The sequence below is a fragment of the Streptomyces sp. NPDC104814 genome (assembly GCF_055583185.1).
In genome coordinates this window covers 912,770-968,716 of sequence record NZ_JBVJOL010000001.1, presented here as the reverse complement: position 1 = coordinate 968,716, position 55,947 = coordinate 912,770, and the positions used below count along the sequence as shown (strand labels likewise).

At 73.0% G+C, this 55,947-nt stretch carries 50 protein-coding genes, 2 tRNA genes and 1 riboswitch (2 of these 53 only partly in view); of the genes, 21 read left to right on the top strand and 31 right to left on the bottom strand.

Going from position 1 to position 55,947, the window contains the following annotated elements:
- The 8 genes from ACZ64A_RS04110 to ACZ64A_RS04075 form a co-directional block, all read right to left on the bottom strand.
- Positions 1–1,027 carry the 5' portion of an NtaA/DmoA family FMN-dependent monooxygenase gene (locus tag ACZ64A_RS04110; protein ID WP_469808069.1) on the bottom strand. Its footprint begins 350 nt before the window's first position, so 1,027 of the gene's 1,377 nt are visible here — the first part of the coding sequence; it begins with the start codon at positions 1,025–1,027; its stop codon lies beyond the left edge, outside the window.
- Positions 1,028–1,047: 20 nt separating this feature from the next.
- On the bottom strand, positions 1,048–2,250 hold the full coding sequence (locus ACZ64A_RS04105; protein ID WP_469808068.1) for an LLM class flavin-dependent oxidoreductase: 1,203 nt from the start codon (positions 2,248–2,250) through the stop codon (positions 1,048–1,050).
- A 124-nt stretch (positions 2,251–2,374) separates the two neighbouring features.
- The gene (locus ACZ64A_RS04100) at positions 2,375–2,461 is read right to left on the bottom strand and encodes a putative leader peptide (protein ID WP_469809048.1); all 87 of its coding nucleotides are present in this window, start codon (positions 2,459–2,461) and stop codon (positions 2,375–2,377) included.
- Positions 2,462–2,550: 89 nt separating this feature from the next.
- Positions 2,551–3,576, bottom strand: coding sequence for an ABC transporter substrate-binding protein (locus tag ACZ64A_RS04095; protein WP_469808066.1), 1,026 nt, complete (start codon positions 3,574–3,576; stop codon positions 2,551–2,553).
- 110 nt (positions 3,577–3,686) lie between these two features.
- A complete protein-coding gene (locus ACZ64A_RS04090; RefSeq protein ID WP_469808065.1) occupies positions 3,687–4,667 on the bottom strand; it encodes an amino acid ABC transporter permease in 981 nt (326 codons plus the stop codon).
- Positions 4,668–4,864: 197 nt separating this feature from the next.
- Positions 4,865–5,014, bottom strand: coding sequence for a hypothetical protein (locus tag ACZ64A_RS04085; RefSeq protein ID WP_363263988.1), 150 nt, complete (start codon positions 5,012–5,014; stop codon positions 4,865–4,867).
- Between the two features lie 32 nt (positions 5,015–5,046).
- Positions 5,047–5,155: riboswitch (SAM riboswitch) on the bottom strand.
- Positions 5,156–5,193: 38 nt separating this feature from the next.
- Positions 5,194–6,075, bottom strand: coding sequence for a glutathione S-transferase C-terminal domain-containing protein (locus tag ACZ64A_RS04080; RefSeq protein WP_469808064.1), 882 nt, complete (start codon positions 6,073–6,075; stop codon positions 5,194–5,196).
- A 177-nt stretch (positions 6,076–6,252) separates the two neighbouring features.
- On the bottom strand, positions 6,253–6,369 hold the full coding sequence (locus ACZ64A_RS04075; RefSeq protein ID WP_469808062.1) for a putative leader peptide: 117 nt from the start codon (positions 6,367–6,369) through the stop codon (positions 6,253–6,255).
- 272 nt (positions 6,370–6,641) lie between these two features.
- Between ACZ64A_RS04075 and ACZ64A_RS04070 the strand changes: the two genes are divergently transcribed.
- Positions 6,642–7,370: a hypothetical protein gene (locus tag ACZ64A_RS04070; protein WP_469808061.1), complete on the top strand. Its 729-nt coding sequence runs from the start codon at positions 6,642–6,644 to the stop codon at positions 7,368–7,370.
- A 62-nt stretch (positions 7,371–7,432) separates the two neighbouring features.
- On the opposite strand, the gene ACZ64A_RS04065 is transcribed toward ACZ64A_RS04070, so the two are convergent.
- The 4 genes from ACZ64A_RS04065 to ACZ64A_RS04050 all read right to left on the bottom strand — a co-directional run bounded on the left by ACZ64A_RS04065 (position 7,433) and on the right by ACZ64A_RS04050 (position 9,221).
- Positions 7,433–7,506: transfer RNA gene (locus ACZ64A_RS04065), tRNA-Pro, on the bottom strand.
- 92 nt (positions 7,507–7,598) lie between these two features.
- Positions 7,599–8,231, bottom strand: coding sequence for an SRPBCC family protein (locus ACZ64A_RS04060; RefSeq protein ID WP_469808060.1), 633 nt, complete (start codon positions 8,229–8,231; stop codon positions 7,599–7,601).
- Positions 8,228–8,590, bottom strand: a complete 363-nt coding sequence (locus tag ACZ64A_RS04055) for an ArsR/SmtB family transcription factor (RefSeq protein ID WP_469808059.1) — start codon at positions 8,588–8,590, stop codon at positions 8,228–8,230. Before ACZ64A_RS04055 ends, ACZ64A_RS04060 begins: the two co-directional genes overlap by 4 nt.
- Positions 8,591–8,702: 112 nt before the next feature.
- Complete coding sequence (locus ACZ64A_RS04050) at positions 8,703–9,221, bottom strand: hypothetical protein (protein ID WP_469808058.1); 519 nt, start codon at positions 9,219–9,221, stop codon at positions 8,703–8,705.
- A 121-nt stretch (positions 9,222–9,342) separates the two neighbouring features.
- On the opposite strand from ACZ64A_RS04050, the gene ACZ64A_RS04045 reads away from it, so the two are divergent.
- Positions 9,343–9,687: a cupin domain-containing protein gene (locus ACZ64A_RS04045; RefSeq protein WP_469808056.1), complete on the top strand. Its 345-nt coding sequence runs from the start codon at positions 9,343–9,345 to the stop codon at positions 9,685–9,687.
- Here the strand turns inward: ACZ64A_RS04045 and ACZ64A_RS04040 are convergent.
- The gene (locus ACZ64A_RS04040; RefSeq protein WP_469808055.1) at positions 9,681–10,700 is read right to left on the bottom strand and encodes a LacI family DNA-binding transcriptional regulator; all 1,020 of its coding nucleotides are present in this window, start codon (positions 10,698–10,700) and stop codon (positions 9,681–9,683) included. The two genes, ACZ64A_RS04045 and ACZ64A_RS04040, sit on opposite strands and share 7 nt — an antisense overlap.
- A gap of 133 nt (positions 10,701–10,833) precedes the next feature.
- On the opposite strand from ACZ64A_RS04040, the gene ACZ64A_RS04035 reads away from it, so the two are divergent.
- Positions 10,834–11,991, top strand: a complete 1,158-nt coding sequence (locus tag ACZ64A_RS04035; RefSeq protein ID WP_469808054.1) for a Gfo/Idh/MocA family protein — start codon at positions 10,834–10,836, stop codon at positions 11,989–11,991.
- A gap of 63 nt (positions 11,992–12,054) precedes the next feature.
- Here the strand turns inward: ACZ64A_RS04035 and ACZ64A_RS04030 are convergent, their stop codons facing one another.
- Both ACZ64A_RS04030 and ACZ64A_RS04025 read right to left on the bottom strand, forming a co-directional pair.
- Complete coding sequence (locus ACZ64A_RS04030) at positions 12,055–12,633, bottom strand: poly-gamma-glutamate hydrolase family protein (protein ID WP_469808052.1); 579 nt, start codon at positions 12,631–12,633, stop codon at positions 12,055–12,057.
- 29 nt (positions 12,634–12,662) lie between these two features.
- Complete coding sequence (locus ACZ64A_RS04025; protein WP_469808051.1) at positions 12,663–13,694, bottom strand: LacI family DNA-binding transcriptional regulator; 1,032 nt, start codon at positions 13,692–13,694, stop codon at positions 12,663–12,665.
- Between the two features lie 143 nt (positions 13,695–13,837).
- Between ACZ64A_RS04025 and ACZ64A_RS04020 the strand changes: the two genes are divergently transcribed.
- Genes ACZ64A_RS04020 through ACZ64A_RS04010 form a run of 3 tightly spaced genes read left to right on the top strand, consistent with a single transcriptional unit; the run spans position 13,838 to position 16,833 of the window.
- Positions 13,838–14,992, top strand: coding sequence for a phytanoyl-CoA dioxygenase family protein (locus ACZ64A_RS04020; protein WP_469808050.1), 1,155 nt, complete (start codon positions 13,838–13,840; stop codon positions 14,990–14,992).
- 7 nt (positions 14,993–14,999) lie between these two features.
- Entirely contained in the window at positions 15,000–15,776 is a 777-nt protein-coding gene (locus ACZ64A_RS04015) for an SDR family oxidoreductase (protein WP_469808048.1), read from the top strand.
- 49 nt (positions 15,777–15,825) lie between these two features.
- Positions 15,826–16,833: a Gfo/Idh/MocA family protein gene (locus ACZ64A_RS04010; protein ID WP_469808047.1), complete on the top strand. Its 1,008-nt coding sequence runs from the start codon at positions 15,826–15,828 to the stop codon at positions 16,831–16,833.
- Between the two features lie 21 nt (positions 16,834–16,854).
- Here ACZ64A_RS04010 and ACZ64A_RS04005 read toward each other — a convergent pair whose 3' ends face one another.
- The 5 genes from ACZ64A_RS04005 to ACZ64A_RS03985 all read right to left on the bottom strand — a co-directional run bounded on the left by ACZ64A_RS04005 (position 16,855) and on the right by ACZ64A_RS03985 (position 22,324).
- A complete protein-coding gene (locus tag ACZ64A_RS04005) occupies positions 16,855–18,204 on the bottom strand; it encodes a serine hydrolase domain-containing protein (protein ID WP_469808046.1) in 1,350 nt (449 codons plus the stop codon).
- 211 nt (positions 18,205–18,415) lie between these two features.
- Positions 18,416–19,318, bottom strand: coding sequence for a sugar phosphate isomerase/epimerase family protein (locus ACZ64A_RS04000; RefSeq protein ID WP_469808044.1), 903 nt, complete (start codon positions 19,316–19,318; stop codon positions 18,416–18,418).
- A 1-nt stretch (position 19,319) separates the two neighbouring features.
- Positions 19,320–20,228 (bottom strand): ATP-binding cassette domain-containing protein, encoded by a 909-nt coding sequence (locus tag ACZ64A_RS03995; protein ID WP_469808043.1) that lies wholly within the window; start codon positions 20,226–20,228, stop codon positions 19,320–19,322.
- Between the two features lie 6 nt (positions 20,229–20,234).
- The gene (locus tag ACZ64A_RS03990; RefSeq protein ID WP_469809047.1) at positions 20,235–21,311 is read right to left on the bottom strand and encodes an ABC transporter permease; all 1,077 of its coding nucleotides are present in this window, start codon (positions 21,309–21,311) and stop codon (positions 20,235–20,237) included.
- Entirely contained in the window at positions 21,311–22,324 is a 1,014-nt protein-coding gene (locus ACZ64A_RS03985) for a sugar ABC transporter substrate-binding protein (protein WP_469808042.1), read from the bottom strand. Before ACZ64A_RS03985 ends, ACZ64A_RS03990 begins: the two co-directional genes overlap by 1 nt.
- 284 nt (positions 22,325–22,608) lie before the next feature.
- Here ACZ64A_RS03985 and ACZ64A_RS03980 point away from each other — a divergent pair, with 284 nt between their 5' ends.
- The 7 genes from ACZ64A_RS03980 to ACZ64A_RS03950 all read left to right on the top strand — a co-directional run bounded on the left by ACZ64A_RS03980 (position 22,609) and on the right by ACZ64A_RS03950 (position 34,303).
- Positions 22,609–23,487 carry a Cgl0159 family (beta/alpha)8-fold protein gene (locus ACZ64A_RS03980; RefSeq protein ID WP_469808041.1) on the top strand — a complete coding sequence of 293 codons (879 nt, stop codon included), beginning with the start codon at positions 22,609–22,611 and terminating at the stop codon, positions 23,485–23,487.
- Positions 23,488–24,132: 645 nt separating this feature from the next.
- Complete coding sequence (iolB, locus tag ACZ64A_RS03975) at positions 24,133–25,026, top strand: 5-deoxy-glucuronate isomerase (protein WP_469808040.1); 894 nt, start codon at positions 24,133–24,135, stop codon at positions 25,024–25,026.
- Positions 25,023–26,894: a 3D-(3,5/4)-trihydroxycyclohexane-1,2-dione acylhydrolase (decyclizing) gene (iolD, locus tag ACZ64A_RS03970; protein ID WP_469808039.1), complete on the top strand. Its 1,872-nt coding sequence runs from the start codon at positions 25,023–25,025 to the stop codon at positions 26,892–26,894. The genes iolB and iolD overlap by 4 nt, the downstream gene beginning before the upstream one ends.
- A gap of 10 nt (positions 26,895–26,904) precedes the next feature.
- Positions 26,905–27,675: a GntR family transcriptional regulator gene (locus tag ACZ64A_RS03965; RefSeq protein WP_469808038.1), complete on the top strand. Its 771-nt coding sequence runs from the start codon at positions 26,905–26,907 to the stop codon at positions 27,673–27,675.
- Between the two features lie 121 nt (positions 27,676–27,796).
- Positions 27,797–28,855 (top strand): UDP-glucose 4-epimerase GalE, encoded by a 1,059-nt coding sequence (gene galE / locus ACZ64A_RS03960; RefSeq protein ID WP_469808037.1) that lies wholly within the window; start codon positions 27,797–27,799, stop codon positions 28,853–28,855.
- Between the two features lie 124 nt (positions 28,856–28,979).
- Positions 28,980–33,542, top strand: a complete 4,563-nt coding sequence (locus tag ACZ64A_RS03955; RefSeq protein WP_469809046.1) for an aminotransferase class I/II-fold pyridoxal phosphate-dependent enzyme — start codon at positions 28,980–28,982, stop codon at positions 33,540–33,542.
- A gap of 11 nt (positions 33,543–33,553) precedes the next feature.
- Positions 33,554–34,303, top strand: coding sequence for a class I SAM-dependent methyltransferase (locus ACZ64A_RS03950; RefSeq protein WP_469808036.1), 750 nt, complete (start codon positions 33,554–33,556; stop codon positions 34,301–34,303).
- On the opposite strand, the gene ACZ64A_RS03945 is transcribed toward ACZ64A_RS03950, so the two are convergent.
- Both ACZ64A_RS03945 and ACZ64A_RS03940 read right to left on the bottom strand, forming a co-directional pair.
- Positions 34,203–36,038 (bottom strand): glycoside hydrolase family 15 protein, encoded by a 1,836-nt coding sequence (locus ACZ64A_RS03945; protein ID WP_469808035.1) that lies wholly within the window; start codon positions 36,036–36,038, stop codon positions 34,203–34,205. The two genes, ACZ64A_RS03950 and ACZ64A_RS03945, sit on opposite strands and share 101 nt — an antisense overlap.
- A complete protein-coding gene (locus ACZ64A_RS03940) occupies positions 36,035–37,063 on the bottom strand; it encodes a glycoside hydrolase family 113 (protein WP_469808034.1) in 1,029 nt (342 codons plus the stop codon). The genes ACZ64A_RS03945 and ACZ64A_RS03940 overlap by 4 nt, the downstream gene beginning before the upstream one ends.
- Positions 37,064–37,182: 119 nt before the next feature.
- Between ACZ64A_RS03940 and ACZ64A_RS03935 the strand changes: the two genes are divergently transcribed.
- The gene (locus ACZ64A_RS03935; RefSeq protein WP_469808033.1) at positions 37,183–37,914 is read left to right on the top strand and encodes a TetR/AcrR family transcriptional regulator; all 732 of its coding nucleotides are present in this window, start codon (positions 37,183–37,185) and stop codon (positions 37,912–37,914) included.
- Between the two features lie 28 nt (positions 37,915–37,942).
- Here ACZ64A_RS03935 and ACZ64A_RS03930 read toward each other — a convergent pair whose 3' ends face one another.
- The 3 genes from ACZ64A_RS03930 to hutU form a co-directional block, all read right to left on the bottom strand.
- Positions 37,943–38,545: a GNAT family N-acetyltransferase gene (locus ACZ64A_RS03930; protein ID WP_469808032.1), complete on the bottom strand. Its 603-nt coding sequence runs from the start codon at positions 38,543–38,545 to the stop codon at positions 37,943–37,945.
- Between the two features lie 120 nt (positions 38,546–38,665).
- Complete coding sequence (gene hutG, locus ACZ64A_RS03925; protein WP_469808031.1) at positions 38,666–39,670, bottom strand: formimidoylglutamase; 1,005 nt, start codon at positions 39,668–39,670, stop codon at positions 38,666–38,668.
- Positions 39,667–41,343 (bottom strand): urocanate hydratase, encoded by a 1,677-nt coding sequence (gene hutU, locus ACZ64A_RS03920; protein WP_469808029.1) that lies wholly within the window; start codon positions 41,341–41,343, stop codon positions 39,667–39,669. Before hutU ends, hutG begins: the two co-directional genes overlap by 4 nt.
- 283 nt (positions 41,344–41,626) lie before the next feature.
- Here hutU and hutC point away from each other — a divergent pair, with 283 nt between their 5' ends.
- Positions 41,627–42,382 (top strand): histidine utilization repressor, encoded by a 756-nt coding sequence (gene hutC / locus ACZ64A_RS03915; protein ID WP_469808028.1) that lies wholly within the window; start codon positions 41,627–41,629, stop codon positions 42,380–42,382.
- A 168-nt stretch (positions 42,383–42,550) separates the two neighbouring features.
- Here hutC and ACZ64A_RS03910 read toward each other — a convergent pair whose 3' ends face one another.
- Positions 42,551–43,360: an IclR family transcriptional regulator gene (locus ACZ64A_RS03910; RefSeq protein ID WP_469808027.1), complete on the bottom strand. Its 810-nt coding sequence runs from the start codon at positions 43,358–43,360 to the stop codon at positions 42,551–42,553.
- Positions 43,361–43,576: 216 nt separating this feature from the next.
- Between ACZ64A_RS03910 and ACZ64A_RS03905 the strand changes: the two genes are divergently transcribed.
- Entirely contained in the window at positions 43,577–45,010 is a 1,434-nt protein-coding gene (locus ACZ64A_RS03905) for an amino acid permease (protein WP_469808025.1), read from the top strand.
- Between the two features lies 1 nt (position 45,011).
- Complete coding sequence (hutH, locus tag ACZ64A_RS03900; RefSeq protein WP_469808024.1) at positions 45,012–46,565, top strand: histidine ammonia-lyase; 1,554 nt, start codon at positions 45,012–45,014, stop codon at positions 46,563–46,565.
- A 406-nt stretch (positions 46,566–46,971) separates the two neighbouring features.
- Here the strand turns inward: hutH and ACZ64A_RS03895 are convergent, their stop codons facing one another.
- Positions 46,972–49,911: an aminotransferase class I/II-fold pyridoxal phosphate-dependent enzyme gene (locus ACZ64A_RS03895; protein ID WP_469808023.1), complete on the bottom strand. Its 2,940-nt coding sequence runs from the start codon at positions 49,909–49,911 to the stop codon at positions 46,972–46,974.
- A 131-nt stretch (positions 49,912–50,042) separates the two neighbouring features.
- Between ACZ64A_RS03895 and ACZ64A_RS03890 the strand changes: the two genes are divergently transcribed.
- Complete coding sequence (locus ACZ64A_RS03890) at positions 50,043–50,807, top strand: IclR family transcriptional regulator (protein WP_469808021.1); 765 nt, start codon at positions 50,043–50,045, stop codon at positions 50,805–50,807.
- 78 nt (positions 50,808–50,885) lie between these two features.
- Here ACZ64A_RS03890 and ACZ64A_RS03885 read toward each other — a convergent pair.
- Positions 50,886–50,959 (bottom strand) — tRNA-Pro (locus ACZ64A_RS03885).
- Positions 50,960–51,063: 104 nt separating this feature from the next.
- On the opposite strand from ACZ64A_RS03885, the gene ACZ64A_RS03880 reads away from it, so the two are divergent.
- Positions 51,064–51,567, top strand: coding sequence for a DUF309 domain-containing protein (locus ACZ64A_RS03880; RefSeq protein WP_469808020.1), 504 nt, complete (start codon positions 51,064–51,066; stop codon positions 51,565–51,567).
- Positions 51,568–51,615: 48 nt separating this feature from the next.
- Positions 51,616–52,389, top strand: a complete 774-nt coding sequence (gene cobF, locus ACZ64A_RS03875; protein WP_469808019.1) for a precorrin-6A synthase (deacetylating) — start codon at positions 51,616–51,618, stop codon at positions 52,387–52,389.
- 204 nt (positions 52,390–52,593) lie between these two features.
- Here cobF and ACZ64A_RS03870 read toward each other — a convergent pair whose 3' ends face one another.
- Both ACZ64A_RS03870 and ACZ64A_RS03865 read right to left on the bottom strand, forming a co-directional pair.
- Positions 52,594–53,343 (bottom strand): cobalt-precorrin-6A reductase, encoded by a 750-nt coding sequence (locus ACZ64A_RS03870; protein WP_469808017.1) that lies wholly within the window; start codon positions 53,341–53,343, stop codon positions 52,594–52,596.
- A gap of 224 nt (positions 53,344–53,567) precedes the next feature.
- The gene (locus tag ACZ64A_RS03865; RefSeq protein WP_469808016.1) at positions 53,568–54,185 is read right to left on the bottom strand and encodes a DUF4232 domain-containing protein; all 618 of its coding nucleotides are present in this window, start codon (positions 54,183–54,185) and stop codon (positions 53,568–53,570) included.
- A gap of 134 nt (positions 54,186–54,319) precedes the next feature.
- Between ACZ64A_RS03865 and ACZ64A_RS03860 the strand changes: the two genes are divergently transcribed.
- A complete protein-coding gene (locus ACZ64A_RS03860) occupies positions 54,320–55,210 on the top strand; it encodes a tetratricopeptide repeat protein (RefSeq protein ID WP_469808015.1) in 891 nt (296 codons plus the stop codon).
- On the opposite strand, the gene ACZ64A_RS03855 is transcribed toward ACZ64A_RS03860, so the two are convergent.
- A protein-coding gene (locus tag ACZ64A_RS03855) for a sulfite exporter TauE/SafE family protein (RefSeq protein ID WP_469808013.1) crosses the window boundary here: on the bottom strand, positions 55,207–55,947 show its 3' portion. The gene runs 33 nt beyond the window's last position; 741 of the gene's 774 nt are visible here — the last part of the coding sequence; its start codon lies off the right edge, out of view; it ends in the stop codon at positions 55,207–55,209. The genes ACZ64A_RS03860 and ACZ64A_RS03855 overlap by 4 nt on opposite strands.

Genomic DNA, 55,947 nt, shown 5'->3' with positions numbered 1-55,947 from the left:
TGCGCACCTGGGCGCGGCCCCGGGCGATGTGGTCCTCGCTGACGTCCGGGTCGACGTCGGGCAGCGGGCCGTCCGGGTCGTATGCGGACAGGTCCCGGTTCCAGACGAACTCCAGATGGCGGATCGCGGTGGCGCCGCTGACCTGCTGCCGGCGCACCTCACGGGCCGCCTCCTCGGCCTCGGCGTCGCTGTCGCCGAGCACGAAGGTCGCGGCGGGCAGGATCAGCAGCTGGTCGGGGCGGCGGCCGTACCGGGCGAGACGGCGCTTGACGTCCTGGTAGAAGGCCCGGCCGGTCTCCAGCGTGCCGTAGCGGCTGAAGATGGCGTCGGCCTCGGCGGCGGCGAACTCGCGGCCCTCGTCGGAGTCGCCCGCCTGGAAGATCACCGGGCGGCCCTGCGGGGAACGCGGGACGTTGAAACGGCCGTGGATGTCGAAGTGCTTGCCCTGGTGGACGAACGCGCCGGCCTTGGCGTCGGACAGGAAGGTGCCGGTGGCCTGGTCGGCGACGATCTCGTCGCCCCGCCAGGAGTCGAACAGCTCGTGCGCGGTGGCGAGGAACTCCTGGGCGCGGCTGTAGCGCTCCTCCTGGGGCAGGAAGCCGCCGCGGCGGAAGTTCTCGCCGGTGAAGGCGTCCCAGGAGGTGACGACGTTCCACGCGGAGCGCCCGCCGGAGAGGTGGTCGAGGCTGGCGAACTGACGGGCCACCTCGTAGGGCTCGTTGAAGGTGGAGTTGATGGTGCCGGTCAGTCCGAGATGCTCGGTGACGGCGGCGAGCGCGGCCAGCACCGTGAAGGTGTCGGGGCGGCCGACGACGTCCAGGTCGTAGATCTGACCGGCGTGTTCGCGCAGGCGCAGCCCCTCGGCGAGGAACAGGAAGTCGAACTTGGCGCGTTCGGCGGTCTTCGCGAAGTGCACGAAGGAGTCGAACTCGATGTGGCTGCCGGCCTTCGGGTCGCTCCACACGGTGGTGTTGTTGACGCCGGGGAAGTGCGCGGCCAGGTGGATCTGCTTCAGGGGCTTGGTCATGGTCTCCGGGTCCCTCCGGCTCAGGCGGTGGCGTAGCGGTTGGCGGGGCGGGCGAGGCCCAGCAGGCCGCGCAGGGTGCCGGCCTCGTAGGCGCGGCGGAAGGCGCCACGGCGCTGGAGCTCGGGGACCAGTGCGCGGGTGATCGCGGGCAGGTCGTGCCCGGCGACGGCCGGCCGGAGCCGGAACCCGGTCAGCCCGGCCGCCTGGAACTCCTGGAGCAGATCGGCGAGTTCGGCCGGGGTGCCGGCGAAGATCCGCGCGTCGCTGGTGTACGGCTCACCGGCCGCGGCGTCCAGCCGTTCCCGGCGGGCGGCGGCCGCGCCGGGGGCGTCGTCCAGGAAGACGACGAGGTCGGCGAAGACGTGCAGCGGTTCGTCGGCCCGCCCCGCGGCCTCCTGCTCGGCGCGGATCTCGGCCACGGTCGCGCGGGCCTGCGCCGTGTCGTGCGGGGTGACGTAGCCGACGTCGGCCTGGCGGGCCACCAGCCGGTAGGGGACGCTCCAGTGGGCGAGCGCCGTGACGAGAGGCTGGCCCTGCGGCGGACGGGGTGTGATCGAGGGGCCCTTCACGTCGAAGTGCCGGCCCTCGAAGTCGATGTAGTGCAGCTTGTCCCGGTCGATGAAGCGCCCGGTGGCCGCGTCCCGGATCTCCGCGTCGTCCTCCCAGCTGTCCCACAGCCGGCGCACGACCTCCACATGGTCGGCGGCCTCGTCGAACAGTTCGGTCACCACCTCCCGCGCGGCCGGGCTGTCGTAGGCGTCGATCCGGGGAACGGTCCGGCGGCCGAAGTGGGCGGCCTCGGTGGGGCGGGCGGAGATCTGTACGCGCAGGCCGGCCCGGCCGGTGCTGACGTAGTCCAGGGTGGCGATGGCCTTGGAGATGTGGAACGGCTCGGTGTGGGTGGCGACGACCGTCGGCACGAGGCCGATGTGCGAGGTCAGCGGAGCGATTCGGGAGGCGATCAGGACGGCGTCGAGCCGGCCGCGTACCTGGTCGGTGCGCTCGTCGGGGTCGAGGAAGTGCGAGGACTGCGGGCCGAGGCCGTCCTCGATCGTCACGAAGTCGAGGAGGCCGCGCTCGGCCTCGGTGACGAGGCCGGCCCAGTAGCCGGCGGTGAACAGCTCGCGGGGCCGGGCCACGGGCTCGCGCCAGGAGGCGGGATGCCAGCCGGTTCCGTCCAGGGCGACGGCGAGGTGCACGGGAGCAGCGGGAGTCGAGGACACGAGGGGTGCCTTCCTGAAGGTTCCTGGAGGTCTGTGGGAACACGCCGGCCCCGGGGAGCGACGGGGCACGGACGCGGCGGAGGCCGCGAGGCGGCCGGGTACGAAGGGCCGGCGGGCCGCGTTGTCAGGCGCGACAGAGCGCGCCGGCCACGCGCAGCAGGTCGATGTGCGGCCGCGTGTGGAGGCGGACGGCGTGCGGGCTGCGGGGCACGGGCGTCACCTCCGGGGTGCGGGCGGCTGCCGCCGCGCGAGGGTCGTCGTCGCTTTCAACGCCCGGGACCGGCGCGGGTGTTCCCGGGGTCAGGAGTTGTCCAGCGGCAGACCGGGCGGGTTGATCCGTGACGTGGTGACGGCCTCGTTGGAGAGGTTCCACGCCTTGAGCCACTGCGCGTACTGGCCGTTCTTGATGAGGTGGTCGATGGCGTCGGCGACCGGCTTGGCCAGCCCGCTGCCCTTCTTGGCGGTGGCGGCGATCAGGCCCTGGAGGGTGGCGCCGGCCCCGGAGAAGGTGCCCGCGGTGCGGGTGGCCTGCGGAGTCTTCGCGGTCTGCGTGACGTGGTAGGCGATGCCCGGGTTGGGGCCGAAGTAGGCGTCGATCTTGCCGCTGCTCAGGGCGAGGTAGGTGCTGTTGTGGTCCTGGTAGTACTTGACGGTGAGCTTCTTGCCCTCGCTCTCCAGCTTCTTCTTCCACTCCAGCAGGATCCGCTCCTGGTTGGTGCCGCTGCCGACGGCGACCGTCTTGCCGGCGAGGGTCCGGTAGTCGCCGTCGAACGTCCAGGTGTCGGCCTTCGGGACCTCGAAGGCCAGGTTGTCCTGCCGGTAGGAGGCGAAGTCGTACTTGCGCTTGCGCTCCTCGGTGTCGGTGACGTTGGAGAAGAGGACGTCGGACTTGCCGCTGTCGAGGCCGACGAACATGTTCTCCCAGGTGGAGTTGCGCACCTCGGGCTGGAGACCGAGGACCGCGGCGACGAGCCGGCCGAGGTCGGGTTCGGCGCCGGTGAGGGTCTTCTGGTCACCGCCGACGTAGGCCAGGGGCGGGAAGCCGGACGGCAGGGCGCCGACTCCGATGCGGAGGGTGCCGCGCTTTCTGATCTCCGCGGGCACCTCGGCGCTGAGGGACTTCACCTCGCTCACCTTCAGGGTGGCTTCCTGTGCGGCCCCGTTGGACAGCCGTCCCACGGTCACCGTCCCGGCGGCCGCGCTGTCGGCCGTGGTCGCGGCCTCGCTGTCCCCGCCGCAGGCGGCGAGCGAACCGGCGAGGAGCACGGCGGCGGTGGCGGCGGTGAGTCCGCGCAGCAGGGGGCGTCGGATGAGGCGGGAAGTCATGGCAGTCCTTGTCGCTGGGTGTACGGGGTGAACGGAGAGAGACGACGGCGGTGCGGTCGTACGGCGGCTTCGCGTGAGTGCGGCCGTACGACGGCTTCGCAGCGGTGCGGTCATACGGCGGCTTCGCGGCGGGCGCGGGCCCGCAGGCCGGTGAGACCGGCGCGCAGCCGCTGCAGCGGGGTCGGCGGCAGGGAGCGTGCGGCGCCGCGGGCGTAGTGGCGTTCGACGTAGAACTGCACGACGGAGATGGCGCTGGTGAGCAGCAGGTACCAGACGGTGACGACCAGCAGCAGCGGCACGATGTCGCCGGGATAGGTCGAGCCCATGGTCTGCGCGGTGCCGAACAGGTCGAGCAGGGAGACGTAGAAGACCAGGGAGGTGCTCTTGACGAGGCCGATCAACTGGTTGACGTAGTTCGGGATGATGGAGCGCAGCGCCTGCGGCAGGGTGATCCGGGTGAACTGGCGGCTCCTGGGCAGGCCGAGCGCGGCCGCCGCGTCGTGCTGGCCCTGGTCGACGGAGAGGATCCCGCCGCGGACCACCTCGGCGGCGTAGGCGGCCTCGTTGAGGCTGAGGCCGACGACGGCGACGACCATGTCGGTGGCCAGCCGTGACTCGTCGAAGGTGAGGAAGGCCGGCCCGAAGGGGACGCCGAGGCTGAGGGTCTTGTACAGGGCGGAGAAGTTGTACAGGAACAGCAGGACGACGATGAGCGGGACGGAGCGCAGCGCCCAGACGTAGGTCCAGCTGACCAGGCGCAGCACCGGGCTCCTGGAGAGCCGGGCGAGCGCCAGCAGGATGCCGCCGAGGAGACCCAGGACCGCGCTGTAGGCGGTGACCTGCAGGGTGATGAGGAGGCCGTCGAGGATGGTGGGACGGGAGAACCAGTAGGCGAAGCGGTCCCACTGGTAGAAGCTGTTGGTGGCCAGTCCGTGGACGAACTGGGCGAGCAGGACGAGCACGACGGCCGTGGCGATCCAGCGCCCGGGGTGGCGCAACGGCACGACACGCGGCGGTTGTTGCTTGTCCTGAGGGGTGTCGAGGGTTGGCGGCTCGGCGAGGGAGACGGCTGGGCCTCGGGTGTGGCTCATGGTGGGCTCCGGCGGGGAGTCGGCGGCGCCCCTCGGCCGTGGCGGGCCGCGCGCGCCCGCGTCCGGGCAGCACGGGGCGGCTGCCGGGCGGAGGGGGCGGGGCGCGGGGAAACGCACGGGAGAGGGGGCTCGGGCGGGCGACGGCACGCCGCGGGTGCGGGGTGCGGCGAGGGAGCGCGGGGCGGACGGCTGAGAGGTCAGCCCCGGCAGCGGGCTCGGCCCGGTGCGGTACACAGTGCGCTGTTGACGCGCAGGAGGTCGACGGCGCGGTCGGCGACCAGCGGGTTCGCATACGGCCGCACGCAGCCCACGGCGCGGCGGGCCGCCGTGCTGGGAGCTGCGTGCATCACGTCACCGTCTCTGTTCCGGCCCTCACGGGGCCTCGCGCTTACCGAACGTCATCCGGTCCGGTCGTCACCTGGGGCACCCCACCGCGGAGCGAGGGTTGCCGGTCAGCGAGCCAGGGCTTGTCGCTGACGCTCATGACCGTTCTGGGCCGTAATTAAGACAGCTGCCCGAACGGCTGTCAACGGCCGTCCACCTGCTGGGACCTGGCGTGACCGGCCCAGTCGAGGATCTGCACGGCGGACCCGGCGGCCTCCAGCCCGCGGCAACGGGCGTGGTGGCGGCGGGCGATGCCGTCGAGGTCGAGGTGGGTGCCGAACGCCGGGTGGGCGGTCAGGCGCCGGGCGTGGGACCACAGGGCGGGGTGGCCGGCGACGCGCTGCACGGCGGCGGCGTCGAGGTGATGCCGGTGCACGGTGTCGAGCTGCACCAGGGCCACCCACAACTCGATGTCCGCGGCGGTGAGTTGTTCACCGAGGAGATACCTCTGCCCGGCCAGCAGCCGCTCGGCGTCGTCCAGCGCGGTGAGCAGGGTACGCAGGGCCGCCGCCCGTTCGGCGGGGTCGGCGGCGGCCGATCCGGCGCGCTGGGCGGCCTCCTGGATGCCGTCGGCGCACAGCCGCTCCACGGCCTCGATCCCGGCGGCGCCTGCGCGCGGGTAGAGCGAGGGGTGGCCGGAGGCGAAGTGCCGGTCCAGGTCGCGCATGATGTCGCCGGCGTGCGTGCTGACGATCCGTCCGGACCAGTCGTCGCTGAGCACGGGGTCGAGGGCCGGGCCCGGGTGGTGGTGGGCGCTGGCCTCGTACAGCGGGCGCAGGGTGCGGTGTCCGCCGTCGGGGCAGTCCGGGACGGCGGGCAGGAAGGTGACCGGACAGCTCTCGTCGAGCCCGAGCAGGCTGTGCGCGACGGCGATGCGCAGCCCGTCGGGACTCGCGGTGGACACGTGCAGCCGGTAGCGGCGGGGCACGGCGTAGTGCCCACTGCGCGCGTCCCGCCCGATCCGTCCGCGGAAGGCGGACGCGGACGGCACGGAGGGATGGGCGGCGAGCGGTGCGACGGACATGGGTCTCCCAGGGGTCGGGCGCGCGGACGCACGCGGGGTGCCGGCGATGAGGGCGGCGGGACGGGTGGGCGGCGCCCGCGGGAGCGACGGTGACGTCACACGGACGGCGCCACGGAGCACAGGGAGGTGCTGCCGGCCGCGTCTGCGCGCGGCGCACGAAGGGCGGGGGGCCCGGGCTCAGACGGCCGGGCCGATGGCGCTGCAGACGCGCAGCAGGTCGATGTGACGGCGGGAGGTGAGCAGGGGCGACCGGCTCGCTCGGGCGTGGGCCGGGAGCGGTGCGCGAGTCGACATGCCATTCCCTACCTGTTCACTAGGATTCCCTGCTCTGGAGTGTCGATCCGCCACGGTTCACCGTCAAGGGGGCGTCCACCGGTTGGTCATGCGCACGCCCGGACGGCGTCCTCAGCCGCTGTTTTCCGTCACATGATCCGTTCCTGGTGACGGCATTGTCCGGACTCCGTCACACGGGGCGCCGCGGTGCTGCCGTGGGAGCCGAGTCGTTGTTACGGTCCGGATCGGTGTGCGGCCGAAGCGGCCGCCCGTGACCAGGGGGACGTCCCGACATGACTGCTCATCGCCTCAGACCCGCAACCATCGCGCTCGCCGCCGCCGCGCTCGCCTCGGTGCTGACCGGCTGTCAGGGGGACGATTCGGCCGCCGCAGCCGCGGGTTCGCCCGGCGCCGCCGCCACGGCGAGCCAGGCGCCCGGCACCTCCGGCGGCGGCACGGGCGGGACGGCGGCGGGCACCGCGGGAACGGGCGGGACGGCGACGGGCACGGCCGGGACGGGTGGCGCCGGTTCCACGGCGACCGCGTCGCCCGGTGCGGCCGGTGCGGGCGGCACCGCCGGTACGGCAGGGTCCCCGGCGAAGCCCGCCGCGAAGGCCTCCGGCGCGGCGAAGGGCAAGGCGCCGGCCGCCGGCTGCTCCGACAAGGCGCCGGACCCGGACCATGTCGACCCCGACGAGATCGCCGTCTACCGCGTGGAGGAACTCCCCGCCGGCACCGGGAAGGTGAACCTCGTCATTCAGCACGGGGCATGGGGCTGCCCCGGCAAGGACTCCGACGGGGCGCCGTTCGTCGTCACGGGCGAGGACAGCCGCTGGGCCCTCGACCAGGCCGCCTACGTCACCGCCACCAACCCGATCGTCGCCGGCAGCGCGAACCAGCGCATCGGCGTGCAGGAGCTCGTGGACTGGGTCAAGGCGCACCCCGACTCCGGCCTGGTGTTCAAGTACGCGACCGGCGACGACGGCGCCATCCACAGCCTGGAGCAGGTCTACACGCCGTAGAAACAGTCGAGGGCCGGTCGCGGATTCCTCCGTGACCGGCCCTGACGTGCGACTTCGTAAAGTCGGGACGACAGGATTTGAACCTGCGACCCCTTGACCCCCAGTCAAGTGCGCTACCAAGCTGCGCCACGTCCCGGTGCGTCGCACGCGGTGGACCGCGTGATCACGCAGGTAAACCCTACCCCACCCGCACGGGTGCTCCCGCCGGGCGACGGCGGGCGGGAGCGGTCAGCCGGCGCCCGTGTACGCCGCCGTCGTACGGTCGGCGGTCTGGCGCGCCCGGCGCTCGTCCTCGCCGCTCGCCACGTTCGCGGCGTACCAGGCCTCGCTGCTCTCGGTGCAGAAGCGGCGGCCCTCCTCGGAGGTCATCCACGCCATGCCCTCGGCCGGGTCGACGCTCGCGCCGGTCCGCAGGTGCACGGTGAGACCCACGAGCATGCCGTCCCAGCCGACGCCGACCGCACCTGGCCCGAACTCGGCCCACTTGGTGTCGTCGACATGGGCGATGTGGTCCAGCTCGAAGCGGGTGCGCCCCTCCCCCTCCGGCGTCAGCCGCAGCTCGATCCAGCTCACCTCGCCGCCGTACTCCCAGGTCGCGGTGAAGCCATGGGGTGCCTCGCAGCGCTCGATGGTGCCGCCCGCCTGGTCCTTCAGCTGGAAGCGGCCGCCCTCGCGCAGATCGCCCTCGACCGGCAGAAACCAGCGGGGGATGCGCTCGGGGTTGGTGCAGGCGTCCCAGAGGTCGTCGAGCGGGACGTCGTAGGTGCGGCTCACGGTCACCACGCGGGCCTCGCCCGCCTTGAAGTCGCGGCGGCCGACGGTGCGGCGCACGCTGCTGATCTGGTGGGTCACGTCGATCACGGGGTGCTCCTCGGGGGTTCGTCGGTGCCGTTCAGCCGGCGCTCGCGGCGGCCGCGGGCGAGCTCGGTGGCCAGGGCGTCCAGGTGCGGGGTCCAGAAGCGGCGGAAGCGGTCCAGCCAGGCGTCGATGTCCCGCAGGGGCTCGGAGTCGACGGCGTACAGCCGCCGGGCCCCCTCGGCGCGGACCGTCGCGAAGCCGTTCTCCCGGAGCACCTTCAGGTGCTGGGAGACGCCGGGCTGCGATATCCCGAACTCCGCCCGAACGGCCTCGGCGACCGCCCCGGCGGTCATCTCCCCACCGGCCAGCAGCTCCAGTATCCGGCGCCGCACGGGGTCGGCGAGGACGTCGAAGGCATGCATACAGCTATATTATCAGCGACTGCTTATATAAGTACGGGCTGATGCGACTGGATGAATCCGGACGCAGCGTTGCCCCGCCCGCTCCCCGTCCTCTTGAACAGCGACGCCCGTGTCACTTGATGACCGCGTTCGCCACGACCACCACGAAGCCGAGGAGTGCGTCCACCGCGCCGATGGCCAGTGCCGTGGGCCAGCCGCGGCGTGACTGGCGGGCCGTGACGAGGCCCAGGATGAAGAGCAGGGCGATGTTGAGGGTGAACGCCGGGTATTCGACGCCGTCGGGGGGCCACCAGCCCCAGCCGGCTCCGGCGAGGACAAAGACCGTCGGCAGGACGGCCGTGACCAGGGGCCATTCGTCGGCGAGGGCGCGCAGGGCGTCCCAGCGGCGGTGCGGGCCGCGTTCGGCGATGTAGTGGGCGTAGCCGTGGGCCAGCGCGGAGGCGAGGGCGGTGATCAGCAGCCACAGGGCGTCGTAGCGGCGGCTGCGTGCGGAGGAGTGCCCGTACTGGGTGAGGGCCGCGACCATGGAACTGGCCAGGACGGCGCCGTAGACACCGCCGAAGAGGATCATCTCGCGGGTGTCGTGGCCGCGCGACGCGGTGGCCTTCGGCGGGGAGTCGGAGTCGGCCATGCCCTCACGATCACCCGGGACCCGGTCGCCTGCCACTTGCGACGATGTGTCTCCCCGGCCGGGGCGAACACGCACACTGTGTCCAGCGCCGCGGCGGGAGCCGTCCGGCTAGGGTCGCAGCATGATCCACTCCTTCGCGCTGCACGTCCCGGACGCCGAGCTCACCCCGGAGCCGCTCGACCCCGCCCAGATCCTGTCCGGCTCGCCCGAGGTGACCGGGAAGGTGGTGTGGGAGTCCGAGGACGGCCGCCAGATCCGCGGCGTCTGGCAGATCACGCCCGGCGTCGTCACCGACACGGAGGCCGACGAGATGTTCGTCGTGCTCAGCGGATCGGCCACCGTCGAGGTCGACGGCGGCCCGACCCTGCACGTCGGCCCCGGCGACATGGCGGTCCTGCGCGAGGGCGACCGCACGACGTGGACGGTGCACGAGACGCTGCGCAAGGTGTACGCGATCAATCAGTGACCGGGGCCTTCCCCGGGGACGGTGACGCACGGTCCCGTCGTCCCGCGCACCTCCAGGTGCGGTGCGGTCAGCTGGACTCGGCCGGGGCCTTCTCCGTGCTCCAGGCGTTGCAGTAGGCAGCGTGCTGCGCGGCGGCCCAGCTCGTGGCCGGCGTTGTCGACCGTGGTGAGCCAGACGTGGCGGAGCCGGGAGATGTTCGTGTTGTCGTAGCCGGCCACCGAGACGTCCTGTGGCACCTTCAGGCCCAGTTCGGCGGCCGCCGTCAGGACGCCGACCGCCGTCATGTCGTTGACCGCGAAGACCGCCGTCGGCCGGTCGGGGCGGCTGAGCAGGCGGACGGTGGCCCGGTAGCCGCCCTCCTCCGTCAGGTCCCCGGGCTCGGTCAGCCGGCCGAGCCCGTGCGCGGCCAGCGCGGACGCGTAGCCCTTCCGGCGCAGCTCGCCCACCGCGCCGTGCCCGCCGATGTGGGCGATACGGCGGTGCCCCAGTCCGACGAGGTGCTCCACGACGAGCCGGGCGCCCTGCTCGTCGTCGCCCGCCACCACGTCCACGCCCGGCAGCACCGGCTCCCGCGCTCCCGCCACCACCACCGGGAGCCGCTCGGCGACCCGTGCGAGCCCGGCCGGGTCGGGCAGCGTACCGACCACGATCAGGCCGTCGACCCCGAGGTCAAGGAAGGGGGCGGCGAGGTCGTGGCCCGCGCGGCGGCCGAGGCGGGCGTCGGAGAGCAGCATGTGCAGGCCGGCCGTCTGCAGGGGGGCGTCGAGTCCGTCGAGCAGCTCCACGAACCAGGGGTTGCGCAGGTCGTGCAGGAGCACTCCGACCGTGCGGGAGCGTCGTTCGCTCAGGGTGCGGGCCGCCGCGTTGGGCCGGTAGCCGAGCTCCCGCACCGCCCGGAGCACCGCGTCGCGCTTCTCGGGGCGCACCTGGGCGGAGCCCCGCAGCACCAGGGAGACCAGCGACTTGGACACCCCGGCGCGTTCGGCCACGTCGCGGATCGTCGGCTGTCTCATGCTGTGGACCGTTCCATGAAGTGGTGTCGGTGTCAAAGTGCTTGACAGCCCCGGTAGCTCCGCACAAGGTGACGGGAGATGAGCGATTGGAACGGTCCAAATCGATGCCGTCCACGCGGATGAGAGGGCTGTCATGGCACGCACGCTCGGAGTGGCCGTGATCGGGTTCGGCTGGATGGGGCGGGTGCACACCCAGGCGTACGCGCGCGTGCTCCACCACTTTCCCCTCGTCGGCCTGCGGCCGCGCCTGGTCACCGTCGCCGAGGAGGTGCCGGGGCGGGCGGAGGAGGCCGCCGCGCAGTTCGGCTTCGTCGCGACCACCCGTGACTGGCGTGAGGTCGCCGCCGATCCGCGTGTGGAGGCGGTCAGCGTGACCGCGCCGAACTTCCTGCACCGCGAGATCGGCGTCGCCCTGGCCGAGGCGGGCAAGCATCTGTGGATCGAGAAGCCGGTCGGCCTCGGCGCCGACGACGCCCGCGCGGTCGCGGGCGCGGCCGCACAGGCGGGCGTGCAGGGATCCGTCGGCTTCAACTACCGCAACGCCCCGGCCGTCGAGGCGGCCCGCGAGCTGATCGTCTCCGGGGAGCTGGGCGCGGTCACCCATGTCCGCATCCGGTTGTTCAGCGATTACGCTGCCCATCCCGACGGTGCCCTGACCTGGCGTTACGAGCGTGAGCGCGGTGGCAGCGGGGTGCTCGGCGACCTCGCCTCGCACGGCGCGGACCTCGCCCGGTACCTGCTCGGCGAGATCACCGCCCTGACCGCCGACACCGCGGTCTTCGTGCCCGAGCGGGCGCGGCCCACCGGTGCCACCGCCGGCCATGCCCGCGCCGTGGGCGGCGCACGCGGCCCGGTGGAGAACGAGGACTACGTCAGCGCTCTGCTGCGCTTCGCCTCCGGCGCCCGTGGTGTGCTGGAGGCCTGCCGCGTGTCCGTCGGCGAGCAGAACGCCTACGGCTTCGAGGTGCACGGCACCAGGGGCGCGGTCTTCTGGGACTTCCGGCGGATGAACGAACTGGGCGTCAGCCATGGCACGTCCTACCAGGACCAGCCGGTGAGCACGGTGTACGTGGGCCCGGGTGCCGGCGAGTACGGCGCGTTCCAGCCGGGCGCGGCGAACGCCATGGGTTACGACGACCTGAAGGTGATCGAGTGCCACCGGTTCCTGCGCTCGATCGCCGAGGGGGCCCCGCACGGGGCGACCCTGACGGACGCCGTGCGCAGCGCGACCGTGCTGGACGCGATGGCACGGTCCGCCGAGACCGGGACGTGGGTCACGCTCCAGCCGTGACGTCAGGCTTCGACAATGCAGGCTCCGGCTCCGGCGGTGATGGCCAGGCTCCAGCCGCGACCGTCACGCCTGCCGCGTGAGCGTCCGCAGGCGTCGTACGCCGTCCGCGAGGGCGTCGGCGACGTCGCGCGGCGGTGTGTCCGCACCGCCCGGGACGGTCGTGCGGGCGAGCAGCGGCAGCTCCACCTGCACTCCGGGTCCGCCGGCCATGTTCACCGGGTTGCGGGGGTGGACGCCCCGCAGGGCGGCGGGGATCAGCGCCAGGTCGGTGACCGGCTCGAACCGCGGCCGCAGCGCCTGGAGCCCGCCCGCCATGAGGTGCGCCGCGCTCCGGTCGGCGCCGCCCAGGAAGATCGCGCGGGGCGCGGCGGGCCGTAGGTGCCCATGCAGCGATACGACGACGTCGGCGCGGGCGAGGAAGTCGCGCAGCAGGCCGCAGGGGGCGGCGGCCATCCGCGCCGAGGTGATGTGCACCGGTTCTCCGTCGTTCTGGCGGAACACCAGTCGCGCGGCCCCGCACCGCTCCGCCAGTTCGTCCGCGAGTTCGCCGGTCCCGCCCTCGACGCTTGCGTGCAGGGCGAGCAGGCCGATGCCGTCGCCCGGGGTGAGCGTGACCGTGAAGTCGACGCCCTCGATCGTCACGCGCTCGCTCCGCGTGCGTCCCGCGCCGGTCATCGGGCGGCCTGCGGCGGCATGTTGTACGGGGTGACGACCTGGATCGCCGACGGCAGCGTGGGCCCGGCCGGCGGGAGCGCGCCGTGCGCCCGCATCACCAGGTGGCAGGCCTCGCGCAGGTCCTGGCGCAGGTCGTGGTGGAGGACGGCGGACAACCGGTGTTCGCGCAGCAGGCGCGTGTTGTCGTGGTCGAGGTCGTGGGCGACGAACACGGCGCACGTGCGGCCGAGGTCGGCGAAGGCGCGGAGCGTGGCGATGTTGCCGCCGCCGATCGAGTACACGGCGCGGATGTCCGGGTCGCGTTCCAGGGCGGCCCGCACGAGGTCGTACTGGGTGGCGTCGAGCCCCTGGCCCTCGGCGATCTCGACGAGGACGCGCCCGGGGTGCCGGGCCCGCATCGCGCTGCGGAAACCCATCTCGCGCTCCTCCTCGTTGCGGAAGAAGCCGCTGCTGAGGCTGGTGAGGACGTTGCCTGGCCGCTCGCCGAGCCACTGGCCCATCAGATAGGCGGCGGTGGCGCCCGCGGCGCGGTTGTCGATGCCGACGTAGCCGAGGCGGGTGCTGGCGGGCAGGTCCGTGGCGAGGGTGACCACGGGGATGCCCGCGGCGGTGAGGCGGCCGACGGCGGCGGTGATCTCGGGGACGTCCGGGGCCTTCAGCAGCACCCCTTGGGAGCCCCTGCGCGCGATCCGGTCCAGGACGCGGACCTGTTCCCCGACCGGTCCGGTCTCGCGGAAGTGGAAGCGCGAGCGCAGCACGGCCGGGTGCAGGGACGGCAGTTCCGCCTCCAGAGCGGCGCGTACGGCGGTGGTGAACCGTTCCGGGGCCTGCATCACGATGTCGATCATGAAGGTACGGCCGATCAGCCGGACCTGGGTGCGCTGCCGGTCCAGGTCGGCGATGGCCCGGCGCACCTCCTGCGCGGTGGACGTGCGGACCCCGCCGCGGCCGTTGAGCACCCGGTCGACCGTGGCCTCGCTCAGCCCGGCCTGACGGGCGATCTCCTTGATCGGGAAGGGGTGGCCCACCGTCGGCTCCTTGAGGGGTTTTTGATGGCTGCCTGCCGGTTGTTCGCCGTGTTTGTCCTGACAAGAATGACAGAGCCGCGCCCTTCGTGACCCGCACCGGGCGCCCTGGACCACGCGGCACGCCGTGAACCGAAGGGACCGCGATGTCCGCCACCGCACCGCAGCGCGCCTGGCTGTCCGAGCCGGACTGCGACCTGACCGCCTTCCGCACCCTGGTCGAGCGGACCACCGACCCGGCCGCCTACCCGCATGCCACCGCCGTCGAGCACAACGTGCCGCTCTACGACGCCGGGCGGCCCGGCTCGCGCCGCGAGGTCCAGGCCGAGATCGTCCGCGTCCTGGCCGACGGCCCCGGGGTCGCCGTCTTCCGCGGCGCCTTCCCCGACCCGGCGGTCGTCGACCGGCTCACCGCCGTCTTCGAGGCGCTGATCGCCGGGCAGCGCGCCGCGGGCCGGACGGCCGGTGACCACTTCGCGCGCCCGGGCGCCAACGACCGGGTGTGGAACGCCCTGGAGAAGGCGGCACTCCACGACGCGGAGGCCTTCGCCGACTACTACGCGAACGACGTGGTGGCGCTGGTGTCAGAGGCCTGGCTCGGTCCCGCCTACCAGATGACCTCCCAGGTCAACGTGGTCAACCCGGGTGGCGAGGCGCAGCAGCCGCACCGCGACTACCACCTGGGCTTCCTCGGCAACGAGACCGCAGCGGCCTACCCGGCGCATGTGCACCGCCTCTCCCCCGTGCTCACCCTGCAGGGCGCCGTCGCGCACTGCGACATGCCGGTGGAGTCCGGGCCGACGCTGTATCTGCCCTGGTCCCAGCTGTACGAGCCGGGGTATCTGGCCTGGCGGCTGCCCGAGTTCCGGGCGTACTTCGCCGAGCACCATGTGCGGCTGCCGCTGGCCAAGGGGGACGCGGTCTTCTTCAACCCGGCGCTCTTCCACGCGGCCGGCACCAACCGCTCGGCGGACATCCGGCGCACGGCCAACCTGCTCCAGGTGTCCTCCGCGTTCGGCCGGGCCATGGAGAGCGTGGACCGCGAGGCGGTCGTGAACGCCGTCTACCCGGTGCTGCTCGAGCGCAGGGCCGAGGGCGTGGGCGAGGCGTGGCTGGAGCGCGTGATCGCCGCGAGCGCCGAGGGCTATCCCTTCCCGACCGACCTCGACCGCGACCCGCCGGTGGAGGGGCTCGCCCCGCCGTCGCAGGCCGATCTGCTGCGGCGGGCACTCGCCGGGGAATGGTCCCCGCAGGCGCTGCGCGAGGAGCTGCGCGCGGCCGCCGAGCGGCGCGGGAGCTAGGAGAGACATGGGGCTTCTCGACGACAAGGTCGTCCTGGTCAACGGCGGCAGTCAGGGCGTCGGCGCGGCCGTCGCCCGCGCGGCGGTCCGGGAGGGCGCGGTCGTGGCCGTCTCCGGACGCCGCCAGGAGCCGGGCGAGGCGCTGGTCGCGCAGCCCACGGCAGGCGGCGGCAGGGCGCTGTACGTGCGGGCCGATCTGGCCGACGCCGGGCAGGCCCGGGCGGCCGTGGCCGCGGTGGTGGACGCCTGGGGCCGTATCGACTGCCTGGTGAACTCCGCCGGGCTCACCGCGCGCGGCACACTGCTCGACACCACGCCCGAGCTGTTCGACCAGCACATCGCGGTCAATCTCCGGGGGCCGTTCTTCGCGATGCAGGCGGCCGTCGCCGACATGCTGTCGCGCGGGGCGTCCGGCACGATCGTCAACGTCATCACGTCCTCCGCGCACGGCGGGCAGCCCTTCCTCGCCCCGTACGTGGCGGCGAAGGCGGGGCTCGCGGGACTCACCCGCAACGCCGCGCACGCCCACCGCTGGGACCGCATCCGGATCAACGGCCTGAACATCGGCTGGACCGCGACCGAGGGCGAGGACGCCACCCAGCGCGCCTTTCACGGGGCGGGCGACGACTGGCAGGAGCGCGCGGCGGCGCGGCTGCCGATGGGGCGGCTCGGCCGGCCCGACGAGATCGCGGACTTCGTGGTCTTCCTGCTGTCCGACCGGTCCGGGGTGGTCACCGGTTCCGTGATCGACTGGGACCAGAACGTCCTCGGCGGACTGGACTGACCTGCACCCGGACCGACCCACGCCCTCTTCCTACCTGGCAAGGAGCACCATGCGCATCGGAATCCTCGGCCTCGGCCGCATCGGGTCCTTCCACGCCGAGACCCTGTACGGGCTCGACGCCGTCGGGTCCCTCGTCGTCACCGACCCCGTGGCGAACGCGGCGAAGGCCGCCGCCGAGCGGTTCGGCGCCGAGGTCGCCGACTCACCCGAGGCGCTGCTGGCCTCCGGCGTGGACGGCATCGTCGTCGCGGCGGCCACCGACGCCCACCCGGCGCTGATCCGGGCCGGTGTGGCGGCGGGCGTGCCCGTCTTCTGCGAGAAGCCGGTCGCCCGCACGATCGCCGAGGGCGTGGAGGTGCTCCGCGCCGTCGAGGGCAGCGGCGTGCCGGTCCAGATCGGCTTCAACCGGCGCTTCGACGCCGGGTTCACCGCGGCCCGCGCCGCGGTGCGCGCCGGGGAGCTGGGCACGCTGCACACCGTGCGGTCCACGACGCTGGACCCGGCGCCGCCGCCGGCCGCGTACGTCGCCGCGTCCGGCGGCATCTTCCGGGACTGTTCGGTGCACGACTTCGACATCATCCGCTGGGTGACCGGCCGCGAGGTGACCGAGGTGTACGCCGTCGGCGGCAACCGGGGCGCCGAGCACATCCGGCAGGCCGGTGACGCCGACACCACCGGAGCGCTGCTCACCCTCGACGACGGCACCATCGCGGTGGTGTCCAACTCCCGGCACAACGGCCGCGGTCACGACGTCCGGATGGAGCTGCACGGCTTCCGGGACTCCCTCGCCGTCGGCCTCGACGACAAGCTGCCGCTGCGCTCGGCCGAGCCCGGTGTCACCTTCCCCTCGGGCGTTCCGCACGACTTCTTCATGGACCGCTTCGCCGCGGCCTATCGCGCGGAACTCGCCGCGTTCACCGAGCTGATCGCCGGCACCCGTCCGTCCCCGTGCACGATCGAGGACGCCCTGGAGGCCGGCTGGATCGCGGAGGCCTGCACGCTGTCCCTGCACGAGCACCGCCCGGTGACCCTGGCGGAGGTACGCGACGGCGAGTGACTCCGGGCCGGCCGTGGACTCTCAGTGGGCCGCCGGTTCCGCCGGGAGGTTGAAGACGTGGTTCGGGGAGATGATCTGCGTGACGGCCTGGCCGAAGAGGGTGCTGGGTTCCTCGTTCTTGTAGTTGATGTCGGTGTTCAGCATCACGACGACCGTCGCCTGTGCCTCCGGCAGGTAGATGGTGAGGGACTCGTAGCCGGGCAGGGAGCCGTTGTGCCCGATCCAGCCCTGCACGTTGAAGATGCCGAGTCCGTAGCCGGCGCCCGGGATGGGGGTCGCGGGCGTGATCAGCCGCTGCTTCTGCGTCGCGGGGCTGATCATGTCGCCGCCGCCGGGCAGCTTGCCGGTGGCCACTGTGCGCGCCCACACCCGCAGGTCGTCCAGTTGGGAGATCATCGCGCCGGCCGCCCAGCCCCAGGAGGGGTTCCAGTCGGCGGAGTCCTCGACCTTCCCGGTCGCCGTCTGGTTGGTGTAGCCCTGTGAGTGCGGCGTCGGGAACTCGTTGCCGGTCGGGAAGAGTGTGTGCTTGAGGCCGACCGGGTCGAGGATCTTGTGCTGGACGTAGTCGTTCAGCTTCTGCCCGCTCTCCTTCTCCACGACCAGGCCGAGCAGGATCAGGTTGGTGTTGCAGTAGTAGAACTGCTGACCCGGCGGGAAGAGCACCGGGTGCTTGAAGGCGTAGGCGAGCAGTTGCTGCGGGGTGAAGGGGCGCCGGGGGTCGGAGGTGAGCGCCTTGTAGAAGCCCTCGTCCTGCGAGTAGTTGAACAGTCCGCTGCGCATGCCGGCCAGCTGCCGAATGGTGATCTTGTTGCCGTTGGGCACGCCGCTGACGTATTTGTCGATGGTGTCGTCGAGGCCGATCTTGCCCTGGTCGACGAGTTGCAGCACGGCGGTGACGGTGAAGGTCTTCGTCTCGCTGCCGATGCGCATGTACAGGTCGGGGCTCATCTTGCGTCCGGTGGCCTTGTCGGCGACGCCGAAGGACGAGACGTACTGCCCCTTGTCGGGCGTCCACACGCCGACGGTCACGCCGGGAACGCCCGCCTGGTGCATCACCCGCTGCACGGCGGCGTCGAGCTGCTTGTGCACGGCCGGCGTGAGCGCGCGGACGGCGTTGCCGGACGGGGAGGGCGAGGTGGACGCCGTGGTGCCGGACGGCGACGGCGACGTGGGCCCCGTGGGCGACGTCCCGGAGGGCGTGGGCGAGGTTGCGGTCGGCGACGGCGACATCGTGTCGGTCGGCGAGGTGGGGCCGGACGGTGACGGCGAGGGCGCCGCGACGGCCGCGCCGCCCACGGCGGGCGCCGCCAGGGCGCCCAGTGCCGCGGCGACGACAACTGACCTGCGCAGTCGGGTGGACCCGTACGACATGGGCTGACTCCCGGGGAAGAGGACAGGAGGGACGGCCCCGCGAACGTCGTGTAAGGCGGCGGGACAGCGGCCGCGGACCACAGGGCGACGGCCCTGATGCATCACTGGTCCCAGCGGTCACACCGGCTACCTCCAGCATAGGAGCGCCCGTCTGTCACGTCCTGTCGAGCCGAACGGGTCCCCGAGCCGTCATCAGGCCCTGTGGGCGTCCTCAGACCCCGCAGGAGCGCAGGAAGCGGCGGGTGCGGACCGCGATCGGCAGGGGCCTGTCCGGCTCGCAGGGGTACATGTCCTGCTCGACGATGGCGAACAGGTCCACGCCCAGCTTCTGCGCCGCCACCAGTACCGGCTCCAACTCCGGTACTCCGGAGGGCGGTTCGCACATCACTCCGCGCTGCACCGCCGGACCGAACGGCACCCCGTGTGCCACGACCTCGGCCAGGATCCGCGGGTCGACCTGCTTGAGGTGCAGATAGCCGATGCGCTCGCCGTAGGTCTCGATGAGCTTGACGCTGTCGCCGCCGCAGTAGGCGTAGTGCCCGGTGTCCAGGCACAGGTTGACGAGGTCGGAGTCGGTGGAGTCGAGGAAGCGCTCGACGTGGGCCTCGGTGTCGATGTGGGTGTCGGCGTGCGGGTGGACGACGATGTCCAGGCCGTACGTCTCCTTCACCTCGTGTCCCAGGCGCTCCATGCCCTTGGTGAGGTGGGCCCACTGCTCGGCGGTCAGCTCGGGCGGTTCCAGGATCTCGGCCGTCTTGTCGTCGCGCCAGAAGGACGGGATGACCACGAGGTGCCGCGCGCCCATGGCCTGGGTGAGCGCCGCGACCTTCGCGACGTGCTCCCAGGTGTCGTCCCACACCGACAGGCCGCGGTGCAGGCCGGTGAAGACGGTGCCCGCGGACACCTTCAGGCCACGGGCGCGCACCTCGTCGGTGAGCCGGGCCGGGTCGGTGGGAAGGTAGCCGTAGGGGCCGAGCTCGATCCACTCGTAGCCGGCCTCGGCGACCTCGTCGAGGAAGCGCTGCCAGGGCACCTGGACGGGGTCGTCGGGGAACCAGACGCCCCAGGAGTCGGGGGCGGAGCCGACCCGGATGCGGCTCGGAGCAGCGGGCATGTCAGGGGTTTCCTTCCGACGTAGGGGCCGCCACGGGTGCGGAGAGGTCCTGCGCCTCGGGGAGCCCCTCCACGTCGACGCCCCGGACCTGGGAGAGTTCGTGCTTGAGCGCGGCGAGTTCGGTGCCGCCGGCCATGTGGTTGGTCAGCTCTTCGAGGCTGACCTCGCTGCGGGCGGCGGACAGCTCCAGGGTGCCCAGGCGCAGCACGTTGAAGTGGTCGCCGACCATGTAGGCGTGGTGGGGGTTGTGGGTGATGAAGATGACGCCGAGGCCGCGGTCGCGGGCGGCGGCGATGTACTTCAGGACCACACCGGACTGCTTGACGCCGAGGGCGGCGGTCGGCTCGTCCAGGATGAGCACCCGGGCGCCGAAGTAGACGGCGCGGGCGATGGCCACGCACTGGCGCTGGCCGCCGGAGAGGGTGCCGATGGGCTGTTCCAGGTCGTCCAGGACGATGCCCATGTTGCGCAGCTCCTGGTCGGCCGTCTTCTTCATGAGGCCGATGTCGAGGCGGCGGACGGGCCAGGGGCCCTTGGTCATCTCCGAGCCGAGGAAGAAGTTGCGCCACACCGGCATCAGCGGGACGGTCGCGAGGTCCTGGTAGACGGTGGCGATACCGCGGTCGAGGGCCTCGCGCGGGGTGCTGAAGCGCACCGGCCGGCCGTCGACGAGGAACTCGCCCTCGGTGTGCTGGTGCAGCCCTGAGATGATCTTGATGAGGGTGGACTTGCCGGCGCCGTTGTCACCGAGGACGCAGGTCACCCGGCCGGGCAGGACGCTGAGGTCCACGCCGTGCAGGGCGCGGATGTTGCCGTAGGACTTGCCGGCCGCGCGCAGTTCGACGAGGGGCGCGTCCTTCTCGGGCACGGTGTCCGCGAGGATCGCGCCATGGGGTCCGCCGGTGGTCATGTCGCCTCACCTCCTCGTCGCGGTGCGCTGCACGTACAGGTTGATCAGGACCGCCCCGAGGAGCATCACCCCGAGGAACGCCTTGAACCAGTCCGGGTTCCAGCCCGCGTACACGATGCCCTGGTTCACCATGCCGAACATGAACGCGCCGAAGACGGGGCCGATCGCGGAGCCGTAGCCGCCGGTGAGCAGGCAGCCGCCGATGACGGCCGCGGCGATGTAGATCAGCTCCTGGCCGACGCCCTCGCCGGACTGCACGGTGTTGAAGGAGAACAGGTTGTGCATGCCGACGAACCAGGCGCCGAAGCCGACGGTCATGAACAGCGTGATCTTGGTGAAGTTCACCGGTACGCCGACGGCCCGGGCGCTGTCCTTGTTGCCGCCGACGGCGAAGATCCAGTTGCCGTACTTGGTGCGCAGCAGCACCCAGGTGGCGAGCGCGGCGAAGACCAGCCACCACACCACCGTGATCTTCACCTGGACGCCGCCGACGTCGAAGGAGGAGGCGAAGACCTTTCTGGCCTGGTTGAAGCCGTCCATGTCGCTGATGTCGTCGGTGGCGACGTTGCCGGTGACGAGTTTGGTCACGGCGAGGTTGACGCCCTGGAGGATCAGGAAGGTGCCGAGGGTGACCAGGAAGCTGGGCAGTCCCGTTCTCACCACCATCCAGCCGTTGAAGGCGCCGACGCCCAGGGAGACGATCAGGGCGACAACCACGCCGGTCCACACGTTCATGCTCAGCTGGAAGCTCAGCATGCTCGCGGTGAGGGCGGAGGTGATCACCGCGACGCCGGACGACAGGTCGAACTCGCCGCCGATCATCAGCAGCGCCACCGGCAGGGCCATGATGCCGATGGTCGAGGACTGGTAGAGCACCGTGGCCATCGAGCTGCCCTGACGCACGGTCGGCGCAGCGATCAGGAAGAAGACCAGGACGGCGACGGCGCCCAGGAAGACACCGACCTCGGGCCGCGCGAGCAGCCGGAACACCAGGGAGCGCCGGCGGGTGCGTCCGTCGGACTGCCCGGGGCCGGGGGCCGGCGGTGTCCCCACCGCCGGCGCAGCCTGCTGGGTCATACCGATCACCGGGTGCCCTTCGCGGCGAAGCTCGCGACCTGGTCGACGTTGGCCTTGTCGACGAAGGCCGGGCCGGTGAGCACCGGCTGCTCGCCGCCGCCGCTGTAGTTGCCGTTGTTCTTGTAGAGCCACAGGGAGTCGACCGCGAGGTAGCCCTGGAGGTAGGGCTGCTGGTCGACCGCGAACTGGATGGTGCCGTTCTTGATGGCCTTGGTGAGGTCCTTGTTGAGGTCGAAGGTGGCGACCTTGGCCTTGCTGCCGGCGTCGCCCACCGACTGCACCGCGGTCAGCGCGAACGGCGCGCCGAGCGTGACGACGTAGTCGATGCCGCTGTCCTGCTTGAGCTTGGCGGTGATGGTCGACTTCACCGACGGCATGTCGGTGCCGTTGACGTAGAGGTTCTCCACGGAGCCGGAGAAGGTCTTCTTGACGCCGTCGCAGCGCTGGGTCAGGCCGATGTTGCCCTGCTCCTGGATGACGCACACGGCCTTCTTGGCGCCGACCTCGTTCAGCTTCTTGCCGAAGGCCTGGCCGGCGACGGTCTCGTCCTGGCCGAAGAACTCCAGCAGGCCGAGCTTCTTCCAGTCGCTGACGCCGGAGTTGAGGCCGACCACGGGAATGCCGGCGCTCTTGGCCTTGGCGACGACGCTCTTCATGGCGTCCGGCTTGGCCAGCGTGACGGCGATGCCGTCGACCTTCTGGTCGATGCCGTTCTGCACGAGGTTGGCCTGGCCGCCGGCGTTCGGGTCGGCGGAGTAGACGAGCTTGATGTTGTCCTTGGCCGCCGCGGCCTCGGCGCCCTTGCGGACGATGTCCCAGAAGGTGTCGCCGGGCGACTGGTGGGTGACCAGCGCGACCGTCATCCGGGGCGTGTTGGCCTTGCCGGCGGACGCCGAGCCCCCGCCTTCCTCGGCCTTCTTGCCGCCGGAACTGCTGGAGCAGCCCGCGAGGGCCAGGGCCGCCGCCGCGGCCAGGGCCACGACCGGGGCGAGTCTGCGGGAGTGAGAAGAGCGGTCCATCTTTCCTGCACCTCACTGTGCGACGTCTGCGACGGGGGAAAGGGAGGGGATCGGGAGCCGTGCCGTACGGCTGTTGCGCTGGGACGGGATACAAGTCGCTGCGGCGCCCGCTGTCAATACTTTGTTAAGACATCATTTCACATCAAGGTCCGAATGTAAGTACAAACTATTGACAGTGTCCGCTCCCGGCACCTACACCTGGGAGGCGGCAGGCCCGCCGGTAGGCGGTCGATCCCTACCCCAGGGGCGCGGGCGTAGCCCTGACGCGGAAACGGAGCGACGTGTTGACTCTCAGCATCCCCGACCTCGCCACGGTCCGCGCGCGGCACCCGGAGGCCGTCGCCGAGGCGGCCGCCCGCCGCGTCCGGCGGCCGCTGCTGAACGGCTCCGGCAAGCTGCTGATCGTGGCCGCCGACCACCCGGCGCGCGGCGCGCTCGCCGTCGGCGACCGGAGCCTCGCCATGGCCGACCGGGCCGGTCTGCTGGAACGCCTGTGCACGGCGCTGTCGCGGCCCGGGGTCGACGGGGTGCTCGCCAGCGCCGACGTCCTGGAGGACCTGCTGCTGCTCGGCGTGCTGGACGGCAAGGTCGTGATGGGCTCGATGAACCGCGGGGGGCTCGCGGGCGCCGCCTTCGAGATGGACGACCGGTTCACCGGGCACCGCGCCGCCGACCTGGTCCGGCTGCGCTTCGACGCGGGCAAGCTGCTGCTGCGCATCGACTACGACGACCCCGGCTCGCTCACCACGCTGGAGGCCACCGCCCGTGCCATCGACGCGATGGCGGAGCTGCGGCTGCCGGTGTTCGTCGAGCCGTTCCTCTCGCACCGCGTGGCCGGCCGGGTCCGCAACGACCTGTCCGCGGCGGCCGTCACCCGGTCCATCGCCATCGCCTCCGGCCTCGGCGGCACCTCCGCGTACACCTGGCTCAAGCTGCCCGTCACCGACGACCCCGACGACATGGGCGAGGTACTGCGGACCTCGACCCTGCCCGCCGTGCTGCTCGGCGGTGACGTGGGCGACGACCAGGACGCCGCCTACGAGCGCTGGCGCAAGGCGCTCAGACTGCCCACCGTCCACGGCCTGGTCGTGGGCCGCTCGCTGCTCTACCCGGCCGCGGGCAGTGTGGAGGAGGCGGTCGACACGGCCGTCGGACTGCTGTGAAAGACCGACCGAGTCCCCCCGACGCCCGCGGTCGCGAGGGACGCCCGCGGTCCCGGGGGACGCCCGCGGTCCCGGGGGACGCCCGCGGTCCCGGGGGCCTGCCACGCCGGCCCACGCCCGCCCCGGGGGCCGGGCCGGGACTTCCCGTCCTGCGCGGCTGCGCGCGGGAGCCGGGAGCCGGGAGCCGGGAGCCGCCGAGGGTGCGGGGTCCGGGGGCCCGGGAGCTACGGGAGTTCCCGAGGCAGGGAGCTGCGCGGGTTCCGGGGGCCCCGGGAGCTGCGTGGGGCCGGGGGCGCGGGAGCTGCGGCTGCCCGGGAGCTGTGGGCCCAGGGCCGCAAGACCGCAGGACCGCAGGACCACAGGCCCGCAGGACCGCAGGCCCGCCGGCCCGCAGGGCAAGCCCACCCAGGCCCCCGCCCGGGAAACGCCCGGCCCCCCGCCCTGGGGCCCACCCCGAGGCCACCACACCCGCCCCCCCACCCGGAGGCCACCGGCCCCACCCGGCCCCCGCCCGGAGGGCCCCCCTGGGACGCCCCCACCCGGGGAAGGTCCGCCCGCCCGGGGAAGGTCCGCCCGTCCGGGGAAGGTCCGCCCGTCCGGGGAAGGCTGCTTCACGACGCGTGCTGCTGTGAAACGGAGGAGTTCATGACGTACCACCTGCCCGCGGGCAAGGCGGCCGCCGGGTCCTACGCCGTCGACGTCGGCCCCGAGGAGGCCGGCTGGGGGTACTCCGCCCTGCGCGTGCTCCAGCTGCCCGCCGGTGGTTCGCACCGCTTCGACACCGGCGACAGCGAGTGGATCGTGCTGCCGCTCAGCGGCTCCTGCACGGTCGCGGTCGCGGACGACTTCGGTCACGACACCTTCGAGCTGGCGGGCCGGCGGGACGTCTTCAGCTCGGTCAGCGACTTCGCCTACGCCCCGCGCGACGCCCGCACCACCGTGACGTCCGCACGCGGCGGCCGCTTCGCGCTGGCCGGCGCCCGCTGCACCCGCCGGCTGCCCGCCCGCCACGCCCCCGCCTCCTCGGTCCCGGTCGAGCTGCGCGGCACCGGGAACTGCTCCCGGCAGGTCAACAACTTCGCGGCAGCGGACGTCTTCGACTGCGACAAGCTGATCGCGGTCGAGGTGCTCACCCCCGGCGGCAACTGGTCCTCGTTCCCGCCGCACAAGCACGACGAGCACCGCCCGGGCGAGGAGTCGGTGCTGGAGGAGATCTACTACTTCGAGTTCGCCGCCCACGGCGCCACGCCCGGCCTCGGCTACCAGCGGGTCTCACCGTCCGGACGGGGCCGGGGAACGGACGTGCTGGCCGAGGTCCGCGACGGCGACGTCGTCCTCATCCCCGACGGCTGGCACGGTCCGTCCATGGCGGTGCCGGGCCACCCCATGTACTACCTCAACGTCATGGCGGGCCCCGGCACCGAGCGGTCCTGGCTGATCTGCGACCACCCCGACCACGCCTGGATCCGCGACACCTGGCCCGGGCAGCCCGTCGACCCCCGACTGCCCCTCTACACCGCCCCGGAGACCCCCCGATGAGCGCCCGCACCCTCCGTCTGACCACCGCCCAGGCCCTCATGCGGTTCCTCGCCGCCCAGTACACCGAACGCGACGGCGTGCGCCGCAGGCTGATCGCCGGCACCTGGGGGATCTTCGGCCACGGCAACGTCGCCGGGATCGGCCAGGCGCTCGTGGAGTACGCGGAGGTCATGCCGTACCACCAGGGCCGTAACGAGCAGGCCATGGTGCACGCGGCCGTCGCCCGCGCCCGTCATCTGAACCGGCTGTCCGCCATGGCGGTGACCACGTCCATCGGCCCCGGCGCCACCAACCTGGTCACCGGCGCCGCCCTCGCCACGATCAACCGCCTGCCGGTCCTGCTGCTGCCCGGCGACTACTTCGCGGCCCACCCCGCCGACCCACTGCTCCAGCAGCTGGAGCACCCGGTGGAGGCGGACGTGTCGGTGAACGACACGCTGCGCCCGGTCTCCCGCTGGTTCGACCGGATCACCCGCCCCGAGGCCCTGATCGTGAGCGCGCTGCAGGCCGTGAGGGTGCTGACCGACCCGGCCGAGACCGGCGCGGTGACGCTGGCCCTGCCGCAGGACGTGCAGGCGGAGGCGTACGACTGGCCGGTGGAGTTCTTCGCCGAGCGCGTGTGGTTCGTACGGCGGCCGGCACCGGACCCCGTCGAACTCGCCGAGGCCGTCCGGGAGATCAGGGCCGCGTCGCGTCCGCTGATCGTCGCGGGCGGCGGCGTGCACCACAGCGAGGCCGAGGAGGCGCTGCGCGCACTCGTGGACGCCACCGGCATCCCGGTCGCCTCCACCCAGGCGGGCAAGGGCTCGCTGCGCCACGACCACCCCGCCGACGTCGGCGGCATCGGCCACACCGGCACCGCCGTGTGCGACGACCTCGCCCGCACCGCCGACCTGGTCATCGGCGTCGGCACCCGCTACTCGGACTTCACGACCGCCTCCGGGACACTCTTCCGCAACCCCGGCGTGCGGTTCGTGAACCTCAACATCACCGCCTTCGACGCGCACAAGCTCGCGGCGCGCACCCTGGTCTGCGACGCGCGCAGCGGTCTGGAGAAGCTGGCTGCGGCGCTCGACGGGCACCGCGTCGACGCGGCGTACGAGGCGGAGTACGCGGCGGGCAAGGAGCGCTGGGAGCAGGTGGTGGACGCCGCGTTCCGCGCGCCGGACGACAGCGCGGTGCCGACGCAGACGCAGGTGCTCGGTGCGCTGGACGCCGTCGTCGGCGACACCGACGTGGTGATCAACGCGGCCGGGTCGCTCCCCGGCGACCTGCACAAGCTGTGGCGGGCGCGCAGCCCGCGCCAGTACCACCTGGAGTACGGCTACTCCTGCATGGGCTACGAGATCCCGGCCTCCATCGGGGTGCAGCAGGCCGCGCCGGACACGGTGGTGTGGGCGCTGGCCGGCGACGGGACGTATCTGATGATGCCGACCGAGATCGTCACGGCCGTCCAGGAGGGGCTGCCGGTCAAGCTGGTGCTGATCCAGAACCACGGGTACGCCTCCATCGGCGGGCTGTCGGAGGAGACCGGCGGCGAGCGCTTCGGCACCGCCTACCGCCACCGGGCCGCCGACGGCACGTTCACCGGGCCGCCGCTGCCGGTCGACCTCGCGGCGAACGCGGCCAGCCTCGGCATGGAGGTGCTGCGGGCCAAGACGGTCGCCGAGCTGCGCGAGGCCCTGAGCACCGCGCGCTCCACGGACCGGCCGACCTGTGTGTACGTCGAGACGGACCCGGCGCCGACGGCTCCCGGGGCGGAGGCCTGGTGGGACGTGCCGGTCGCGGAGGTGGCGGGCCGCGAGGCCGCCGTCGCCGCCCGCGCGCGCTACGAGCAGCGGCTGGCGGACCGCCGCCGCCATCTGTGAGGGGGGCTTCATGAGGCAGCCGCGCACCGCGGGGCCCGGCACGGACGCGGTGGACTTCGCCCTGGACCGGGCCAGTCCCGTCCCGCTCTACCACCAGCTGGCCCAGCAGCTGGAGGCGGCCATCGGGCGCGGCGTGCTGGTCCCGGGCAGCCTGCTCGGCAACGAGGTGGACCTGTCGGCCCGGCTCGGCCTGTCCCGGCCGACGGTCCGCCAGGCCATCCAGTCCCTCGTCGACAAGGGCCTGCTGGTGCGGCGCCGCGGGGTCGGCACCCAGGTGGTGCACCGCCAGGTCCGGCGCCCGCTCGAACTCAGCAGTCTGTACGACGACCTGGAGGCGGCCGGGCAGGGGCCCTCCACGCAGGTCGTGCGCAACGAGCGGGAGCCGGCGAGCGCCGAGGTGGCCGCCGCGCTGGGGATCGCCGAGGGCGAGGAGGTGATCGTGCTGGAGCGGCTGCGGCTCACGCACGGCAAGCCGGTGGCTCTGCTGTGCAACCACCTGCCCGCGACCCTGCTCGACCTGGACACCGCGCGCCTGGAGAAGACGGGTCTGTACCGCCTGATGCGCGCGGCCGGCATCACCCTGCACAGCGCCCGCCAGCGGGTCGGCGCCCGCTGTGCGACGGCCGCCGAGGCGTCCCGCCTGGACGAGCGGCAGGGCGCCGCGCTCCTGACCATGCAGCGCACCACGTACGACGACACGGGCCGCGCGGTGGAACACGGCACCCACATCTACCGCGCGTCCCGCTACTCGTTCGACTTCCAGTTGCTGGTGCGGCCCTAGAAGGGACCTCCTGGGCGGGAGCGGCTGCCCGTCCGTCGTCTTGACGGGCCGCCGTGAGCGGAGCACAGTCGGGATATACGTCGTAAACGTACACCACGTAGTGCGCGAAGGAGCCCGGTCCATGAGCGCACCGTCAACGATCCTGGTCACCGGCGGGGCCGGTTTCCTCGGCAGCCACACCTGCGTCGACCTGCTCGACCACGGCTACGAGGTGATCGTGGTGGACCACCGGTCACCCGCCCTGCGGCAGGTCCTCGCCCGCGTCGAGCGGCTCGCGGGCCGGTTCGTCGGTGCCGTGTACGAGCTGGACATCCGCGACCGCCGCGCGCTGTCGGCGGTCTTCGCCCGGCACTCCGTGGACGCCGTCGTGCACTTCGCCGCGCTGACCTCGGGCGAGGAGTCCCTGACCCGGCCCATCGAGTACTACGACGTCAACCTCGGCGGCACCACCACGCTCCTGCACTCGATGCAGGAACACGGCGTGCACCAGCTGGTGTTCTCCTCCACCTGCACCCTCTACGAGCCCGCCGAGCAGGGGGCGCACGCCGAGAGCGACCCGGCCGGCCCGCGGGACCCCTTCGCGGCCTCCAAGTGGGCCTGCGAACAGCTCCTGGCCGACGTCTGCCTGCGCCGACCCGAGTACACGGTGGTGTGCCTGCGCCACTTCACGCCGGCCGGCGCGCATCCGAGCGGACTGCTGGGCGAGGGCGGACCCGGCACACGCGACTCGCTGGTGCCGTCGATAGCGCAGGTCGCGGTCGGCCGGCGCCCGCACGTACAGGTGTACGGCGATGACTATCCGACGTCCGACGGCACCGCGGTCCGCGACTATCTGCACGTCCTGGACACCGTCGACGCGCACCGGCTGGCGCTGAACCATCTCGCCGACGCGACGGGGCTGCACGTGTACAACCTGGGCAGCGGGCGGGGCTCCTCGGTGCTGGAGGTCGTCGCCGCGTTCTCCCGGGTGTGCGGCCGTCAGCTGCCGTACGAGATCGTGCCGCGCCGCCCCGGGGACGCGGCCCGGCGGGTCGCCGACGCCGGGGCCATCGGCCGGGCCTGGGGCTGGCGGCCGAGCCGCAGCCTGGACGACATGTGCCGCGACGCCTGGCGCTACCAGCGGCTGGATCCGGTGGGTTACGGCGACTCGGTGCACCGACCCCGCTCCGGCGGGGAGTGAGCACCGCACGCGAAGATGCGCCCCGGCGCACGGCGTGCCTAGGATCATTACGCCCCGTTAATCGCCCCAGGTTGTCCCTCGTACGCAGCCCGGTTGTCCTCCGAGTTGGGAGGCGCGCGTGCCAGTGCTGCCGACTCGCCGGCTGCCGGCCGCCTATCTCGCGACGGTCCTGGTGGTCACCTGTGTCTACCTGCTCGTGCCGGTGCTGCGGACACCACTGTGGGCGCTGATCGGACTGGGCGGCGCGCTGGCCGTCCTCACCGGAGTACGGCTGAACCGGCCCGCCGTGCGCTGGCCGTGGCTGACGCTCGCGGCCGGGCTGCTGGCGTTCGCGGCCGGCGACACGTACTACAACGCCCAGGAGCAGTACTTCCACGCGGTCAACCCGTTCCCCTCCCCCGCCGACGCCTGCTATCTCGCCGTCTACCCACTGCTGGCGGCGGGGCTGTTCGGGCTGGTCAGGCACCGCTGGGTGGGCCGCGACCTGCCGAGCCTGCTCGACTCGCTGATCGTCACCACGGGCGTGGCGCTGCCGGTCTGGGTGTACCTGGTGCAGCCCGTGGCCGGGCAGGACGAGCTGACCTGGATCCAACGGGCGATCAGCGTCGCCTATCCCCTCGGGGACCTCCTGGTGCTGGCGATGCTGGCCCGGCTGCTCGCCCCGACCCGCGTCTCCGGCCCCAACCCGGCGGTCCAGCTGCTGGTGCTGGGCACCTTCACGCTGCTGTGCTTCGACATCGCCTACGGCTTCCTGCAGCTCAACGGCACCTGGCAGACGGGCACGCTGCTGGACTCGGGCTGGGTCGTCTTCTACACGGCGTGGGGTCTGGCCGGGCTGCACCCCGCCATGGCGGAGCTGACGGCGGCGGAGGCCCGGCCGCAGTCGCTGCTCCTGCGGTGGCACCGGCTGGTCCTGCTCGCCGCCGCCACCCTGATCGCCCCGACGCTTCTCCTGGTGGAGGAGCGGACGGGCCGGGTGCACGACGCGACCGCGCTGGCCTTCTTCTCGGCCCTGATGTTCCTGCTGGTGATCTTCCGGCTCACGGTCATGGTCGTCGCGCACCGCAAGGCCGTGGCCCGCGAGCAGGCACTGCGCAAGGCGACCGTCGCGCTGGTGTCCGCGATGACACCGCAAGAGGTGACGGCGGCCTGCGCGCGGGCGGTCGGCGGCCTCTTCGGCCCGGACGTCTCGCACCGCTCCCTGCTGCTCACCGCGGCTCAAGCCCAGGAGTTGCATGCCGCTCTCGGCCGCCGGTCCGAAGGCGGCCAGGGCGCCGGAACGGCCGAGCCGTCGTCCCGCTCGCTCGCCGTGCCCGTGGAGCGGCTCGGCCCCCGGTTCGCCACCCGGCTCAGCGGGCTGCCGAGCGCACTGGTGTGCGCCGCGGCGCCGCCCGGCGCGTCCGCCGACACCGCGTCGGCGGGCGCTCTGGTGGCGGCAGGCCCCGAGCGCCGGCTCAGCGAGCTGCGCGGCTCCCTGGAGATCCTCGCCTCGCACGCCGGGCTCGCCCTGGAGCGTGTGGCGCTGCGGCAGGAGATCGTGCGCAAGGAGAGCGAGGCGTACTTCCGGACGCTGGTGCGCAACGCCTCCGACGTCATCCTCATCGTCGACGACGACACCACCGTGCGCTACGCCAGCCCCTCGGCCCGGGCGGTGTTCGGCCGCAGCGACCTGGCCGGGACCGACCTGCGGGACCTGGTGGCGCCCGGCGACCGGGACCGGGTGGCCAGGACCCTGGGGGTGCTGGGCCGGCACGGGCGCCACGAGGCGCACGACCACTGGTGGGTGCTGCGCGGCGACGGCCGGGTCGAGGTGGAGGTGCGCTGCAGCGACCTGAGGCAGGACACCACGGTGGGCGGGATGGTGGTCACCCTGCGCGACGTGACCGAACAGCGGCAACTGGAGCACGAGCTGACACAGCGGGCCTTCCACGACCCGCTGACGGGGCTGCCCAACCGGACGCTGCTGCTGGAGCGGACCGCCCGCGCCCTGCTGCGCGGCCGCAGGGAGTCCACGCTGACCTGCGTGCTCTTCCTCGACCTCGACGACTTCAAGACCGTCAACGACAGCCTGGGGCACTCCACCGGCGACCGGCTGCTGAAGGCCGTGGGCGAGCGGCTGGCGCACACGCTGCGCCGGACCGACACGGCGGCCCGCCTCGGCGGGGACGAGTTCGCGGTGCTGATGGAGGACGCCCGGCAGCCACTGGACGCCGAACTGCTCGCCGCCCAGCTGATCCAGGCGTTCAGCCGCCCCTTCCACCTGGGCGACGAGGCGGTCGCCGTCTCCGCCAGCGTGGGTGTGGCCACCGCGCTGGACAGCTCCGACGCCGAGGAGCTGCTGGCACTGGCAGACATGGCGCTCTACGCCGCCAAGGCGGCCGGCAAGCGGCAGTGGCGCCGTTTCCTGCCGCAGCTGCGGGTACGGGTGGCGCAGCGGCACGATCTGCTGGCGCATCTGGACGACGCGATCGCGCAGGAGCGTTTCTCCCTGTGCTACCAGCCCGTCGTCGACCTCGGTCAGCCGGCGGCGCAGGTGGTGGGGTTCGAGGCGCTGGCCCGCTGGCCGCACGCGCCGAGCGGCCTGGTGCCCCCCGACCAGTTCATCCCGCTCGCCGAGGAGACGGGGCACATCGCCCCGCTGGGCGCCTGGGTGCTGCGCAGCGCCGTCTCCGACATCGCCCGGCTCCAGCGCCGCGTCCAGCCCGCCGAACCGCCGTACGTCAGCGTCAACGTCTCCGGCCGGCAGTGGCGGGACCCCGATTTCCTGGGGGCGGTGTGCCAGGCGCTGGACGCGTCGGCGCTCGATGCGCGCTCGCTGCAGCTTGAGCTCACCGAGTCGGTGCTGATGCAGCGGGACGGGTACATCGACGCCGCGATCGGCCGGGTGCGGGACCTCGGGGTGCGGATCGCGGTGGACGACTTCGGTACCGGGTTCTCCTCGCTGCGCTATCTGCGGGAGTTCCCCCTCGACGTGCTGAAGATAGACAAGACGTTCATCGACGACCTGCCGCGCGACCCGCGGCAGGTGGCGCTCGTCGAGGGGATCGTCCGGATCGCCGACACGCTCGGCCTGACCGTGATCGCGGAGGGCATCGAGCAGCAGGCGCAGCGGGAGCTGCTGGCCGACATGGGCTGCCGGTTCGGGCAGGGCTACCTGTTCGCGCCGCCGATGTCGCTGGACGAGGGAGAGGCCGTGCTGCGCCGCACGGCCACGGTGATCGCGGCACCGCGCACGACCACCGCCGACGGCTCACCGGCGGCACCGCGCACGACCACCGCCGACGGCTCACCGGCGGCACCGCCGGGGTCGGCGGCGGGCGGCGGGCGGGCCGCCGAGAAGGGCGGGGCCTCGTCCGCGCCGGCGGCCCCGGTGCGCAGGGCGGCGACGGTCACGGCGCCGGGCAGCGGGACAACCCTCGAGAGGGGACACACCACCATGGACCCTACGCCCGCACCTCTGGCTCCGGGCCGGCGTGATCCCCGCTGGACGGACCTGGATCGTCTGCGCCGCACCAGCCGGATGAGCGACGCCGTCCTGGACGAGGTGCGCGGCCGCCACATCCGCTCCGGGGACCACTGGCTGGTCGACTTCGCTTCCTGCAACTACCTCGGCTTCGACTACGCCCCGGAGATCATGGAGGCGATCGGCCCGGCCGTGCGGGACTGGGGCACGCACCCGAGCTGGTCGCGTCTGCTGGGCAGCCCCCGGCTCTACCCGGACATCGAGGAGCGGCTCACCGCGCTGCTCGGTGCCGAAGACACCCTGCTGCTGCCGACGGCCACCCTCATCCACCACGCGGTGATCCCGTTGCTGGCGGAGCAGGGGGACGTGTTCGTGGAGGCCACCGCCCACCGCACGGTGTACGAGGGGTGCGTGGCGGCCCGGGGTCAGGGCGCGAGCCTGCACCGCTTCCACGCCGAACGGCCGGAGCAACTGGACGCGCTGCTGCGGGACGCGCCGTCCGGCACCCCGCGTCTGGTGTGCCTGGACGGCGTGAACAGCATGAGCGGCAACGTGTCCGATCTGCCGACGCTCACCGGGATCTGCCGGCGGCGCGGCGCGACGCTGTACGTCGACGACACGCACGGCTTCGGAGTGATCGGCGAGCGCTCGCCGACCGAACCGAGCCCGTACGGCCTGCGCGGCAACGGCGTGGTCCGGCACACCGGTGTCTCCTACGACGGGATCGTGCTGGTGGGCGGGTTCTCCAAGGCGTACTCGTCGCTGCTGGCCTTTCTGGCGCTGCCGCGTGCGCTGAAGGACCATCTGAAGATCGCGGCCGGCCCCTACCTCTACTCCGGCCCCTCCCCCACCGCCTCACTGGCGACCGTACTGGCCGGCCTGGACGTCAACGAGCGCCGGGGGGACGCGATCCGCGCGGACCTGTACCGCAAGACGGCACGGGTGCTCGACCTGGTGCACGCGCTGGACCTGGACACGCCCTGCGAGGGCGAGCTGCCCATCGTGGAGATCCCGGTGGCCGACCCGGACGAGCTGGATGCCGTCGCCGACTTCCTGTGGGACCACGGCGTCTACGTGACCCTCGCGGCGTATCCGCTGGTGCCGCGCCGGCAGGTCGGCTTCCGTGTCCAGATCACGGCGCTGAACTCCGACGACGACATCGACCGTCTCGGCGAGGCGCTGACCGGGCTGGACGCGCGGGGCGCGCTGCGGCACCGCGGCTGAGGCGGGCGCCGATGTCGATCCGCAACGACGACGTGGACTGGGACGGCTGGCCCGTCGAGGACTACCTCACGGAGAACTACCGCGAACTGCACCCGTGCGACGCCGCGGTCATCGCCCACCACGCCGCGTACTACCGCACTCTGCCGGCCGACGGGCTGTCCCGCACGGTGGAGTTCGGTGCCGGTCCGAACCTCTATCCGCTGCTGCTGGCCTCCGCGGTCAGCGCCGGGATCGACGCCGTCGAGGCGGGTGCCGCCAACGTCGCTTATCTGCAGCGGCAGTTGGCCGGCGGACCGGACGGCAGCTGGAGCGCCTTCCATGCGTTGTGCCGGCGGCTCGACCCGCGGATCGCGGCGTCGCCGGCGGCCGCGCTGGCCCGGGTGCGGGTGGTGCACGGCGATGTGCGGGCGCTGCCGTCCGGGACGTACGCGCTGGCGTCGATGCACTTCGTGGCGGAGGGGGCGAGCGAGGACTTCGACGAGTTCGCCGCGTTCTGCCGGCACTTCGTGCGCTGTGTCGTGCCCGGTGGGCATCTGGTGGCGGCGTTCATGGAGAACCTGCCCACCTACCGCATCGGGGCCGTCTCGCGCTGGCCGGGCTGCCCGGTGGACCGCGAGCGGGTCACGCGGGTGTTCGCGCCGCTGACGCAGGAACTGGACGTCACCAGGATCGACGCCGACCCGACGCTGCCGGAGTACGGGGATACCGGGATGGTGCTCCTGACAGGGCGAACGCGGTCTCGGCCAGCGCCAGGTGACTGACCGACTTGGGAATGTTGCCCAGCTGGCGGCCGGCTGCCGGGTCCCACTGCTCGGCGAGGAGTCCGACGTCGTTGCGCACGGCGAGGACGTGCTCGAACGTCTCGCGGGCCTTGTGGACATGGCCGGTCGCTGCGAGGGTATCCGCATACCACAAGGAGCAGGAGATGAACGCTCCTTCCCGACCGGCCATGCCGTCCACGGGGTGCACCCCTTCGCCGCCGGGTGCGTAGCGGTGCAGGAAGCCGTCTTCTTCGAGGGCCCGCAGGGCGTGGACCGTGCTGCGTACCCGCGGATCCTGTGCGGGCAGGAAGCCGAGCCGCGGCATCAGCAGGGCGGTGGCGTCCAGGGCGGGGGAACCGTAGGACTGCACGAACGAGCCCTGGCGGGCGTCCCAGCCGTCCCGGCAGACCTCCCGGTGCACCTCCTGGCGCATGGCCCACCACTGCGCGGAGGAGCCGTTGCGGCCCAGCAGCTTTCCCATGCGCAGGGCGCGGTCGGCGGCCACCCAGGCCATGACCTTGGAGTGCACGAAGTGGCGGCGTTCCCCGCGCACTTGCCACACACCCTGGTCGGGCTCGTGCCAGTGCCGCAGCAGGAATCCCATCAGCGCCTCGACCAGCTCCCACACGTGGGCCGGCATCGGGATGCCCGCCCGCAGGGACTGGTAGAGGGTGTCCAGCACCTCGCCGTAGACGTCCAGCTGGAAGCGGCCGGCGGCCGAGTTGCCGAACCGGACGGGGCGTGAGCCCTCGTAGCCGTCGAGCCAGTGCGCCTCGGTCTCGCGCAGCAGCCGCTGGCCGCACACGCCGTAGCCGTTCTGCAGGTCGGCGGGGTCGCAGGCGACGGTGCGCACCAGCCAGCCCAGCCAGTCCACCGCCTCCTCGCGGTAGCCGCTGCGCAGCAGGCAGGACAGGGTGAGCGTGGAGTCGCGCAGCCAGCAGTAGCGCTGGTCCCAGTTGCGTTCGCCGCCGATGCAGCCGGGCAGCGAGGTGGTGGGGGTGGCGACGACACCGCCGGTGGGGGCGTAGGTGAGGGCCTTGAGCGTGATCAGGGAGCGCACCACGGCGTCCCGCCAGGGCCCTTGGTAGCGGCAGCGTCCGGCCCAGCCGCGCCAGTACTCCGTGGTCTCCTTCAGCAGCGTCTCCGCGGGGACGGCGAGCGACCGGGGTGGATCGGTGTGGTGCGAGGGCGCCCAGGCGAGGACGAGGGCGATGCGCCGGCCCGCGGGGACGGTGAGGTCGGCGACGGTGGCGTGCTCGTCACCGGCCAACGGCCCCTCGCCGTCGAAGCGCAGCCACACCGCGTCGGGTCCCGCGACGGCGACGGTGCAGCCGCCGATCCCGCGCACCCAGGGCACGACCCGGCCCTGGTGGAAGCGCAGCCGCAGCTCGCTGCGCAGTGACACCTCGCCCACCACGCCCTCGACGATCCGGACCAGGCAGGGCAGCGGTGAGCCCGGGGGCATGAAGTCCGTGACCCGCGCGACGCCGGTCGGGGTGCGCCACCAGGTGTCCAGCACCAGCGAGTCGGGCCGGTAGGCGCGCCCCGCGCAGATGCCGTCACCGGTGGTCGGGGCGAGGCGCCAGAAGCCGTTGTCGGGTGTCCCGACCAGCGCGGCGAAGCACGCCGGTGAGTCGAAGCGGGGCAGACAGAGCCAGTCGACGGAGCCGTCCCGGCCGACCATGGCGGCGGTGCTCATGTCGCCGAGCAGGGCGTAGTCCTCTATGGAGGTCATGGTGTCCCGCCTCCCGCGGGGCCGTGGGCGAGGTGTGGCACCTCCGTGCGGCCGGCCCACCAGCAGGCCACCACGTGCTCGGCCCGTGTGCCCTGGGCGGAGCAGTCCGGTGAGGCCGGGCCGCTCTTCGGGGCGGGCAGCTGGGCCCAGAACCACCAGTGGACGCCCGCCCACCAGGGCAAGCCGGTGAAGGTGCGCAGCAGCGCCTCGTAACCGGCGGCCTGTTCCCCTGGGTCGGGCGGGACCGAGCCGGCCGACGCGCCGCGCACGCCGGCGTACCCGGCCTCCGCGAAGAGGATGGAGCGGCCGGTGCGGGCGGCGAACTCCCCCAGCGTGTCGCGAAGGGGACCCCACGCCTGGACGAACGTCTGCGTGTCCCGGCGCGGGCCTGTGGGCAGCGGCCAGTGGACGTCCACACCGATCAGATCGACCGCGTCCCAGAAGGTGACGTGCTCGTACTCCTGAAGGGCCGCCGCGTACAGCAGCGAGCCGCCGTAGACGACGCGTGTGCGCTCGACCAGCGCCAGCCACCGGGTGCGGTCGTCCACCGTGCCGGAGAGTTCGGTGCCCACGGCGAACGCGTCGGCGCCGTAGCGGGCGGCGAGTCGTGCGTAGTGGGCGATGAACTCCGTGTACGCCGCGAACCAGTGGGCGGGCCGGGCGGGGTGGATCGTGCCGCGGTACGCGGCGTCGTCGAGGTCGAGGTGGGGCTTGAGCAGGGCGTTCAGGCCGTGTGCGTGGGCCAGGCGGATCATCCGCACGACCCCCTCGTCGGTGGTGGTGGTGCGGTGGGGGCGGATGATGTCGGCGGCCGGGGCGGGCTGGTACCAGGTCGGGATGAGCTGCACCCAGTTGGCGCCCGAGCGCGCGATGCGGCGCAGATACTCGGCGGCGCGGGGATCGTCGTAGCCTTCGCGCGCGTAGCTGGGGAGTGCGAAACCGCGTTGCCGCGGAAGGATCCCGGGTCGGGGGGCCAGGTCCGCGTGGCACGGCCCGTGCAGGGAGGGTAGCTGCGTGTCGGTCATCTCGCCGCCCCTTGCCGGGGATCGCGGGGATCACCGTATCCGTATCGTGTACGTTTACGTCGTATACAGACAGGATGGCCCCGCAAACGCGTAAGGTCAAGTCACGAGGAGGGCGGTCCATGGCGAAGAACCCCGACACCACCCCGGCGCGGCGCGCCAGCGACCGGGGCCGTTACGGCCGGCTGAGCCGGGAGCGGGTGCTGACCAGCGCGCTGGAACTGGTCGACCGCGAGGGCCTGGGCGCCCTGAGCATGCGGCGGCTGGGCGCGGAACTCGGTGTCGAGGCGATGGCCCTGTACCGGTACGCGGAGGGCAAGGAAGCGCTGCTGGACGGTCTGGTCGAGGCGATGCACCTGGACCTGCACGCCCGCCTGGACGCGGAGGCGCCGGCCTCCGAGGGCGACCCCGACTGGCGCGCGGAGCTGCACCGCTTCGCCCGGACGCTGTACGACGTGTGTCTGGCCCATCCGCACGCGGTGCCGCTGCTGACGACCCGGCTGCTGGCCGTGCCGATGGCCCGCAGGCCCCTGCCGGTGCTCCACAGCCATGAGCGGGTGCTCGGCCTGCTGGAGCAGGCCGGCCTGGACGAGACCACCACGGCCGCCGCCTTCCAGGCCTGTCTCGCGTGGCTGCTCGGCTATGTCTCGGTGGAGCTGCGCCCCATGGTGGACAACCCCGACGAGCCGGACCCGGCGTTCCGTCTGGGCCTGCACCGCCTGCCGCCGCAGGAGCTGCCCACCCTGCGCCGCGCCGCGCCGGCGCTCGCCGAACGCGGCGGACCGCAGGGGCTCGCGGCCGGTCTGGACGCCCTCCTCGACCGTTTCGCGCACACCGGGCCGGCCACACCGTGAGCCCTGCCGCACTCCCCCGGCCGGGCCGTCACCAGAGCTTGTCGATCCGCCCCGAGTGCAGCGCGATGCGGCTGTCGCGGAACGACGGCTCCGCCGCGCGGCTGCCCGCGGTGAAGAAGCAGGACATGGTCACCTTGTCGAAGGCGGACCAGTCGCTCGGGAACGGCGACTCGGCCGTCCCGCCGACCAGGACGGCGCCGGGCAGCCGGCGCCAGCCGGCGCTCTCGTAGAACGCCTGCAACGGGCGGTCGCAGGTGAACAGCCCGACTTCGAGGCCCTGGTGGGCCATCGCCTCCCGTGCGGTGCTCACCAGCCGTCTGCCGTGGCCCCGGCCGCGCACCTCGGGCCGTGTGACCACCGTGCTCAGCCCGCCGACCGCCCAGCGCCGCCCGGCGTGCGTGATCTCCTTGGTCAGCACGTCCAGGGCCGCCAGCACCGTGTCATCCGCCACGAGCAGCAGGGACACCGGGCACAGCGCCGGGTCGTGCACGGGGTCGAGGGACGCGGCCGACGCCTCGTCCGAGGATGGCCAGGCGCCTTCCTGCAGCGCCCGTACCTGCCGCCGCAGCCCGGCCGGGACGGCCTCCTCGGGGTAGGTCAGAACCGTCGCTTCCGCGGGGACGGGGATCACCGCGCTCCTTCCGTCGGGGCCACCGTTCAGGGTAACGGCACCGCGATCATGCCGTGAGGGGCCGTCCCCCGGGGCGGCCCCTCACGGCCTGCTCTGCGCCCGGCCGGTGACGGGGCGTCGTCACGCGGCGGACCGGGTGCCCTCGCGTGCGGTGAGCGCGGTGTGGATCAGCCGGGCCCCGGCACGCGCCGTGCGGTGGTCCGCGTCGAGTCCCGGGTTCAGCTCGGCGATGTCGCACAGCGCCAGCTTGCCGCTGACGGCGACCCGGGAGCAGACCCGCTCCACGACCTCCATGCCGACCCCGTACGCGGCCGGCGCGCTGACGCCCGGCGCCGTGCCGGCGGGCAGGACGTCGAGGTCGACGCTGAGGTGGACCAGATCGCAGGAGGCGAGGAACTCGTCCACGAAAGCGTCGACCCGGGGCCGGTCGAGCGGCCCGCACTCGGTGTCCGGCAGATACCGCACCCCGAGGTCGTCCGCCGTGCGGAACAGCCGCTCGGTGTTGCTGGGCCGGCTGATGCCCAGCACCCAGTAGTTCAGCGCCCGGCCGCGACCGGCCTCGTCCCGCGCCATCTGCAGGAACGGGGTGCCGGAGCTGGGCACCGGATCGTCGCGCAGATCGAAGTGGGCGTCGAGGTTCAGCACCCCGAGCCGCGCGCCGCCTCGCACCGCACGGCTCGCGGCCAGGCCCAGGTGGCTGCCGTAGGCGACCTCGTGACCGCCGCCGAGCACGACGACGGGGACACCCCGGTCGACGAGCGGGGTGATCGCCCTTCCGAGCCGGCGCTGGCCCCCCTCCAGGTCGCCGTCGGTGACGGCGACATCGCCCGTGTCCAGGGCGCGCAGCGGATGCGGGAGCGCCATGGAGGCCAGGGCGCGGCGCAGTGCGGTGGGACCGTCCGCCGCGCCCTGGCGGCCTTGGTTGCGACGGACGCCCTCGTCGCTCGCGAACCCGACGAACGCGGCGTTGTACGCGGCGCCTTCGTCGTGGGCCGCACCGGTGTCCGGTACGACGGCGTGGTGCCAGCGCAGGGTGTCGGTGCCCGGACCGTCGTCGCGGCCCGTCCAGGGTGCGGGCGCCACGTCGACGCGGGGAGTGCGCGAGGTGCTCAGGGTGTCGCTCACTTGTCGTCCGTCTCCGCCATCGGGATGCGCACCCCGCGGTCCTCGGCGACCGAGGCGGCGTACTCGTAGCCGGCGTCGACGTGCCGGATGACGCCCATGCCGGGGTCGTTCGTCAGCACCCGCGACAGCTTCCGGGCGGCCAGGTCGGTGCCGTCGGCGATGCAGACCTGGCCGGCGTGGATCGAGCGGCCCATGCCGACGCCGCCGCCGTGGTGGATGGACACCCAGGAAGCACCGGAGGAGGTGTTGACGAGCGCGTTGAGCAGCGGCCAGTCGGCGATGGCGTCGGAGCCGTCGAGCATCGACTCGGTCTCGCGGTACGGGGAGGCCACCGAACCGGAGTCGAGGTGGTCGCGGCCGATGGCGACCGGGGCGGACAGCTCGCCGGAGGCGACCATCTCGTTGAACCTCAGGCCGGCGCGGTGCCGTTCGCCGTAGCCGAGCCAGCAGATGCGGGCGGGCAGGCCCTCGAACGCGACGCGCTCGCCCGCCATCTTGATCCAGCGGTGCAGGTGCTCGTTGTCCGGGAACAGCTCCAGGATGGCCTTGTCCGTGGCCTCGATGTCCTTCGGGTCGCCGGACAGGGCGGCCCAGCGGAACGGGCCGAGGCCCTCCTCGAACAGCGGGCGGATGTGGGCCGGGACGAAGCCGGGGAAGGCGAAGGCACGCTCGTAGCCGGCCTTGCGGGCCTCGTCACGGATGGAGTTGCCGTAGTCGAAGACCTCGGCGCCCTTGTCGAGGAAGCCGACCATGGCCTCGACGTGCCGGGCCATCGACCAGCGGCTGCGCTCGGTGAACGCGGCCGGGTCCTTCTGCGCCAGCTCGTGCCACTCGGCGACGCTCACGCCGATCGGCAGGTACGACAGCGGGTCGTGCGCGGAGGTCTGGTCGGTGACGATGTCGATCGGCGCGTCCATCCGGAGCAGCTGCGGGAACACCTCGGCGGCGTTGCCCTCCAGGCCGATCGACAGCGGCCGGCCGGCCTCCTTGGCCTCGATGGCGAGGCTCAGGGCGTGGTCGAGGTCCTGCGCGGCGACGTCCAGGTAGCGGTGCGCGATACGGCGCTCGATGCGGGTCGGGTCGACGTCGACGCAGATCGCGACACCCTCGTTCATCGTGACGGCGAGCGGCTGGGCGCCGCCCATGCCGCCGAGGCCGGCGGTGAGGGTGATCGTCCCGGCGAGGGTGCCGCCGAACTTCTTGCGGGCGACTGCGCCGAACGTCTCGTAGGTGCCCTGGAGAATGCCCTGGCTGCCGATGTAGATCCAGGAACCGGCCGTCATCTGGCCGTACATGGTCAGGCCCTCGGCCTCCAGGCGGCGGAACTCCTCCCAGTTCGCCCAGTCGCCGACCAGGTTGGAGTTGGCGAGCAGCACGCGCGGCGCCCACTCGTTCGTGCGCATCACGCCGACCGGCTTGCCGGACTGCACCAGCAGCGTCTCGTCGTCCTTCAGCGTCTTCAGGGTGCGCACGATCGCGTCGTACGCGGGCCAGTTGCGCGCCGCTTTGCCGGTGCCGCCGTAGACGACGAGGTTCTCCGGGTGTTCGGCGACCTCCGGGTCGAGGTTGTTCATGAGCATCCGGAGCGCGCCCTCCTGCTGCCAGCCGAGGCAGTTCAGGTCGGTACCGCGGGGGGCGCGGATGGTGCGGGAGTCCGGGGAAACGCCGGTCATGGTGCCTCCAGGGGAAGTCGCGTCCGGGCAGGCCGAAGGGCGAGCCGAACAGGCGGGAAGGGGAATGTTGCCGACAAGCCGAGGCCGGGGCGACACCACCCATGACAGGCGACGCCGCGGCCCGGAGCCAGCACCCCGGCCCCGCTTTCTCGCATCCGAGACGACTACGGCGTGAGGGCACCCGGGCACACCGCCCGCGGAAGGGCGGGCGCAGGGAGGCGGGACGGGGCCGCGGCCTAGAATTCGGGCCGGACCCGAACGCGCGACGAGGACGGTGAGCGGCTTGACCGCAAGGGATGCGGAGCTGGCCCGGCTGTACCAGGAGCGCACCGCGGGATCGCTGCCGGCGTACCAGCGCGTGAAGGACCTCGTCACCGAGCAGATCACCAGCGGGCGGTGGCGCGAGGGGGACGCGCTGCCCTCGGAGAACCGGTTCGTGGAGTCGCTCGGGCTGTCCCGTATGACGATCAACCGGGCGCTGCGGGAGCTGAGCACGCAGGGGGTGCTGCGCCGGGTCATGGGCGTGGGCACGTTCGTGGCCCGGCGCAAGGGCACGTCCCCGCTGGTCGAGGTGCACGACATCGCCGAGGAGGTCCGCCGCCGCGGCCACCGCCACCGGGCGCGGGTGCTCCAGCTGTGCGAGGAGGAGGCGGGGCCGGAGCTGGTCGCCCAGTTCGGGCTGGGTGCGCGGCGCACCGTCTTCCGCTCGCGTGTGGTGCACATCGAGGACGACGTGGCGATCCAGCTGGAGGACCGGTACGTGCACCCGCGGTTCGCGCCCGGCTATCTCGACCAGGACTTCACGCGGCGCACCCCGAACGCCTTCCTGTCCGAGGTCGCGCCGCTGGACCGGGGCGAGCACATCGTGGAGGCCGTGCTGCCGTCGCCGGAGGAGGCGGGGCTGCTGGGCATCGGGCGGTCCGAGCCGTGCCTGCTGATCCAGCGCCGCACCTGGTCGCACGACGCGCTGGTGAGCGTCGCACGGCTGCTGCATCCCGGGTCGCGCTACCGGTTGCAGGGGACGTTCGAGGCGCACTGAGCACACCCGTCCGGCTCACCGAGGGAACGGCACCCGCCGCGGGAACCCCGGCCGACAGGCGCTCGGCGCACGGCCTGCCGTCAGGCGGTGGCACCCGCCTCCGGGGACCTCGGCCGACGAGCGATCGGCGCCCGGCCTGCCGTCAGCCGCTCGGCGCCCGGTCCGCCGTCAGGGGTTCGGCGCTCGGCCGGACATGGCCGACGTCAAGCGCGCCGCTCCCTGGCGGAGCACATCGCGGACGTACTCCTCCTCGTGCCGTGAGTAGTGCCGCCGCCAGGTGCTGCTGAGCGCGGCGACGGGCAGGGCGTTGTGGTCGAACGCCGCGACGCCCACCGACCGGAAGCCCTCCGACACCAGCTCGACCTCCTCCGACCAGCCCCGCTCCCGGTCCTGCGCGAGCAGGGCGAGCAGTTCGGTGAGCGAGCGGGGTCCCCTGCCGGTCCGGGTGACGAGGTCCCCGGGGCGCGGGAAGAGCGCCCGGACCTGGGCCGGCGGCACATACGCGAGGATCGCCCGTCCGCTGGCCGTCAGATGGGCGGGCAGGCGTACCCCGATGTCGGTGACGAGGGCGCCGTCCACGTCCGCCGACCACCCGGTCGGCGGCCGCTCCTTGAGCAGGTACACCGTCTCCGCGCCGTACAGGACGCCGAGATGGACGGTCTGCCCGAGGCGCGCGGCGAGCGTGCGCAGGACGGGACGCGCCAGCCGCTCGAGCGGCTCGTGGCGCAGATAGGCCGAGCCGATCTCGAACGAGGCGACCCCGAGCCCGTACGCCTGCTCCTTCGCCACGTACGCCACGAAGCCGCGTTCCACGAGGACGTTGAGGATGTGGTAGGCCGACGAGCGGGGAATGCCCAGGTCACGGGCGAGCGCGGCGACCCGCACGGGCCGGGAGCGGCCGGCGAGATGCAGCAGGATGTCGAGCGCGCGCCCGACGGCGGGCGAGGTGCTGCTCGATGTGGTCGCGTGTCCGGTCATTGGTCCACCTCTTGACCCTCCTGTCTATACAGGAATATACAGGGGCCTCACCTGATCGGGCGCGTCGAGGGCCGCGGCGCCGGCACCTCCCGCCCGCTCTTCCCCGTCTGCACGTCTCGTCCCCCCGTCTGCACGTCTTCCCCTCCGTCCCGCCCCGGCCCTCCCCGTGCGGCCGCGGCCCGGAGGGGGACGCCCCACCCAAGGAGGGTCTTTTCCTTGAGCACCGCCAAGGCCGCACTGAGCAGGGGGCTCACCGCGCGGCACATCCGCTTCATCGCCCTGGGTTCCGCGATCGGCACCGGGCTCTTCTACGGTTCCTCGTCGTCGATCCAGGCCGCCGGGCCCGCGGTCCTGCTCGCGTATCTGATCGGCGGCGCCGCCGTCTTCCTGGTGCTGCGCTCGCTCGGCGAGATGGCGGTCAGCCGGCCGTGCGCCGGCTCGTTCGGAGAGTACGCGACGAAATACCTCGGCCCGTTCGCCGGGTTCGCGACCGGCTGGACGTACGCCTTCGAGATGGTGATCGTCGGCCTCGCGGACGTCACGGCCCTGGGCGTCTACATGGGCTTCTGGTTCCCGGGCGTACCGCGCTGGATCTGGGTCCTCGCGGCCGTGGGTGTCGTCGGCGCGATGAACCTGCTCAGCGTCAAGGCCTTCGGCGAGCTGGAGTTCTGGCTCTCCCTGGCGAAGATCGTCGCCATCGTCGCCATGATCGTCGCCGGTCTGGCGATCCTGGTCTTCGGCATCACGGACGGCGGCGCGCAGGCGAGCGTGTCGAACCTGTGGAGCAACGGTGGCTTCTTCCCGCACGGCGCCCAGGGCTTCGTGATGTCGTTCGCCGTCGTCATGTTCGCCTTCGGCGGCACCGAGGTCATCGGCGTCACCGCGGGCGAGGCGCAGAACCCCGAGAAGACCATCCCGAGCGCCATCAACTCCATCCCGCTGCGGATCGTGCTGTTCTACGTCCTCACCCTGGCCGTGCTGATGTCGCTGTCGCCGTGGCAGCACGTCGGCGACGGGGGCAGCCCGTTCGTGCAGATCTTCGCGAGCATCGGCGTGAAGTCCGCGGCGGCCGTACTGAACGTCATCGTGATCGTCGCGGCGCTGTCCGCGATCAACAGCGACATCTTCGCCGCCGGGCGGGTCATGTACGGCATGGCCGAGCGCGGTCAGGCGCCTGCCGTGCTGCGCAGGCTGTCGAAGAACGGGGTGCCGTGGACGACCGTCGTCATCATGATGGCGGCGCTGCTGCTGGGCGTGGTGCTCAACTACGTGATGCCGGAGCAGATCTTCGTCGTCATCTCCTCCATCGCCACGTTCGCGACCGTATGGGTGTGGCTGATGATCCTGCTGGCGCAGGTCAGGGCGCGGCGCGCGATGACGCCCGAGGAACAGGCCGCACTGCGCTACCCGGCGCCGCTGTGGCCGTACGGGCAGATCGTCACCGTCGTGTTCATGAGCGCGGTCCTGGTGCTGCTCGCCTTCTCCTCCGACACCCGCATCGCGCTGGTCGTGGGGGCGGTGTGGCTGGCGCTGCTGGGCGCGGTGTACGCGCTGTGGCTGCGTCCGCGGCTGCGCGCCGGGGCGGCGGCCGGCGAAACGTCTGGGATACCGGACACCAACTCCGCCGAGACCGTCGCGGCACGGTACTGACATGGGAGTTCATGGAGTCATGAACGTGGAAGTGAATGTCGGCCCCCTGTCCCCCGAAGACGTCGTCGCGGTTGCCCGCCACGACGCGCCCGTCGTGCTCGCCCAGGACGCGCTGAAGGAGATCGCGCGCAGCCGTGAGGTCATCGAGGGCCTCGCGGACGACGTGGTGCCCCACTACGGGGTCTCCACCGGGTTCGGGGCCCTGGCCACCCGGCACATCCCGACCGCGCTGCGCGCGCAGCTCCAGCGCAGCCTGGTCCGCTCGCACGCCGCGGGCTCCGGGCCCGAGGTCGAGCGCGAGGTCGTCCGCGCGCTGATGCTGCTGCGCCTGTCGACGCTCGCCACGGGCCGTACCGGCGTGCGGGTCCAGGTCGCCGAGACCTACGCGGCGCTGCTGAACGCGGGAATCACGCCGGTGGTGCACGAGTACGGTTCGCTCGGCTGTTCCGGTGACCTCGCGCCGCTCGCGCACTGCGCGCTCGCCGTGATGGGCGAGGGGAGGGTGCGGGACGCCGAGGGCGAGCTGCGGGACGCCGGCGACGCGCTCGCCGAGGCCGGGATCAGCCCGGTGGTGCTCAGCGAGAAGGAGGGGCTCGCCCTCATCAACGGCACCGACGGCATGCTCGGCATGCTCGTCCTCGCCTGTCACGACCTGCGGGGCCTGGTGCGGGTCGCCGACATCACCGCCGCGATGAGCGTCGAGGGGCAGCTCGGCACGGACGCCGTGTTCGCCGCCGACCTCCAGGCGCTGCGGCCGCACCCCGGGCAGGCCGACAGCGCCGCCAACCTGCGGTCGCTGCTCGCCGGTTCGGGCATCGTGGCGAGCCACCGCGGTCCCGAGTGCACCCGGGTTCAGGACGCCTACTCGCTGCGCTGCTCGCCCCAGGTGCACGGAACCGTGCGGGACACCCTGGCGCACGCCGAGCTCGTCGCCTCCCGTGAGCTGGCCAGCGCGGTCGACAACCCCGTGGTCACGCTCGACGGGCGGGTGGAGTCCAACGGCAACTTCCACGGGGCGCCGGTCGCCGCCGTACTGGACTTCCTCGCCATCTCGGTGGCCGACCTCGCGTCGATCTCCGAGCGGCGCACGGACCGGTTCCTGGACACGGCCCGCAACCACGGGCTGAACGCGTTCCTCGCCGACGACCCCGGCGTCGACTCCGGCCACATGATCGCCCAGTACACGCAGGCCGCGATCGTCTCGGAGCTGAAGCGGCTCGCCGCCCCGGCGTCCGTCGACTCGATCCCCTCCAGCGCCATGCAGGAGGACCACGTCTCGATGGGCTGGTCGGCCGGACGCAAGCTGCGCCGCGCCGTGGACGGCCTCACCCGCGTCCTCGCCGTCGAGCTGTACACGGCCGCCCGCGCCCTCGACCTGCGCTCCCCGCTCGACCCCGCGCCGGGCACGGCCGCGGTGCGCGACGGTCTGCGCGAGGTCGTGGCCGGCCCCGGGCCCGACCGCTGGCTGGCGCCCGAGATCGAGGCCACCTTCGCGTACGTCTCGTCCGGCACCGCCGTGTCCAGGGCGGAGGCCGCGGTGGGCGCCCTGGCCTGATCGACGCCGCCTCACCGGGCCCCGGCCCGCCGTCCTGGCGGGCCGGGGCCGCGGGCGTTCCGTCCATGGGACGCCGGGCCGTGATCACGTAGTAGTCGAGCAGACCGTCGCGGCACGGCATCCCCTCGGCCGCGCCCCGCAGGAAACGCAGCCGCTTCGGGTCGCGGGCGAGCAGCTCGGCGTGGGCCTCGCGGGCCCGCCCCAGCTGCTCCTTGGGGACGTCCACGCCGGCTACCGCCGCACACCCGAACTCGAGGCGCCGTACCAGGCGTCGCGGGCCCGGCGTGACGGCGAGACACCCCCGAGCCCGCAGCCGATCCCGACGGCGCGGCTGCGTGCCGCCTCGGGGGCGAGGGCCCGCACCACAGGCGGATCTCCGGGGAAACGCGCTGCCCGCCGGGGCCGCTCACCCGTCGCGGTGGCCGGCCGCGGCCATGCGTTCCTTCAGCGCCTGCTCGGTGAAGACGCGGTATCCGGTCTCGGGCCGGTATCCGTGGATCTCCCGGGTGTCCAGCGCGGCCATGTAGGCGAGGACCGCCTCGTCGACGATCTGCCCGGGCACCAGGACCGGGAAGCCGGGCGGGTAGGGGGTGACGAAGGTCGCCGAGACGACCTCCTGGCCGTTCTCCAGCGCCGCGCCGATCTCGTCGGCCGTCAGATAGGTGCAGGCGCTCTCGTCGTAGGCGAGGAAGAAGGCGCCGCGCACATCGCCGGCGGGCACGGCCGGCTGCGGCCGGAACGCGCCGTGGAAGGCGCTGAAGTCGGGCAGCGCCGGGGCGCCGCCGTCGAGCACGGCGGTGCGCCGCAGGTGCGCGGAGCGCTCGGCGGGCGTCATCTCCTCGACCCGTTCCTCCAGTTCGCCGATGACCTTGACCAGCACCTCGATCAGATACGCGACGGCGCTGCGGGTGGTCCCGATCGTCGTCATGAACAGCAGCGTGTTCGCGGTGCTCTTGTTGACCTGCACGCCGTGACGGTCCATCAACTGATCGTGCTTGAAGGCGTCCCCGTCGATCCCGGTCGCCGCGATGTGCAGCGTGGCCCGCGTCGGGTCGAGCACGAACTCGTCCTCCCGCCACGCGGCGGCCATCCCGGCGAAGCCCGAGCGCAGCGGCTGCTCGACTCCCGAAGAGCGAAAACGCGCGGGAATCAGCTCCGGCGTCGTGAGGAACCGCAGGTAGCGGCTGAGCACCGGATGCCGCTCGACGGCGTCGCGCAGCACCCCGGCCTGCTCCAGCTGCTTCTGCACCAACTCGAACCCCTCCAGCGCGGCCTGCCGCCGGCCGAGGTCGAGGGAGGCGAGGATCTGGTAGTTCGGCGAGGTCGAGGTGTGCGTCATGTACGCCTCGCGGAACGCCTCGGCCGCCTTGCGCCGGAAGTCCTGGTCGAAGACGTGGATCATCGAGCCCTGGCGCAGCGAGGTCAGCGTCTTGTGCGTGGACTGGGTCGCGTACACCCGCACGCGGACGCGTTCGGGATCCGGCAGCAGCCGCCGCGCCAGAAGCGTCTCGTCGTCCGGGTCGTCGCCGAGGGCGGCGCGGTGCTCGTCCCAGCGGCGCCGGTAGGCCGGGTCGCGGTAGCGGTCGGTGAGCGTGCGGGCCGCGGCCATCGCGGTACGGCCGCGGTAGACCGGATGGAAGCGGGCGAACGCGAACCACGCCTCGTCCCACAGGAACGCCAGGTCCGGCTTGAGGGCGAGGCACTCCTCCATCACCCGGGCCGGGTTGTAGACGACACCGTCGAAGGTGCAGTTGGTGAGCATCAGCAGCTTCACCTTGTCCAGCAGCCCGGCACGGCGCAGCATCAGCAGCTTGCGCTTGATCTCCTCGATCGGTACGGCGCCGTACATGCCGTACCGGTCCAGCGGATAGGCGTCCAGGTAGACGACCTGCGCGCCGGCCAGCATCAGGCCGTAGTGGTGCGACTTGTGGCAGTTGCGGTCCACCAGCACGATGTCACCGGGTGCCACCAGGGCCTGCGCGACGACCTTGTTGGCGGTGGAGGTGCCGTTGGTGACGAAGTAGGTGCGGCGCGCCCCGAACGCGCGGGCCGCCCGTTCCTGCGCCTCGCGCAGCGGGCCCGTCGGGTCCAGCAGCGAGTCGAGGCCGCCGGAGGTCGCGGAGGTCTCGGCGAGGAAGATGTTCATGCCGTAGAAGTCGGCCATCTCCGGGATCCAGTGCGAGGAGACGACCGACGTGCCGCGGGAGATGGGCAGGGCGTGGAAGACGCCCGTGGGGCGGCGGCTGTGGGCGCGCAGCGCGGTGAAGAAGGGGGCCCGGTAGCGCTCGCCGATGCCGTGCAGGATCGACAGGTGCAGCTCCAGCACGCCCTCGTACACATGGAAGACCCGGGCGAAGCCCCGGCCGAGTGCCGCCGCGGTGCGCTCGACGGCGCCGTCCGCCATCAGGTACAGGTCCAGCTCGGGGCGCAGCTGAAGCAGCCGGGTGCCGAGGGCCTGGGCGCGCTCCTCGAAGCCGGTGCCGTCGGCGGGCGCGTCCGCCGCGGGGCGCTCCAGGAAGCGGCGCAGCACGCTGAGGTCGTGGCGGGAGCGGTCCGCGAACCCGTGGCGGATGACGACCGCCTGCACGCTGGGGTTGACCAGTGCGGTGACCACCGCGTCCTCGACGCTGGGCGCCACGACCAGTTCGTAGGCGAACTCGTCCTCGGGGCGGCGGGCGCGGTGCAGTGCCTCGCGCAGCGCCGACTCCTCCGCCCGGCTCAGGGCGCCGACGACGAGCACCTCGCAGTAGGGCCGCGTGGGGCCGGGTGCGTCCGCCGCCACGGCGTCCGGGTGCCCGGAGGGGTGGGTGCCGGTGCCCAGGGCACGGTTCAGCTGGTCGGCGCGGCGGGCCAGGCGGTGCAGGTCACCGCTCTCCTTCAGACGGCGCAGCTCGGCGAGGCCCGGCGCGCCGGGGAAGGCCCAGCAGTTCTCGATCGGCGTCAGGAGCGAGAGCAGTTCGTCGACACGGGCGGAGGCGGAGGCGCCCGCTGCGGGGGCGCGGCTTTCGCCCGCGAGGCGAGGTGCCCCGTCCGCGGGGGCGTGGGTCCCATCCCCGAGGCGGGGTGTGCCTTCCGCCGGGCCCGGGGTCCACTGCGCCGGGCCGCGTGCCCCCTCCGCGAGGCCGGGTGCCCCCGCCCCCTCGGGGCGGCCGGGTGCCCCCTCCGTGAGGCCGCGGGTGCCCACCGCGAGACCGGGGGTGCCCTCCGCGAGGGCGCCTGTCTGCTCCGCCAGGGCGCTCCAGGCGTCGGCGCGCAGGTGACGGACGCTGGTGTAGACGCCCGCTCCGGGCGGTGGCCCGGCCATGGCCGCCTGCTTCACCGTTACCGGGGGGTCGATCTCTGCCATGGGCTCCATGGCGTCCATCAAGCCGCAGGTCACAACCCTGACGCCATGGCCCCACCGGGCAATCCGTCTCGCATCCAAGACGTCGCGGAGCGCGTCCGTCCGCACGGCCCGGGCGGACGTAGTCTCGCGCCATGTCCGTCGTACCAGCCGCCGCCCAGGTCCTCGCCATCCTCCGCTATCTCGCCGGGCAGGCCGGGCCCGTGCCGGCCGCGGCGATCAGCCGGGACGTCGGCGTGCCGCGGTCGACCACCTACCACCTGCTCGACACGCTCGCCCGCGAAGGGTTCGTCGTCCATCTGCCGGAGGAGAGGCGCTACGGCCTCGGGGTCAGCGCGTTCGAACTGGGCTCCGGCTACAGCCGCCAGGCGCCGTTCGAGCGCCTGGCGAGGGTGCCGCTCGCCCGGCTCGTGGACCGCACCGGACACAACGCGCACCTCGCGGTGCTGCACGGCCGCGAGGTCATCTACGTCATCGAGGAGCGCGCCCCGGGCCGTCCGCCGCTGGTCACCGAGGTGGGTGTACGGCTGCCCGCCCACCTGACGGCCAGCGGCCGGGCCGTCCTGGCGCGGCTGCCGACGGCACAGGTGCGGGCCCTGTTCCCGGACGCCTCGACGTTCGTACGCCGCAACGACCTCGGGCCGACGTCGCTGTCGGCGCTGCGCCACCTGCTGACGGAGGTACGCGCGCGTGGCTACGCGACGGAGGAGGACGAGATCACGACGGGCTTCTCCTCGGTGGCCGCCGCCGTGCTGGACCACACCGCCCACCCGATCGCCGGGGTGGCGGTCACGTTCCCCGGCGGCGAGGTCGACGAGGCGCAGCGGCTGCGGATCGCCGACGAGGTGGGCCGCGTCGCCCGCGAACTGACCCGCCGGGTGGGCGGCGTGCCGGGCTGACGCACGCCGTCGCCGGGCATACGCGAAAGGCCGCTTCGGATGTCTCCGAAACGGCCTTTCACCTGCGACTTCGTAAAGTCGGGACGACAGGATTTGAACCTGCGACCCCTTGACCCCCAGTCAAGTGCGCTACCAAGCTGCGCCACGTCCCGGCCGCGCGGACCCACGGGTGTCCCGCGTGATCGCGCGAACAGCACTTTACCCCACACCGGGGGCTGGGCCGAAGGGGGCACGGGCCGCACGGGACAATCGAGCCATGGCAGGCACGGCAGGCAACGGCGGTCGGGACCGGGACGGCGAGGGGCGGGCGCGCAACGCACGGCCCCGGGACGGGCTGGGCCGGCCCCTGCCCTACGGCGCCCCGGGCGTGGCCCGGCAGCCGGAGGGGGTGGTGCGCGCCCCGGAGGAGTCCGTGGCCGAGGCGCAGGCGCTGCTGGACGACGGCAAGCCGTTCCACGCGCACGAGGTGTTCGAGGACGCCTGGAAGTCGGGGCCGCAGCGGGAGCGGGCCCTGTGGCGGGGGCTCGCGCAGCTCGCGGTGGGCCTCACGCACGCGGCGCGCGGGAACGCCACCGGCGGGGCGCGGCTGCTGCGGCGCGGCGCGGGTGCCGTCGAGGAGTGGACGGCGGACACCGGCGAGACACGGCCGTACGGCATGGAGCTGGGCTCTGTCGTGGCCTGGGCGCGGGAGCTGGCCGCCGTGGTGGAGGCCGGCGGCGGGCCCGTGGACGCCCGGGAGCGGGCCCCGCGGCTGCGCTGACCGGCGGGCGGTGCGGTCACTGTCAGTGGCGTACGGCAGACTCGGGGCGTGCGAAAGATTCATGTCATCGGGATCGGTGCCGGCGATCCCGACCAGCTGACCCTGCAGGCGGTCAAGGCGCTGCGCGCCACGGACGTGTTCTTCGTCCTCGACAAGGGCGAGGTGAAGAACGACCTGGTCCAGCTGCGCCGGGACATGCTCGAGGCGCACATACCCGAGGGCGGGTTCCGGGTGGTCGAGGCGCGTGACCCGGAGCGGGACCGCCGTGCGGGCGGCGCCGCGTACTCCCCGGCCGTCGGGGACTGGCGCAGCGCCCGCGCGGGCATCTACGAGCGGCTGATCGCCGAGGAGCTGGGCGCGGAGGAGACCGGCGCGTTCCTGGTGTGGGGCGACCCGGCGCTCTACGACAGCACGATCGCGATCCTGGACGAGGTCCTCGAGCGGGGCGCGGTCGCCTTCGACTACGACGTCGTGCCCGGTATCAGCAGCGTCTCCTCGCTCGTGGCCCGGCATCGCACGGGGCTGAACCGGGTGGCGCGGCCGGTGCAGATCACCACCGGGCGGCGCCTCGCGGAGGGCTTCCCGGAGGGGGTGGACGACGTGGTCGTGATGCTGGACGCGCACCAGGCCTTCCGGCAGTACCTCGACCAGGACATCGACATCTACTGGGGCGCCTATCTCGGCACCCCGGACGAGATCCTCGCCTCCGGTCCGATCGCCGAGGCCGCACCGCGTATCGAGCGGCTGCGGGCCGAGGCGCGCGAGCGCAAGGGGTGGATCATGGACACGTATCTGCTGCGCCGCAACCCGAAGAACGCCTGACGCACCCGCCCGGGCCACGGGCATGCGGGGGCGGGCCGCCGGTGTGAGCAACCGGCACGGGCGGCGGCCTGACCTCCGCGAGGAACCGCCCCAGTCCCTCCGGGCCGTTCACCGCCTGCGGGCCATCCACAGCCTTCGAGCTGTTCACCGCCTGCGGACCGTCGGCCGTCTGCGGGCCCCGGTCGAACCGCCCGCGGGCCCCGGTCAGCCGCGGCCGAAGCCCAGCCGCTCCAGGACGCTCGCGACATCCGGCACCGCCGTCACCCCGTCCGGCAGCGGCGGGCGGCGTACGACCACCACCGGCAGGCCCAGTGCGCGGGCCGCCGTCAGTTTGGCCGCCGTGGCTTCTCCCCCGCTGTCCTTGGTCACCAGGACGTCGATGCGGTGCTCCCGCAGGAGCCTCGTCTCGTCGTCCACGGTGAACGGGCCCCGCGCGAGGATCACCTCCAGCCGCGGCGGCAGCACAGGCCCGGGCGGCTCCACGGACCGTACGACGAAGTCGATGTCCGCCAGGTCGGCGAAGGCGGCGAGGCCGAGGCGGCCCGTGGTGAGGAACACCCGTCGGCCGAGGCGGGGCAGCTCCCGCGCGGCCGCGTCCAGCGATGCGACGGTGTGCCAGCGGTCGCCGGGGCCCGGACGCCAGCCCGGCCGGCGCAGCACCACCAGCGGTACGCCGGTCAGCGCGGCGGCCTCGGCGGCGTTCGCCGTGATGCCGGCGGCGAAGGGATGTGTCGCGTCGACGACCGCGCTCACCGCCTGCTCCCGCAGCCACCCGGCGAGCCCCTCGGCGCCGCCGAACCCCCCGACGCGCACCTCGCCGTCGACCGCCTGGGGCCGGGTCACCCGCCCGGCCAGCGAGGTGGTCACCCGCACCCCCGCCCGCTGTGCGAGGACGGCGGCGAGACGGCGGGCCTCGGTGGTGCCGCCGAGGACGAGGACGTGCGGGGTCGGCATGGCGCCGAGCCTACGAGGTGCCGGGTCCCGGCAGGTCACCGGCTCTGGCGCCGTATCCGTCCCGCGGCCACGTCGCCGGTGGCGGGGCAGTCGCGGGGGGCCGGACAGCCACCGGTGGCGGAGCGGGCGCGGGCGCACCGGCGTGGGCCTGAGCCGTGGCTCCGACGCCGGTGCGACCGTGGCCCTTCAGGTCCGCTCGGGGACGACGTCCCCGCCGGACGGCCTCAGAAGTCGTCCGCGCCGTTGCGCAGTTCCGGGGTCCAGTAGCCGGTGAGGGCCTTGGCCGGGTCGACCGCGATGCCCTCGCTGCCGGGCGCGGTGACGGCGATGACCGTGGAGTCGCCCTCCAGCGTGACGGAGAACGCCGACACGGGCTCGTTGTCCTCGTCGACCCCGCCGTCCGACAGCTTCACCAGGGCGTAGGCCGGGGCGCCCGCCCCGAGCACGACCGGCGCGGCCGGCTTGCTCTTGGCGACGGAGGGGACGTCCTGCTTGTGGCTCTCCAGGAACTGGATGTGCGGGAAGCCCGGCAGTCGGCAGGAGTGCCTCGTGGTGTTCTTGGCCGTGAGGACGATGTGGGTGTAGGGCGGGCCGTCCTGCAGGGCGGCGGTGACGCGCACGTCCCGTGCGGTGCGGACCGGCGTGGAGGCCTTCGCCTGCTCGCCGGTCGAACCGGTCGAGCCGGTCGAACCGGTCGAACCGCCGGAGGCGCCGGAGGAGCCCCCCGAGCCCTTCGAACCCGCCGAGCGCGCCGAGCCGCTCGTCCCGGACGCACCGGACGCATCGGACGCGCCGGTGCCCTGGCCGGCCGTCGACGCGGCGGCATCCGGGGACGACGCCACCGTGGCCGACGTGGTCGGCGCGGACGACGACGTGCTGTCCGAGTCGCTCTGGCAGGCGGTGAGCCCTGGAGGCCGAACGGGCCCAGTGGCTCGCCGCACTGCGCCGGGCGCACGACACCGGCCGGCACCGGCAGGTGCTGGACACGGCCGAGGCGATGCACTGGTTCTCCGATCTGAACCAGCACTGGGAGCAGTGGGTGGAGGTGTTCCGCCTTTCCGCCGACTCCGCCCGGCTGCTGGGCAGCAGACGGGAGGAGGCGGTGCACCTCAACTACCTCGCCTGGGCGTACAACCTGTGCGTGCACGACCCGCTCGCCGCCCTGTCCAGGGCCGACGCGGCACTGGACGCGGCCCGCGAGTGCGGCGACGGACTCCAGGAGGGCTGGGCGCTGGGCTACGGCGCGGGCGCACTCCATCGGCTGGGCCGTATGGAGGAGGCCGAGGCGCGCCTGCGCGAGGGCGCCCTGCGCTTCTCCGCACAGGAGTCACCGCAGGGCCGGCTGGGCGAGCTGACGATCCTCAACACCCTCGGCGCTCTGCTGCGCCAGACCGGCCGGGCGGCCGAGGCGCTGGACATCCACCGCCGCTGCGAGCGGATCTGCCGGGCCGGGGTGCCGGGGCGTACGACGGAGCTGATCGGGGTGTACCACGCCGTCGCCCGGCAGCAGATCGGCAACGACCTGGCGGCCCTCAAGCGCTGGGCCGAGGCGGAGGAGCCGCTGCGGCAGGCCCTCGCGGCGTTCGAGGCCGCGCACATGCCGTCCTGGACCGAACAGGCACGTCTCGACCTGGGCCAGGTGCTCGCGACACTGGGACACCTCGACGCGCGGGAGACGCTGCTCACCGCCCGCGACGCCCTCGCCGCGCTGAAGAGCCCGCGCCAGGCCGAGGCCGCCACCGCCCTCGCCGCGCTCGACGAAACCGGAGCAGGAGCAGGAGCAGGAGCCAGAGACAAAGACAGAGCAGGAGCCCGAGCCGGAACCCGAGTCGATGGCGCCCGGCGCGCGGGGACCGGCAACGCCTAGCGCAGCAGCAGTTGCAGGCCGCCCAGGACCGTCGCCGCGATGACGAGTTGTTCGAAGAGGCGCTGGTTGATCCGGTGCACGGCCCACTTGCCGAACAGCGCACCGGGCACCACGAACACCGCGAGCGCCGCGTCCAGCAGCAGCGAGCGGCCGTCGATCAGCCCCAGGCCGGCGCTGAAGGGCACCTTGGAGACGTTGACGATGAGGAAGAAGAACGCCGACGTGCCCAGGAACCCGAGTTTCCGGAAGCCCGCCGAGAGGAGGTACATCGACATCACCGGTCCGCCCGCGTTCGCGACCATCGTGGTGAAGCCGCCGAGGACGCCGTAGGAGCGGGCTTTCAGCCGGCCCGCTCGGGTGGTGACCTCGTCGGGCTGCGCCTCCTGCTCGGCCGTGCGCCGGCGCCACACCGTCACCGCGGCCATGACCAGCAGGATCACGCCGATCGAGATCCGTACGATGCCGTCGCCGGCCCACATCAGGAACAGGGTGCCGGCCACCACACCCGCCGCGACCGCCGGGAACAGCCGCCACAGGGTGGGCCAGTGCGCGTGCCGCCGGTAGGTGAGCACCGCGAGCACATCCCCGGCGATCAGCACCGGGAGCAGTACGCCGGTGGAGGCGCGGGCCGGCAGGACCGCCGCGAAGATCGCCAGGCTGACGGTGTTCGCCCCGCTCACGGCGGTCTTCGAGAAGCCGACGAGCAGCGCCGCAAAGGCGAGCGCGGCGAACCCCCA

Excerpts from the sequence above, each read along its gene's own strand:
- ACZ64A_RS04095 (WP_469808066.1), bottom strand. The coding sequence starts at position 3,576 with ATGACTTCCCGCCTCATCCGACGCCCCCTGCTGCGCGGACTCACCGCC.
- ACZ64A_RS04090 (WP_469808065.1), bottom strand. The coding sequence starts at position 4,667 with ATGAGCCACACCCGAGGCCCAGCCGTCTCCCTCGCCGAGCCGCCAACC.
- ACZ64A_RS04085 (WP_363263988.1), bottom strand. The coding sequence starts at position 5,014 with ATGCACGCAGCTCCCAGCACGGCGGCCCGCCGCGCCGTGGGCTGCGTG.
- ACZ64A_RS04080 (WP_469808064.1), bottom strand. The coding sequence starts at position 6,075 with ATGTCCGTCGCACCGCTCGCCGCCCATCCCTCCGTGCCGTCCGCGTCC.
- ACZ64A_RS04075 (WP_469808062.1), bottom strand. The coding sequence starts at position 6,369 with ATGTCGACTCGCGCACCGCTCCCGGCCCACGCCCGAGCGAGCCGGTCG.
- ACZ64A_RS04070 (WP_469808061.1), top strand. The coding sequence starts at position 6,642 with ATGACTGCTCATCGCCTCAGACCCGCAACCATCGCGCTCGCCGCCGCC.
- ACZ64A_RS04055 (WP_469808059.1), bottom strand. The coding sequence starts at position 8,590 with ATGCATGCCTTCGACGTCCTCGCCGACCCCGTGCGGCGCCGGATACTG.
- ACZ64A_RS04050 (WP_469808058.1), bottom strand. The coding sequence starts at position 9,221 with ATGGCCGACTCCGACTCCCCGCCGAAGGCCACCGCGTCGCGCGGCCAC.
- ACZ64A_RS04045 (WP_469808056.1), top strand. The coding sequence starts at position 9,343 with ATGATCCACTCCTTCGCGCTGCACGTCCCGGACGCCGAGCTCACCCCG.
- ACZ64A_RS04040 (WP_469808055.1), bottom strand. The coding sequence starts at position 10,700 with ATGAGACAGCCGACGATCCGCGACGTGGCCGAACGCGCCGGGGTGTCC.
- ACZ64A_RS04035 (WP_469808054.1), top strand. The coding sequence starts at position 10,834 with ATGGCACGCACGCTCGGAGTGGCCGTGATCGGGTTCGGCTGGATGGGG.
- ACZ64A_RS04020 (WP_469808050.1), top strand. The coding sequence starts at position 13,838 with ATGTCCGCCACCGCACCGCAGCGCGCCTGGCTGTCCGAGCCGGACTGC.
- ACZ64A_RS04015 (WP_469808048.1), top strand. The coding sequence starts at position 15,000 with ATGGGGCTTCTCGACGACAAGGTCGTCCTGGTCAACGGCGGCAGTCAG.
- ACZ64A_RS04010 (WP_469808047.1), top strand. The coding sequence starts at position 15,826 with ATGCGCATCGGAATCCTCGGCCTCGGCCGCATCGGGTCCTTCCACGCC.
- ACZ64A_RS04005 (WP_469808046.1), bottom strand. The coding sequence starts at position 18,204 with ATGTCGTACGGGTCCACCCGACTGCGCAGGTCAGTTGTCGTCGCCGCG.
- ACZ64A_RS04000 (WP_469808044.1), bottom strand. The coding sequence starts at position 19,318 with ATGCCCGCTGCTCCGAGCCGCATCCGGGTCGGCTCCGCCCCCGACTCC.
- ACZ64A_RS03995 (WP_469808043.1), bottom strand. The coding sequence starts at position 20,228 with ATGACCACCGGCGGACCCCATGGCGCGATCCTCGCGGACACCGTGCCC.
- ACZ64A_RS03985 (WP_469808042.1), bottom strand. The coding sequence starts at position 22,324 with ATGGACCGCTCTTCTCACTCCCGCAGACTCGCCCCGGTCGTGGCCCTG.
- iolB (WP_469808040.1), top strand. The coding sequence starts at position 24,133 with ATGACGTACCACCTGCCCGCGGGCAAGGCGGCCGCCGGGTCCTACGCC.
- iolD (WP_469808039.1), top strand. The coding sequence starts at position 25,023 with ATGAGCGCCCGCACCCTCCGTCTGACCACCGCCCAGGCCCTCATGCGG.
- ACZ64A_RS03965 (WP_469808038.1), top strand. The coding sequence starts at position 26,905 with ATGAGGCAGCCGCGCACCGCGGGGCCCGGCACGGACGCGGTGGACTTC.
- galE (WP_469808037.1), top strand. The coding sequence starts at position 27,797 with ATGAGCGCACCGTCAACGATCCTGGTCACCGGCGGGGCCGGTTTCCTC.
- ACZ64A_RS03950 (WP_469808036.1), top strand. The coding sequence starts at position 33,554 with ATGTCGATCCGCAACGACGACGTGGACTGGGACGGCTGGCCCGTCGAG.
- ACZ64A_RS03945 (WP_469808035.1), bottom strand. The coding sequence starts at position 36,038 with ATGACCTCCATAGAGGACTACGCCCTGCTCGGCGACATGAGCACCGCC.
- ACZ64A_RS03940 (WP_469808034.1), bottom strand. The coding sequence starts at position 37,063 with ATGACCGACACGCAGCTACCCTCCCTGCACGGGCCGTGCCACGCGGAC.
- ACZ64A_RS03935 (WP_469808033.1), top strand. The coding sequence starts at position 37,183 with ATGGCGAAGAACCCCGACACCACCCCGGCGCGGCGCGCCAGCGACCGG.
- hutU (WP_469808029.1), bottom strand. The coding sequence starts at position 41,343 with ATGACCGGCGTTTCCCCGGACTCCCGCACCATCCGCGCCCCCCGCGGT.
- ACZ64A_RS03910 (WP_469808027.1), bottom strand. The coding sequence starts at position 43,360 with ATGACCGGACACGCGACCACATCGAGCAGCACCTCGCCCGCCGTCGGG.
- hutH (WP_469808024.1), top strand. The coding sequence starts at position 45,012 with ATGGGAGTTCATGGAGTCATGAACGTGGAAGTGAATGTCGGCCCCCTG.
- ACZ64A_RS03895 (WP_469808023.1), bottom strand. The coding sequence starts at position 49,911 with ATGGCAGAGATCGACCCCCCGGTAACGGTGAAGCAGGCGGCCATGGCC.
- ACZ64A_RS03890 (WP_469808021.1), top strand. The coding sequence starts at position 50,043 with ATGTCCGTCGTACCAGCCGCCGCCCAGGTCCTCGCCATCCTCCGCTAT.
- ACZ64A_RS03880 (WP_469808020.1), top strand. The coding sequence starts at position 51,064 with ATGGCAGGCACGGCAGGCAACGGCGGTCGGGACCGGGACGGCGAGGGG.
- ACZ64A_RS03870 (WP_469808017.1), bottom strand. The coding sequence starts at position 53,343 with ATGCCGACCCCGCACGTCCTCGTCCTCGGCGGCACCACCGAGGCCCGC.